The following is a 43,424-nucleotide window of genomic DNA, read 5'->3' as shown; positions in this document are numbered from 1 at the left end:
TATGCGACGTATCGCGGATTAGCGAAAGTCACACTGCAAGCCACGCTTACTTATACTGCCATGAACCTGAAAAAACTAGCTTTATGGACGTGGAAGAAGTCTTGTTCTTCTTCGAGTTTTTTCATTCTGAGAGCTAAAAACGACAATCCCGTCTTTTTTTTCATTTTGGAATTGTCGTTTTTCAACAGTCTGAGTGCGGAGCGTCTGCTCCGCACTTTTTCATTCCCCTATCAAAAAACGAAGCAGCTTCTACCTGCTTCGTTTTTAATCTTATTCTTCCGTTTTAAGCTTTAGTTCATGCAACTGCGCATCACTTACCTTGCTTGGTGCTTGCGTCAAGAGATCAACTGCGCTTCCCGTTTTCGGAAAGGCAATCGTATCACGCAGATTGTTGCTTCCGGCAAGAATCATCACGATTCGGTCAAGCCCAAGTGCAATTCCTCCATGCGGAGGTGTTCCGTATTCAAGTGCTGACATCAAGAATCCAAACTGTTCCTCAGCATCCGCATCACTGAATCCAAGCGCGCGAAGCATCTTCTGTTGCACATCTTTTTGGTAAATTCTAAGTGATCCGCCGCCGATTTCATAACCATTTAAAACGATATCATAAGCTTCTGCCATCGCCTTTTCAGGTGCAGTTTCAAGCAGTTCTATGTCCTCTTTTCTCGGTAAAGTAAACGGGTGGTGAGCGGAAACAAAGCGTCCGGCTTCTTCATCATATTCGAATAGCGGCCAATCTGTAACCCATAAGAAAGCAAGCTCGCTTTCATCATAAAGCTCAAGTTCCTTGCCGAGTTTTGTCCGAAGTGCGCCAAGAGATGCTGCGACAACTTCTTTTGAATCTGCTGCAAACAAGAGAAGATCACCCGGTTCAACATCAAGTGCTTGACGAAGCTCTTGCTGCTTAGAAGCATCAAAAAACTTCGCAATTGGACCTTTTAATTCCGTTTCCTCCGCTTTTAGCCAAGCAAGCCCTTTCGCGCCATAATTTGAAACAAATGTTCCAAGTGCATCAATATCTTTACGTGAATACTTTTCAGCCGCGTGTTTAGCATTGATCGCTTTAACTTGACCACCTGATGCGACTGCTCCCGAGAATACTTTAAATTCTACATCTTTTACAACCTCTGAAACATCCGTAAGCTCAAGACCAAAACGAATATCAGGCTTGTCGCTTCCAAAACGGCGCATTGCTTCTTCATACGTCATCTTAAGGAACGGACGTGGGATATCAATCCCCTTCACTTCTTTCACAACCGCTGTAAGCATATCTTCTGTAATCGCTTGAATATCCTCAATATTAAGGAAGCTCGTCTCCAAGTCAATTTGCGTAAATTCAGGCTGACGATCACCACGTAAATCCTCATCACGGAAACAACGAACAATTTGATAGTATTTGTCAAACCCAGCCGTCATTAATAGTTGCTTCAAAATCTGCGGCGATTGCGGCAAGGCATAGAAGCTTCCAGGATAAACCCGGCTTGGCACAAGATAATCACGTGCCCCTTCTGGCGTACTCTTTGTCAAATAAGGCGTTTCAATATCATAGAACCCAAGATCATTTAATCTTTCGCGGAACACTCGTGTCACGTGATGACGCATCTTAAACGTCGCAGTCATTTCCGGACGACGCAAATCCAAATAGCGATATTTCAAACGAAGTTCATCCGAAACATTAACCCCGTCTTCAATGTAGAAAGGCGGTGTCTTTGAACGGTTTAAAATTTCAATTTCATTCGCCAAAATTTCGACTTTACCTGTTTTAAGCTTGGCGTTTACCGCTTCATCGGCCCGAAGTGCAACTTTCCCTTTCACAGCAATTACAAATTCCGACCGAATTTCCTCAGCCGTCTTTAGTGCCTCCTCTGATAGCTCGGGGTTAAACACAACCTGAACGATGCCTTCACGATCACGTAAATCAACGAAAATTAATCCCCCTAGATCGCGTCGTTTTTGAACCCATCCATATAAAGTGACCGCTTCACCCACGTATTTTTCTGTAATTTCTCCACAATATGCCGTTCTTTGTTCCATCATTTGTCCCCCTCCGCTTTTTCAAGTGTTGTAATCAGTTCATCTTCCGTCACGAGGAACTGTTTGCCAGTCGCCATATCTTTCAGCGTATACTCGCCAGTTCGAAGCTCGTCTTCTCCAATGATCACCGTATATTTTGCTTTTTTACGATCGGCATCTTTCAATTGCCCTTTTAACTTCCGTTTTTGATAATCTTTTTCCGCGCTGATTCCGTGCATTCGCAACCGATTCACAAGCTGAACAATCTTCTCTTCCACTTCCGGCTGAGCTGCAATGACATAGCACACAAGCGGATTCGCATCCGGAATTTCAATCTTCGCCTTATCAAGCGCAAGTAAAACCCGCTCAACGCCCATTCCGAACCCAATTCCCGGCGTATCCGGCCCGTCAAATTCTTGCACAAGACCGTGATAACGTCCGCCGCCGCAAAGCGTGGTTTTTGCGCCGAATCCTTCTTCATCGCTCATAATTTCAAATGTCGTATGGTTATAGTAATCAAGTCCCCTTACAAGCGTCGGATCAACCGTGTAATTGATACCAATCGCATCAAGAAAGCTCTTCACCTTCGCAAAATAATCCTTAGATTCCTCATTCAAGAAATCCAAAATCGAAGGCGCACTTGCGACAAGCGGGTGCGCGTGATCCGTTTTGCAATCCAAGATCCGTAGCGGATTTTTGTAAAGGCGAGCCTGACAGTCCGAACAGAACTCATCAATCCGTGGTTCAAAATGCGCAATCAAAGCTTCTCGATGCTTTAAACGACTTTCCTTATCTCCGAGACTATTAATAATTAAAGAAATATTTTTCAGTCCGATCGAGCGGAAAAAATTCATTGCTAGCGAGATGACCTCTGCATCAATTGAAGGATCATCACTGCCGATTGCTTCAAGCCCCATTTGCGTAAATTGCCGTTGTCGTCCACCTTGTGGGCGCTCATAACGGAACATCGGACCATTGTAATAGAGTTTAACAGGCTGATTGACATCACCGAACATCTTATGTTCAACAAAAGCACGAACAACAGAAGCAGTTCCTTCAGGTCGAAGCGTCAAACTTCTTCCCTTTTTATCAGCAAAAGTATACATTTCTTTTGTTACGATATCCGTTGAATCACCAACGCCGCGTTCAAACAATTCCGTGTGTTCAAAAATCGGAGTCCGAATTTCGCTATAGCGGTAGTTTTCGCAAATTGACCGGAATTTTTCTTCTAAAAAATGCCAAGATGCTACTTCATCCGGTAAAATATCCCTTGTTCCGCGCGGTAATTGAATTTCCATTTATATTGCCTCCTTTAATCGTTTCAGTCTAGGGGATTCGAATTGATTGTATGAAAAAACTCCCGCCCCTTGTCACAATGAACAAGGGACGAGAGATTAATTTACCCGTGGTACCACCCTAATTGGAATGAAAACATTCCCACTTTTCCGTTAACGCCGGAATACGTCTTAGCCTACTCGTTCTTTCGGCCAAAACCTCGGAAGTGTCTTTCAAGTACTTATCACCATAGATTTCTCTCAGCTATCGAAATCCTCTCTTATTTGGGAGTGAAGCCCCTACTTTTCTTCGTCTTAAGTCTCAATATGAATTATTTCTAGATTACTAGAAAACCGCTTGAAAGTCAATAACTACAATAATTTTTCTAAAAAGAGGTTATAGGTTTCGCGAAACCTCATTTTGTGGTAACATTTTACTGAACTAAACTTTTAGGGGGTGTTTCGATTTCGTGCGTAAAAAATTCATATTTGTTACGATTTTATCGATAGCACTCATTGCAGCTGGAATCATGGTAACCTTTGCAATGGCTCACGCCAACTCTGTAAGCGTTGAAGCTGAAGTTCTCAACGTAAGAAGCGGTCCGGGTCTTGCTTATGACGTCACGAGTCAAGTTCGGAAAAATGATGTGCTACAAGTAATCGGAGAAGAAAATAAATGGTATAAAGTCCGTCTTGATAATGGAGATAGCGGCTGGGTCGCAAGCTGGCTTGTTAAGAATACTACTGTCAGTGCTGCGAGTAACAGTATGGCTGTCGTCACCTCAGAAGGTGGACTGAACGTACGCGAAAAACCAAGTGCCGACTCAAAAGTACTTGGAATATTAAATACGAATGATCAGATCAACGTTATCAGCGAGCAAAACGGCTGGGCTCAGATCCAATATCAAGGGCAAAACGCTTGGGTCAGTTCGAAGTACATAACGATCAGGCAATCGACGACAAAAAGCGATGCAAAAGATTTGCAGCGTGTCACAATTCGTAGTAATGCAACAAACATCCGCAATAAACCGGATTTAAGCGGTTCTGTCATCGAAAAAGCTGATTCAGGACAATCTTACGAGATCCAAGGCGTACAAGGCGACTGGTATCAAGTAGAAACCTCGAGCGGTGAACTGGGTTACGTAGCGAACTGGGTTGTTGACATTTCATCAAATAAAAACTCAGCTCCGCAAAAATCGAAAACAACCAAGCTTTCCGAAGCCACTATTGTTCTTGATCCAGGGCACGGTGGTAACGATCCCGGTGCAAAAGGCGAGATGGGAACTGTTGAAAAAGACGTAACATTAAAGACAGCTAAAGCAATTAAAAACAAGTTAGAACAAGCTGGAGCCAAGGTGATCATGACTCGCAGTAAAGACGAATACGTTTCGCTTCGTGAACGGACAAAGATCGCATCAGAAAACCAAGCAGATGCATTTGTCAGTCTTCATTATGACAGCGTTGAAGAAGGAACCGGCGATATTAGCGGACAAACGACCTATTACTACAAGAATCGTGATCAAAGTCTTGCAACTTCCATAAATAACAGCTTAGGCGATGCTTTAGCGATATCAAACCGCGGTGCACGTGTCGGCGACTTTTATGTTGTCCGTGAAAACAATCAGCCTGCAGTGCTTCTTGAGCTAGGCTATCTTAGCTCGAAAATTGACGAAGAACGGATCAATTCTGGCTCTTACCGTAGTCAAATTGCCGATGCAGTTACAAGCGGTCTCGCAAATTATTTTTCAAATTAAAATAAAAATCCGGCAAGTGAAGTTACTCTTCACTTGCCGGATTTTTTATGCCAAAATATCTATTTAGCCAAATCGGCTGAATCAAGCATCATGGTTACAGGACCGTCATTTACAATTGAAACTTCCATAAAGGCTCCAAAAACACCCGTTTCAACATTAAAACCGTAATCCGTTTCCAATTTCTTATTAAACAAATTATACAGAACCTCAGCCTTATTTCCCGGAGCAGAGTCCGTAAAACTCGGTCTCCTACCTTTTCTCGCATCCGCGTATAGCGTAAACTGCGAAACACTTAAAATATCGCCACCAACATCTTGCAGTGATAAATTCATTTTTTCAAACTCATCTTCAAAAATCCGCAATCCAGCAATTTTTTGCGCCAGAAGCTCTACTTCTTTTTCCGTGTCGCTATGAGTAAAGCCGACAAGCAGACATAAACCAAAAGGAATTTCCCCGATAATTTCATCATCAATCGTCACACTAGCAGCTTTCGTACGCTGAAGCAAAACCCGCATTTCAATTTCCTCCTCTAATTCATCAGCCTTCTAACCGTATAAACATCCGGAATTTGTTTGATCTTATCTACGACACGCTGAAGATGATTAATGTTATGAATTTGGAGTGTCAAGACAAGTGTTGCCATCTTATTATGATCAACTTTTGCATTAACGCCGTTTATATTAGAAGTCAAGCTGTTAATCACCTGTAAAATATCATTTAAAAGACCATTCCGATTATAACCGAAAATTTCAATATCAACACTGTAATCCGTCTTCGATTTTAAATCAGCATCTTCCCATTCAACATCAATCAGCCGATCAGATTCGATCGTTTGTACATTAGGACAATCCTTTCTGTGGATCGAAATGCCTCGACCTTTCGTGATATAGCCGACAATTTGATCTCCTGGAACCGGATTGCAGCAGCGCGACAAACGAATCAGCAAGTTGCCTACGCCTTGGACGACAACGCCGGCATTGTGCTTAATTTTCAGCTTTTCATTATTTTGCTCCGTACTGTTGTTTTTCGCTTCTACTTGCGTAAGCAGTTTTTCCGTTTGTTCTTCTTGCTCACGCTCTTTGCGCTCCTTATCCGTCAAACGGTTAGCCACTTGAACAGCAGTGATGCCATTATAACCGACCGCCGCAAATAAATCGTCTTCCTGCGAAAAATTTAATTTATCCGTAATCCGCTTCAAATTTTCCTGGGTTAAAATTTTTTTAGGTTCAAAATTCATTTGGCGCAGTTCTTTTTCCACCATGTCTCTGCCTTTTTCGACATTTTCTTCCTTCGCCTGTCGCTTGAAGAATTGCTTAATCTTGTTGCGTGCCTGTGAAGTTTGAACGAGCTTCAGCCAGTCTCGACTTGGTCCATAAGAATGCTTCGACGTTAAAATATCAATAATATCGCCCGTTTTGAGCTTATAATCCAAGGTTACAATTTTTCCATTTACCTTTGCCCCGATTGTCTTGTTGCCGATTTCCGTGTGGATGCGGTAAGCAAAATCAAGTGGCACAGACCCGTTTGGCAACTCAAAAACATCACCCTTTGGCGTGAAAACGTATACCACATCTGCGAATAAATCCAGTTTCAAAGACTCCATAAACTCTTCCGCATTATCCGCTTCATTTTGATACTCAAGGATTTCTCGGAACCAAGTCATCTTATTGTCGAACGATGTTTTGGAATTAATAACTTTGCCTTCCTTGTATGCCCAGTGAGCCGCGACCCCGTATTCAGCAATTTGGTGCATCTCAAGTGTCCGAATCTGCACCTCAAGTGGTTCACCTTGCGGCCCGATTACCGTTGTATGAAGGGATTGATACATATTTGATTTCGGCATCGCAATATAATCCTTAAAACGTCCCGGCATCGGTTTCCAGCGCGTATGAATAACCCCTAGAACCGCATAACAATCTTTAATGCTGCTTACGATAATCCGTACGGCTAAAAGGTCATAAATTTCATTAAACTGCTTGTGTTGTTCTGACATTTTTCGGTAAATCGAATAAATATGTTTCGGACGTCCCGAAATATCAGCTTCAATATGAAGTTCTTTCAAGTTATCCTGCACACCGTCAATAACATCTTGCAAATAACGTTCACGTGCCCCGCGTTTTTGTTTCATTAAATGAACGATTCGGTAGTACTGTTGCGGATTCAAATAACGCAGAGCCGTATCTTCAAGCTCCCATTTGACACGACTGATCCCTAACCGGTGTGCGAGTGGAGCAAAAATTTCAAGCGTCTCAGTAGCAATCCGGCGCTGCTTCTCAACAGGCAGATGTTTAAGTGTCCGCATATTATGCAGCCGATCCGCCAGTTTGATCAGAATTACGCGAATATCTTGAGCCATCGCAATAAACATTTTACGATGGTTTTCCGCTTGTTGCTCTTCATGCGATTTGTATTTAATTTTCCCCAGTTTGGTGACCCCATCAACTAGCATGGCCACTTCTTTTCCGAAAGTATTTTCAAGGTCTTCAAGCGTCACTTCGGTGTCTTCCACAACATCGTGCAAAAAGCCTGATGCAACCGTTTGCGGGTCCATATGAAGCTCAACTAAAATTCCTGCTACTTGTATTGGATGAATAATATAGGGCTCTCCCGATTTGCGAAACTGCTCGCTATGCGCATTGCGGGCAAATTCATAGGCTTTTTCAACTACAGCAAGGTGCTCTTTGTTCATGTAGTGCGAAGCCATTTCAATTACTTGTTCAGCCGTTAAATTTTGTTCCTTAGCCACATTCACCCACCCCTTTTCTCCTAAACTTTTTTAAAGAATTCTTGCTTTCATTATACACGACTCAATATTCTTTAGAAAGTAGTTTTCCATCTAGATAAAGAAAAACACCATTTTCCGGTCAGAGAATGGTGTTTTTCTTATTTTTCATCAGAAATCCATTAAAATCAAGCGATCATAGCCGTTCAATTTTTTATGACCTTCTAATTCAGTCAGCTCAATTAAGAATGCACAGCCTGCAACAATACCACCAAGTTTCTCAACGAGTTTGATTGTTGCTTCGATCGTTCCACCAGTTGCTAAAAGGTCATCTGTGATTAAGACACGCTGCCCTGGCTTAATTGCATCTTTATGCATTGTAAGCGTGTTTGTACCATACTCAAGTGCATATTCCATTTCAATCGTTTCACGCGGCAATTTTCCTGGTTTACGCACAGGAGCGAAACCAATTTGCAGGGCATATGCGACTGGACAGCCGATAATAAATCCGCGTGCTTCTGGACCGACAATCAAGTCCACTTTTAATTTTTTAGCATACTCGACAATTTGATCTGTCGCAAATTTGTAAGCTTCCCCGTCATTCATAAGAGGTGTAATATCCTTGAAGACAATTCCTTTTTTCGGCCAATCTTCTACAATTGCCACATGATTTCTAAGTTCATTTAAATCCATCGTTTGTTTCCTCCAAATTTTAGAGCCTCACTGCTCCATGATTCGCTCCATCCATTGCAGCAGCTCACCGTAGCTCGCATAAAGCAGTTTTTGCTGCGTTTCAATTTCGCGTTCCTTCCGCTTATATGACTCGGCATCTTCCAGTTTTTTCTTCTCGGTATTTTCGGCAAGCCAAATCACATCATCTTCTATTTTAACAAAATCCAGTTCAAAAAACACGCCGGACATAAAATCGACCACTTCTTGATTCCAGCCAAACTTTTGCGCCATTGCACCGCGGTAGCGTTCCACCGAAAACGGCTGAAACTTCTTGATAAGTGCGTACAAGTTGGCAAAGGCCGCTCGGTCGGGAATTCGCTCCATCCTGCTTGATTCTTTTACCCCAAAGTGGAAAAAGATTTTTTCTGGGTTCAGCTTTCGCACAACTTGTTCCACTTGGCTAATTTCATGCGGCAAGTCGACAAAAACCAGTTCGCTCGCGTTTTTAGAATCTGCATTCAGCAACTCCTCAAACTTCGTAACTGCATGTCCCGACTTCACTAACGCGTCCGCTTCATCATCTTTAAAATACACAAAAATCCGGTCACGTTTCGGCTCCCGCACTACTTCGTTCCATTCTGTACGATTCCTGACATCAAATAACTGCCAGTGCGGCACTGAAACATCAATCAAACGTAGCTGTGGCTTCCGAATATTATTCCATTCATTGACTGAAAGCTCACCAACCGCATCCACCTCTGCTGCCGGAGAAAGCTCGTACACCAAGTGACCGATATTAAATCCGACCGCATCAAGTGCCGCCTCACCCTTTTGAAGCGAAGTTTTGAGATGCGTCTTATCCGCACCGATCTGCTTCGTTCCTGTCAAATGAACCTGCTCAAATTCAAAAATTGGCTTTGGATTGTCCATTCCAAATGGAGCCATCCGCTCAATCATCTGAATGAAAGCAATATCTGCCTCGCCGGGTTCCAGTTTCGCTTCAATATCCAAGCTTGGACGCAAATCAGCTAGGCTTAAGCTTTCCGCTTGTTTTATCATGCGTTCCTTTAAAAGCGGCAAATTCTCAAGACTTACAGTCAGCCCCGCTGCCATCGGATGGCCACCAAATGCTTCTAGCAGTTCACGATTTTGGTCAAGTTCTTGATAAAGATGAAACGCTGAAACACTTCGGCCAGAACCTTTTGCCATCCCAGTTGCTTCATCAATTGCAAGGCAAATCACAGGCCGCCCGAATTTTTCCACAAGCCGCGAAGCCACTATCCCGAGCACACCAGCATTCCAGCCAGATTGCGCGGCAATAATCATTCCTGGGAGTTCTGATTCTGCTTCAACAACTGCCGTGGCTTGTTCTGTAATCTCTGAAACAAGTAAACGGCGTTCCTTATTTGCTTCCTCAATGATACCCGCTAAATCATCTGCCTCTTCGTCATCATGCGCAAGCAAAAGCTCACAGGCAGGGTCAGCTGCTCCCAGCCGCCCAACCGCATTGAGTCGCGGAGCAAGCATAAAACCGATCGTTTCTTCACTTGCTTCATGCAGTTTTGCACCTGCTTTTTTCGCAAGGAATTGTAAACCAAGATTCGGACTTTCTTTTAATACATCCAAACCTTTTTGGACAAACAGCCGATTTTCATCCGTTAATGAGACAAGGTCGGCTACTGTACCGACGGCAACTAAATCAAGCAGTTCAGACGGCTCCTCGCCAAGCAGCGCATGCGAGAGCTTATAACTGACACCGACCCCTGCCAAGTCTTGAAACGGATAGAGCGATTCAGGATGCTTCGGATGAATCACCGCAATCGCTTCTGGAAGAGTCTCGCGCTTTTCATGGTGATCTGTCACAATGACATCTAAATCGATTTCTTTTGCGAACTCCATCACATCAAGTGCGGCAATGCCGTTATCGACCGTTATAAGCAAATCATACCCTTGATTTTTAATCATTTGAAACGCTTCTTTATTTGGTCCATATCCTTCGCTAAAGCGATTGGGGATATAAAATTCGGCTTTTGCACCGAGCTTTTCAAGCGTATTATAGAGCACCGCAATACTCGTTACGCCATCCGCATCATAATCGCCATAGATCATGATTTTTTCATCAGCAGCGATGGCTGTTTTAATCCGCTCTACTGCTTTATCCATATCATGCAGCAGAAATGGATCATACGGTTGATATTTATCCGGATGAAAAAACTTATCAAACTGCCCGGTTGTTGTAATTTTTCTTTTAAGAAGCATCTTTGCTAACGGAAGTGAGACTTGAAATTCTGCCGCTGCTTCTCGAGCCTTCTCTTCTGCAATATCCTCAATCTTCCAAGTGTACTTTGAATGAATCACATATTTTCCACCTTTCAACCCTCCTATTATATCCGAAATCAAACAAATTTGACAGTATTAGCTCAAAAAAAATCCAAACCTTAAAGATTTGGATTTTCCTTTTTGGGTTCAATTGGTGCCTCTGTTTTTTTCACATCAATTGTCGATTTTTTGCTGTGCATGGCTTCCGCCGCTGCAAGTTGACGTGAAAGCTCGGTTTTCTCTGCCTTTAATTGTTTGATTTGTTTGTTCGCTGTTCTTACCTTAGCAATGTTCAAACAGAAGATAATTAAACAGCCAACTAAAACAGAGCCTAAAATAACGAGTACAAGCGGCCAATTTGCTTTTGCAAACAAGAAGTTTACTTCAACAGAGTCCACATTGATAATGGCAAAAATCGCAATAAAAATCACAAGAATAATGCCAAGAATCACTTGCCATTGATTTTTCATATTATCCACCCCTCTTTTACCTGAATTTCCCTGATTTGGAAAATTTAAAACAAAAGCCGAAAGAATTTCTTTCGGCTTTTGAACGTTTTTTATACAACTGGTTGTCCAGAACCGCGTTTTTTCTTCTTCTTGATTGTTGCAATCGGTCCTTTTTTATTCACTTGGTGTGATTTGAAAACATACCATAATTGCATCGCCATGAAGATCGACGAGAATACGCTCGAGATCAAACCAACAAGAAGAGCAATCGAGAAGCTTAGAATCGATTCGCTTCCGAAGATAACAAGTGCAAGTACCGTGAAGATAACTGTCAAGATTGTGTTAATCGAACGTGTAAAGGTTTGACGTAACCCGTGATTAACCGCAAAAGCGACATCTTCTTTCGTCTTGTAACGCTGCATTTTCTTCCCAATATCTCGAATCCGGTCAGCTGTAACAATCGTATCATTAATGGAATAGCCGATGACCGTGAGCACCGCGGCAATGAAGGTCAAATCAACCTCGATCTGGAATATACTGAAGAAAATAAAGATCACAAACGCATCAAAGAGCAGTGACAGAATCGCTGCAATACCCATATAGAATTCAAAGCGAATTGCGATATAGACAACGATTAAAATAGATGCAATTGCAAGAGCATATAGACCGTTTTTAGCCAGCTCTTTACCAACAGTCGGTGTTACCGTACTGATACTTGGTTCATGTTTATATTTCTTATCAAAATGTGTTTTAAACTTCGCAATTTCTGTTTGGCTAAGTGCTCCTTTATAAGAAACTACTGCCGTCGTCGAGTTTTTCCCTTGGAAGACGATTTTTTCCGAAGGCATTTTGATTTCATCTAGGTCTTTTTTTAACCATTTGTTCTGTCAGCTTCGAGTTGGATGTGATTTCTGCACGTGTACCACTTGCAAAATCAATTCCAAGATTAAGCTTAAAGACACTTAACAATATGATTCCGGCAATCGTAATTGCCGCAAAAATCCCTAAGAACAGCCGATGATTTTTAACAAAATCAAAACGGTCAAAGTGCGTTTTCAGATCGTATGTGCTGATGCCGTCATGTAAGTTGTGGATGTCTTTTGGATTAACCGTGAATAAACGCGGTTTGTTGTTTAGCACATTGCTCTTTACAAGCAGTCCAAGAAGAACACGTGAACCCCAAACAGCTGTCAAGAAGCTGACAAGGATACTGATAATCAGTACTGTCGCAAAACCTTTGATTGAACTTGTACCAAAGTAGAAAAGTACTCCAGCAACAAGTAGCGTCGAAATATTTCCGTCAAAAATAGCACGGAATGCTTCCTTACCCCCGACTTCAAAGGCAGCTTTTGTCGATCTACCAACTTTCAGTTCTTCTTTTATCCGCTCATAGGTGATAACATTCGCATCGACCGCCATCCCAATCCCGAGAATAAGTCCGGCAATACCCGGAAGCGTAAGCGTAGCATTAAGAAGTGCAAGTATTAGTAAAACGATATACGTATAAGCAGTAAGTGTAATACAAGCAATAATTCCAGGGATACGATATACAGCCAACATGAAAATAAAGATGGCTGCTACACCGATGATTCCAGCAAGAATCGTTTGATCAAGTGCATCTTGACCGAACTGAGCGCCGACAGATGTCGAATATACTTCACTCATCTTAACAGGAAGTGCCCCGGAGTTCAGCAAGTTAGCCAAATCCTTTGCTTCTTTAACTGTGAAGCTTCCAGAAATTTCCACTTGATTTGTATCGAGTACTTGGCTGACATTTGGCGCAGATAAAAACGCCGGTTCTTTTTTCGTTTTTTCATCCGCATATTTTTGGCCTTTTTTATAGTCAAGCCAGATGACAAGTTGATTGTCCGGTGCTTCTGCTAAGACTTCTTTCGTTACCTTAGCGAATTTGTCTGCACTTTTCAGTTTTAAAGTAACAATTGGATTATTGCTTTGATCAAAAGCTTGTTTTGCTCCACCTGGAACAAGATCCGTTCCGTCAAGCATTAACTTGTCTTTTGCGTCCCTAAACGTTAGTTCAGCCGTTGTAGAAAGCATTTTTCGTGCTTCATTTTGATCTTTTACACCAGCAAGCTGAACCCGAATACGGTTGTTTCCTTCAATTGTGATCACCGGTTCTGCAACACCGATGCTGTTCACCCGACGATCGAGTGCACTTACAGTATCTGTAAGCGTGCTTTTCGTTATTTCACCTTTTCCGCTCGCAGGCTCTACTTGATAAAGAACTTCAAAGCCGCCTTGCAGGTCAAGCCCTAAGTTAATCTTTTCAAGCACCATTTTCGTTGTACCGATGACGGCACCGAAAATAATGATTACGATTAGAAAAAAGGTAACTAACTTACTTTTCTTAATCATTTTTGCTTTTTTCCTCCCTCATTAAAACCTCTAACACTACACGCAGGAGATACTTATTTTTCTTCTGTTGAATCGAGTTCGCCGTTTGCCTCAGCAAGCGGCTCCTCACTTTGTGCAGTTTCATCAGAAAAAGAACTTGAATCGGATTCATACTCCTGCTCATCCGGCGGCGTTTCTTCCGACGTACTATGTAGAACTTCCTCAACAAGCACTTGATCTAGTGTGTGCGTATTTTCTTCTGGCCTTTTTGATTCTTGTGTGATAAATTCCATTAATTGTCCAATGTTCATCTGCATGATATCATTCGCGCGTTCATGCAAATTTGGAGAAGGCTTTTCGACCCACTTTTTCTCCGTTAAAAATGACCATATATGCTCAGGCTTAATTTCTCTGTAGCCGAGCAAATGGAAATCTTCTACTCGGATTAAAATTGCGGGTTGCAGTAATTCGTACCATTCTTCATTTGTTTCCAAATTTCTTTCCCCCCACTTTACAATCAACTATTCTTATTCTATCTAAAACTCGGTCAAATGGAAAGTAGAAACGTAAAAATACCACAGAATTGACACATTTTTATTTTAGATTTTAAAAAAACCACTCCAAAAGTATTTGAAGTGGCTGATTTCTTATTTAACTTCTTCTTCCGCATTCACCGTGTCGTTTGAAACGGGTTCAGAAACAGCACTGCCTTTTTCAAGAACTGTACGAATCGCATTGCGGTCAAATGTCAATTTTGAATTGCCGCTTTTTAGTACGACCGTATTATCATCGATTGCGTCAACAATACCATGAAGTCCGCCAATCGTAACAATTTTGTCTCCTTTAGCCAAGCTGTTTTGCATATTTACTACTTCTTTTTGACGTTTTTGTTGCGGTCTGATGAGTAGGAAGTAAAACAATACAATCATCAGTACGATCGGAAGAAATGTTATTAATCCGTTCAAAAACTTTCAGCTCCTCTCAAATTATCCAATAAATTTATTAAAAAATTTTTCGCATTCGGACCGTTAAATCCATATTGCTCAAAAAATTCTTCACGAAATTCCAGTAACGAATCGTTGCGAATCGCATCACGAATCTCTTCCATCAAGTGTAACAGAAAATGAAGGTTATGATAAGTCGTAAGCCTTATTCCAAAAGTTTCATCACAGCGAATTAAATGACGAATATATGCACGTGAGTAATTACGGCACGTATAGCAATCGCAATTCTCATCAAGCGGTCTAAAATCATTTGCAAACTTCGCATTTTTAATGACAAGACGCCCAGCAGAGGTCATACAAGTTCCATTTCTCGCAATCCGTGTTGGAAGCACACAATCAAACATATCAATTCCGCGAATTACACCGTCAATCAGCGAATCCGGCGAACCAACACCCATCAAGTAGCGCGGTTTGCCACTTGGAAGTAGCGGTGTTGTGTGTTCAAGTACTTGATTCATCACATCTTTCGGTTCACCAACAGACAAACCGCCGATCGAGTAACCGGGAAAATCGAGCGACACAAGATCTTTTGCACTTTGTGCACGCAAATCTTCGTATGCACCGCCTTGGACGATTCCGAACAAACCTTGATCGTGCGGACGAGCATGTGCCTTTAGACCTCGCTCAGCCCAACGTGAAGTCCGCTCCACAGAGCGTTTCATATATTCATGTGTGGCTGGATACGGCGGACATTCATCAAAACTCATCATAATATCTGAACCAAGCGAATTTTGAATCGCAATCGCTTTTTCAGGAGATAAAAACAACTTATCACCATTTAAATGATTGCGAAAATGAACGCCTTCTTCTTTAATATCACGCATGTCGCTTAAGCTAAACACTTGAAATCCACCAGAATCTGTCAGTATCGGCTGATCCCAGTTCATAAATTTATGCAGTCCGCCAGCTTCTTCGATGAGTTTTTCACCAGGTCGAAGCCACAGATGATACGTATTGCTCAAAATCACGCCTGCCCCCATTTGTTTTAGCTCCTCTGGTGACATCGTTTTGACCGTTGCTTGCGTTCCAACTGGCATAAACATCGGTGTATCAAAAGTACCGTGTGGCGTATGAAGTTTTCCTAAACGTGCACCGTTTTTTTTATCCGTTTTAATTAATTCATAAGAAATTGCAGTCATTACAAACCTCTTTCCAATTTTCTCTACAAACAAGCATAACGAAATTGCAACAAGAACACAAGCCCTTTTCCGTAAAAAATTACGTTCTAGTGGATAAACATAGCATCGCCGAAACTAAAGAAACGGTAACGCTCTGATACCGCGTGTTCATAAGCGTTTAAGATAATTTCTCGGGAAGCTAGCGCCGAGACAAGCATAATCAGCGTCGATTTTGGCAAATGGAAATTTGTGATCAGTGCATCCACCGCTTTAAATGTGTAGCCAGGTGAGATAAAGATATCCGTCCAGCCTGAATCAGCCACGATCTCGCCATCAAATTTGCTAGCAATCGTTTCGAGCGTTCGTATCGAAGTCGTCCCTACGGCTATTACTTTTCCGCCAGAGGCTTTTACTTCTCGCAATGTTAAAGCTGTCTCTTCCGTCAAACGATAAAACTCGGAATGCATTTTGTGATTATCAGTATCCTCTACATCAACTGGTCGGAAGGTTCCGAGACCGACATGAAGTGTCAAAAAGCAAACTTTTACACCTTTTTGTTTGATTTCTTCAAGCAGTTCTTCTGTGAAGTGTAGACCAGCTGTTGGTGCCGCTGCTGATCCGTTTTCGCGTGCATAGACCGTTTGATAACGATCCTGATCAGCCAACTGTTCTTTAATGTAAGGCGGAAGCGGCATTTCGCCAAGCTGTTCCAAAACCTCATAAAAGATACCCTCGTAATGAAATTCTAAAATTCGGCCACCATGTTCCAATTCTTCCAGGCAAACTGCTTCAAGTTCCCCATTTTCACCAAAACGAATCTTGGCTCCCTCACGAATTCGTTTTGCCGGCTTCACAAGCGTCTCCCATGTATTGCCTTCTTTTTGCTTCAACAAAAGTACTTCGATATGCGCACCGGTTTCTTCCTTTACTCCGTGAAGACGTGCTGGAAGAACACGTGTATCATTTAAAACAAGCGCATCCCCCGCATGAAGTTCATCTACAATTGCTTTAAATGTTTCATCCTTTAAAGCACCCGTTTTCTTATCTACTAACATTAAACGACTTGCCGTCCGGTCAAGAAGCGGAGTTTGAGCAATCAGCTCTTCTGGCAAATCAAAATTAAAATCTTCTACTCTCATTTATTCGACACCTTTTTCCTGTTCTATTCCTAAATGTTCATACGCACGACCAGTCGCAAGTCGACCACGCGGCGTACGCTGTAAAAAACCGATTTGTAGCAAATACGGTTCATGCATATCTTCAATCGTTTCTCGTTCTTCACCGATACTCGCAGCAATCGTATCAAGACCCACTGGGCCGCCGCGAAACGAATGAATAATCGTTTGTAGCAGTTTTTGATCAATTGTATCAAGTCCGCGCGGATCAACTCGGAGAAGCGTTAGCGCTTCTTTCGCGATCGGATAATCAACTAAACCGTCACCTTTTACTTGTGCAAAATCACGTACACGTTTTAACAATCGATTAGCAATCCGCGGGGTTCCACGTGAGCGGCGCGCAATTTCAAGCGCGCCTGCTTCATTGATTTCCGTTGATAAAATTTTGGCCGTCCGCGTTACAATATCCTCAAGCTGTTCTTCCGTATAAAATTCAAGATGATCAATTACACCAAAGCGGTCGCGCAGCGGTGCAGAAAGCATTCCTGCGCGCGTCGTTGCACCGATTAGTGTAAATGGAGGCAAATCAAGTCGAACAGAACGCGCAGTTGGACCTTGACCAATGACAATATCCAAACAGTAATCTTCCATTGCTGGGTAAAGAATCTCTTCTACCGCTTTTGACAGCCGATGAATTTCATCGATGAAGAGCACATCTCCCGGTTCAAGTGCCGTAAGAATCGTTGCGAGATCACCCGGGCGCTCGATTGCTGGTCCGCTCGTCGTTTTAATATTTGTGCCAAGTTCGTTCGCTATCACCATCGCAAGCGTCGTCTTTCCGAGACCAGGAGGGCCGTATAAAAGCACATGATCGAGCGCTTCTTCACGCTGCCTAGCCGCTTCAATAAAAATTCCAAGGTTTTGCTTTACCTTGTCTTGCCCGATGTATTCTGCTAAATACTGCGGTCTCAAGCTCGTCTCAAACGAAATCTCTTCTTGATTCACATTTTCCGAAGATACGATTCGATCCTCCACTTCTTTCCCCTCCTTTTCAGCTTGTCATTAGACGTAACGCCAGTTTAATGTATTCATCACTCGAAAGCTGCTCTTTCTCCAGTTTCGGTACAATTTTTTTCAGTTCGCGGTCGCTGTAGCCAAGTGCCCCAAGCGCGAGTACCGCTTCTTCCAAGTCTGGAAGCAAACCATCTGTAAGTTCTTTTTTTTTCGGGTACGAAAGCCGCCGCGTCAAGCATCGAGTCGCTTAATTTCCCTTTTAAATCTAAGATGATTTGTCGCGCCATTTTTTTGCCCACACTTGGAAATTTCGTTAAGTAAACATCATCTTCCGCTTCGATCGCCTGAACAAGTTTAGTCGCTTCACCGGAAGCAATAATTGCAAGTGCACTTTTCGGCCCAATACCTGAAACACTTAGTAGTTTTTTAAATACATAGCGTTCCTGCGTTGTCTTAAAGCCAAATAAGCTTAAGTTATCTTCGCGTACATGCTGATATAAGTAAACCTTCGTTTCTTGCCCTTCAAGCGCTGAAAAAGAAAACGGATTTCCCGTAATAATGCTGTATCCAATTTGGCCTGCTTCGACCACAATGTACTCAGGCGTTACCGCCGTAATGATTCCTTTAATATAATCGTACACGTCTTCCCGTCCTTTCTCCGTGCCATACAGACAATTTTAGCACAAGTCGAACATTCGTGCTACATCTTCCCTCGGCAAAAAAACAGGACTTCGCTCATTGCTTTAAGCCAAGCCCTGCTTCTCATTTTATCAAACCAGTTATTTAAAAACAAAACGCAAAATTTTTTCTGCATTTTTAGCACCCGGATAGCGGAATTTAAAATCAAATAAACTCGTTTGCCTAAGGACGCTTCTTTCATGCGAGAACGTTCTAAAATTTTGATAACCATGATAACTTCCCATGCCGCTTTCTCCTACACCGCCAAACGGCAAATACGTCCCTGCAATGTGCATTAACGTATCATTGATACACACTCCGCCAGAAGACGTTTCAAACAGCACTTGACGTTCAAGTTGCCGGTTTGTCGTAAATAAATATAGGGCAAGCGGTTTTGGACGAGCATTGATAAACGCGATCACTTCTTCAATTTTAGAATACGGATAGATCGGCAAGATGGGGCCAAAGATCTCGTCTTGCATCACGGGGCTATCTGGATCGGGCGCATCTAGAAGACAAGGTTCAATCTTAAGTTCCGCCTCATTCACGCGCGCTTCTGGAACATAGCTTTTCAGGCGCTCAAAATGAGAAACATTCACAATGCGGCCGTAAGCCTCGCTTTGCAGTGGATCTTTCCCATAAAAGTCTTGAATGGCTTGACGTACTTCGCTCTTGAATGCTTCATAAATCTGTTCGTGAACGAAAGCATAATCAGGCGCAATACAGGTTTGACCGGCATTGGCAAACTTACCGAACGCCACCCGCCTTGCAGCTAGTTTCAGATCTGTCTCTTGCGTAACAATCAGCGGACTTTTGCCGCCTAGTTCAAGCGTTACAGGAGTTAAATGCTTCGCCGCAGCTCCATCACAATTCGACCGACATGCGATGAACCGGTAAAGAAAATGTAATCAAACTTTTGCTTCAACAGCTCTGTCGTTGCATCCTTATCCCCTTCGACAACCGCAATAATTTCTTCACGAAAACGCGACAGCACTTGGTTTAAAGCTTGCGCCGTATGCGGCGCAAGCTCAGAAGGCTTCAGCACAACTGTATTGCCGCTTGCAATCGCTCCAATCAAAGGCACGAGTGCTAGTTGAAATGGATAGTTCCAAGGCGCAATCACGAGAACATTGCCGTAAGGTTCGCTCCGAATAAATCCCTTGGAACCGATGAGTGTAAGTGGTGTTTTCACGCGTTCATCTTTCATCCAGCGCTTTAAGTGACGCTTTATGAAGCTGATTTCCTGATAGACATTCCCGATTTCCATCATAAAAGCTTCCTCGCGACTTTTACCTAGGTCACGTAAGAGCGCATCTAAAAACAATTCTTCATTCTCTTTTAGCAAGGTTTCCAAATTTGTTAGGGTCGTCAGGCGATGTAAATACGTCTTGGTGAAATTTTCTGCAAAGTAACTTCTTTGTCTTGTCAATATTTCTGTACAATCCATCTTCCCCGCTCCTTTCTATCTAAAGGCCGCATTCCACCTAAAAAACTAGTACCCCTTAGCGTTTGTATAAACGTCCTGTACGTCATCGTCATCAAGCAGTGCGTCAAGCATTTTTTTCGAACTCGGTTTGTTTATCTTCTGGAATTTCGTTATAAAGTGATGGGATCATGCTGATTTCAGCTACCGCAAATTCATAACCGCTTTCAGCTAGTGCTTCTTTGACAGCAGCAAAATCTGCTGGATCTGTAAATACTTCAAATGCCTCTTCACTCACTTCGACATCTGCTGCACCCGCCTCGATCGCCTCTAACATAAAATCATCTTCCGTGGTAGTCAAACCTTCTCGCTCGATCACAAGATAGCCTTTCCGCTCAAACATGTAAGCAACACTACCGGTTTCACCTAAACTGCCACCGTTTTTATTGAATGCTACTCGGACATTTGTACCTGTTCTGTTTCGATTATCTGTTAGTGTGTGAACAAGAATAGCAATTCCACCGGGACCATAACCTTCGTAAGAGATCTCCTCGTAGTTTTCACCGGAATTATTACCTGCTGCTTTTTGAATCGCACGTTTTACGTTATCGTTCGGCATGTTAGCCGCTTTTGCTTTGTCGACCACTAAGCGGAGCGCTGGATTCAAGTTTGGATCTGGACCGCTCTTAGCTGCTACATAAATTTCTTTTGCGAGTTTTTGAAAAATCTTCGCCCGTTTTGAATCCTGTGCGTTTTTTCTTCCTTGAATATTTTTCCATTTTGAATGTCCTGCCATAACTTATTTGCACTCCTTTCGTTCTACATCTAAAAGTGTACAGGAAAGGAAGCGCCTTCGCAAGGTTGCGGGCTTCCTTGCTTAGTTTTGCGCAAAAAAACACGCGGAAGCAAGCTTCTGCGTGTTTTTGTTTTATTTGGCATATTCAACGGCTCTTGTTTCACGAATTACCGTTACTTTAATATGGCCTGGATAATCGAGTTCTTCTTCAATTCGTTTCCGAATATCTCGTGCAAGACGGTAAGACGCAAGATCATCAATTTCATCCGGCTCAACCATGATGCGTACTTCACGACCCGCTTGGATCGCATAAGATTTCTCAACGCCTTCATAGGATTCCGAAATTTCTTCCAGTTTTTCAAGTCGTCTAATGTAGTTTTCAAGTGTTTCGCTTCTAGCTCCAGGACGCGCAGCGGAAAGTGCATCTGCTGCCGCCACAAGGACTGCAATGATTGAAGTTGGTTCAGTATCACCATGATGTGACGCGATACTATTGATCACAACTTCATTTTCTTTGTACTTCGTAGCAAGTTCGACACCGATTTCTACGTGACTTCCTTCAATTTCATGGTCAATGGCTTTACCAATATCGTGCAGAAGTCCTGCACGTTTCGCAAGCGTGACATCTTCGCCAAGTTCACCAGCTAATATCCCTGCAAGTTTGGCAACTTCAAGCGAGTGATTCAGCACGTTTTGACCGTAACTTGTACGGTAGCGCAAACGACCAAGAATTTTAATTAAATCAGGATGCAGGGAATGAATTCCCACTTCAAATGTTGCTTGTTCGCCGACTTCACGAATGTGTTCATCCACTTCCTTACGCGCTTTATCCACCATTTCCTCGATTCGTGCCGGATGAATTCGTCCATCTTGGACTAATTTTTCCAGTGCAATACGAGCAATTTCACGACGGATTGGATCGAATCCAGAAAGAATAACTGCTTCTGGTGTATCATCAATGATTAGATCAATCCCCGTAAGCGTTTCAAGTGTTCGAATATTACGACCTTCACGACCGATAATTCGACCTTTCATTTCATCATTTGGAAGCGTGACGACTGATACTGTAGTCTCAGCAACATGATCAGCAGCACAGCGCTGGATGGCAAGCGACAAAATGTTCTTCGCTTTCTTATCCGCTTCTTCTTTCGCCTTGTTTTCTGATTCTTTCACCATCACGGCAGTGTCATGGGAAAGCTCCTCTTCTACTTGGTTAAGGATGATATTTTTCGCTTCATCTTTCGAAAGAGCGGAAATGCGTTCTAGTTCATCTTGCCCTTTTTGAATCATCTCATCAATTTTGCTTTCCTTCTCTTCAATATGTTGTTGTCGTTTACTGATATTCTCCTCTTTTCTCTCAAGGGTAGCTTCTCTTTTACTCAAAGAAGTATCTTTACGGTCGAGGTTTTCCTCCCTTTGTAACAAGCGATTTTCTTGTTTCTGCAACTCTCCTCTTCGCCCACGAAGTTCATTTTCGATTTCAGTACGTACCCGATGGCTCTCTTCTTTCGCCTCAAGCAGCGCTTCTTTTTTTACCGTTTCAGCTTCTTTCTTTGCATCCTCAACGATAAGTTCTGCCGTGCCGCGAGCAGCGACCAATTTCTTTTCAGAACTGGCTTTATAAGCGAGAGAACCCACAACCAAACCGACGATCAAGAAAAGCAAACCGGAGATGATTGCGACTGTGATAACCATCCTTACACCTCCTTTGCTATTCAATTTTTGTTATGATTATGTCGGTGGCCAAAAAAATTGGCACAAAGTGTATTTTCCATCATTAATCGGAAAGATTTCCGACTACTACCAAAAAGCATGTCAAAAAACTTCTTAATCACTTTTTGGCAATGTAAAATATACAATATAATTCTATCGGTCATAATAGCGATTGTCAAGAAAAGGGCTGGCTTTTATCAAAGAATTGTTCGTTTGCTTTTTCTACAGAAAAAAAACCTTCCAATTGGAAGGTTTTTGCCTGCTTATTCATCTTCTAGCAAATTGAACTCCTCAGCTTCATCAGGAGCATCTGGATCAAGCGGTTTAACGTCAATTTCATACGCTTCGCGAACACGTTTTGAAATTTCTTCGCGAATTTCAGGGTGTTCTTTCAAATACTGCTTCGCATTTTCGCGACCTTGTCCAATTCGTTCTTCATTGTACGAATACCATGAACCGCTCTTATTGATTACATCTACTTCTGATGCCATATCTACAAGCTCACCTTCACGTGAAATCCCTTCCCCGTACATAATATCAACTTCGGCAACGCGGAATGGCGGCGCAACTTTGTTTTTAACGACTTTAATTTTTGTTTTATTCCCGATAACTTCTGTTCCTTGCTTAAGCTGTTCGGCACGGCGTACTTCTAAACGTACTGTCGAATAGAATTTAAGTGCCCGTCCACCGGGAGTAGTTTCTGGATTACCAAACATTACACCGACTTTTTCACGAATTTGGTTGATGAAAATCGCGATCGTCTTCGATTTGTTAATAACGCCGGATAATTTACGCAAAGCTTGCGACATTAAACGAGCTTGAAGACCTACGTGAGCATCTCCCATTTCTCCTTCGATTTCAGCGCGAGGCACAAGGGCTGCTACGGAGTCGATAACAAGAATATCAACTGCTCCGCTTCTAACAAGCGCCTCAGCAATTTCAAGCGCTTGTTCCCCTGTGTCTGGCTGTGACAAGAGTAATTCATCTATATTTACACCAAGGTTCTTTGCATATGTTGGATCAAGCGCATGTTCGGCATCAATAAATGCAGCTGTTCCACCTTGTTTTTGGACTTCAGCAATGGCATGAAGTGCTACAGTTGTTTTACCGGAACTTTCAGGTCCGTATGTTTCAATAATCCGGCCGCGCGGATAACCGCCTACACCAAGAGCGATATCGAGTGCGAGCGAGCCGCTTGATATCGTTGAAATATTTTGATCGCTGTGTTCCCCAAGTTTCATAATGGAACCTTTACCAAATTGTTTTTCAATGGATTTTAAAGCTTGGTCTAAAGCCGCTTGACGATCGTTCACGTTATTTCCTCCTTCATATCTATCGCAATTCATTGTCTGCGCAATAAAAAAACTGTCATTTTTAATCTCTAGAAATACTATATCGTATTCAAACAGAATAAGCAAGCAAAAAGCGAATAAACGTTCGCATTTTTTTATTTTGCTCTTCAGTAAGAATTATTTCCAATTATAGCTTGAAGCAGAGATTTCGTCCAACCTTTTTTTCAAGCAGGATCTTTAGTTTTCAAGGGGTTATCTGGCATTTTTATCTGCTGATTTCGGCAGTTTCTCTTCCAAAAAACGGTTAATTAGTTGAAAACCTTGTTTTACCGCACGATAGCGATTATGGTTGCGATCTCTCCCGAAAGTAAATAGATGTGTTTCGGTTGCATAACCTGCCACACTTAAACCTATGAAGACGGTACCCGGCGGATGCCCTTCCAAACTTTCCGGTCCTGCTACTCCAGTAAAGCTGATCCCCATCTGTGCTTCGCATTTTAGCCGGATCTGTTCAGCCATTTCTTTAGCACACGCCGCACTGACAACTCCTTCTCGTTTGATGACATCATGCGACACTCCGAGCAGCTTTTCTTTGATATCGGTATGATAAGTCACCATCCCGCCTCGGAAAATCTCGGAAATCCCCGGTCGGTCACCAAGTTCTGCTTGAAATAACCCTGCCGTCAAACTTTCAGCAGCAGCGATCGTTATATGGTGGAGCAAAAGCTTCGAAATCGCAACGTCAGCAAGCGTTGTATCGCCATACCCATATACAAACTCACCGTCGCGGCATAAAATCTCTGCTTCGAGATTATCAAGTAGTTGAAGTGCTTCGTCTTGTGTACGTGCGCTCGCAGTAAGCCGGATTTCTACTTCATTATCAGATGCATAGGTAGCAAGTGTGGGGTTCGTTTGCTGCTCAATTAAATCAGCCAAGTCATTTGCAAGTTTCGATTCGCCGATTCCAAAAAAATGTAAAATACGTGATTCTAAATGGATGGAATCTCCATTCATTGAAGCTGCAATCAGCGGTCGTGCGTATTCTTTAAACATCGGCTTCATTTCAGAAGGTGGCCCAGGAAGAAGCATGTAACTACTCCTTCCACTGGTAAGGAACATTCCCGCAGCAAAGCCGAAATCATTTTTTAGTACGGCAGAACCTTGAATGACAAGAGCTTGAAGTTTATTGTTTTCAGTCATTGGTCGTTTGCTGATTGTAAAGTAGTCGCTGATTTTCTTCAAGTGCGGCTCATCAATGACAAGGTCTTTCCCGAGATGCTCTGCTAGAATTTGTTTTGTAATATCATCTGGAGTTGGTCCGAGTCCACCAGTGAAAATTAGCAAATCACTTCGTGCTTCAGCAATTTCAATAACTTCTCGTAGTCGTGCCGGATTATCTCCAACCACCGTGTGAAAATACACATACACACCTAATTCTGCAAGTTCGCGCGAAAGAAAAGTAGCGTTTGAATTTGTAATCTGCCCCATTAAAATTTCCGTTCCAACTGCAATGATTTCTGCTCGTTTCATGATCTCACTTCCTTCGTTAAATTAAAGAAAAGAATGCTTCGCTTACTAAGAGAACTAGCGGAATTCCTCCGCTAAGCGCTCTATGTTAAGCAAAAAAGCATTCTTTTATTATTACATTGACCCTTTAAATACACCGCGATTTTTATAGAAATAATCGATTCCGCTCCAGACCGCAAAGAACGCGCAAACGTATAAGAAGATTAAATCTACACGAATTCCCGTCCACGCAAACGGAAAGTTATTTAAAAACATTAGCGGAATTGCAATCATTTGCGTAAATGTCTTAATTTTACCGAGCTGTCCTGCTGCTAAAACTTCGCCGCCTTCAACAAGAAGAAGCCTAAGCCCTGTTACCGCAAGTTCACGGCTGATAATGAGAATAACCACCCAAGCCGGAGCAATATTCATTTCTACTAAAATGATGAATGCCGCCGTCACAAGGAGTTTGTCTGCCATTGGATCTGCAAACTTCCCAAAGTTTGTAATTAGATTATATTTTCGCGCTAAATGCCCATCAAACCAGTCAGTCAATGCCGCTATGATAAAAATAAGCGTTGCGATTAGGCTGGTCACTGGAATAACTGAACCGATCCAATTTACTTCACCAAACTGAAATGGTACAACACATAAAACCACAAAAACAGGAATCAAAATGATTCGAGCCACCGTAAGTTTATTTGGTAAATTCATTTTCCCCTCTCCAATCCCTGAACAAATATGTACTTCATAAAGAAAAGGAAGTATAGACAAGACGTTTCCTGCCTATACTTCTGCTTTTATTGCACTTAGCTTCGTTCTTAGTTTTCAGAAGAACTCGAACTGTCTGTCCCGCTGTCAGAAGTACTATCACTTGCTTCAAGCTTAACAGTCAGCACCTGTTTCACTAACGTTGGAGCAAGTTCAAGCGTTTGACCGTTCACTTTCACTGTCGTAACCGGAGCATTACCAACGACGATAGAAACTGTTTTATTTTCGGCTCCATCAATTGCGCCAGAGCTTGCGCCGTCTTTTACAATACCGTTAAAGATATTTGCACCAGCTTCTGTTGACACACCGATCCAAGTGTCTCCACCGGATGCCGAAATTTCAAGTGTCATTTTGTCAGCATTTTGAACCGTATAACTTGTAGCATTGCCTGATGTGGTTCCTTTTGTGACTGCCACTTTTTTCTCTTTCTCTGCTTCTTCTTTTGCCTTAGCTTCATCAGCTTTCTTCTTTTCTTCAGCTGCTTTTTGTTTCTTCTGCTTTTTTCTTCGCGGCGGCATCAGATGAGTCATCCGATTTCTTCGTCGAAGAGCCGGTATCATCTTTCACTTGCACCGTTTGGTTGCTGTTATTATTTTGTGTTTCTACTGCCCCATCATTCGACTTCGCAAATACGAAATACCAGATGATAAAGAGGATAAACAAAATAAAAACTGCTATGAGTACTTTCGGCAGAATATCGAAAAAGCGACTTCTAGATGAAGATTGTCCCCCAACAGAATGTGTTGTTAGAGGGGCTGCTTTCTTTTGAGCTCTGCTTTGTTCCTGATCGACTACCTCTTGTTGGGATTCAGGTACCTCAGATTCAAATTCAGCAAAAAGCTGAGTACTGTCGACATCTACTGCTTCAGCATATTGTTTAATGAAAGCACGCGTATAAAATTTCCCCGGCATTACCGAATAGTTGCCTTCTTCAATTGCAACAAGATATCTTTTTTGAATTTTTGTGATTTGCTGTAAATCATCCAAACTGAGTCCTTTTTCCCTACGAGCAGCTTTCAGTTTGTCGCCTAATTCAGTCAATATTAAACACCTACCATTAAATTAAATCATTTCGTTGTTTTGTTACATGTGCCATCCGCCGTTTACACCAAGAATTTGTCCGGTCATAAACGCTGCTTGATCACTGATCAAAAAGAGCGCTGCGTGAGCAATATCTGCGGGTTTTCCGAGTCGTAAAAGTGGTATTTCACTCGCTAACTCAAGTTTCTCCTGTTCTGAAAACCGATCGAGCATTTCTGTATCAACTGCTCCGGGTGTCAAACAGTTCACTGTGATCCCGTTTCCTGCGGTTTCTTTGCTGAGCGCCTTCACAAACGCAATTTGGGCACCTTTCATCGTCGAATAAGCCACTTCCATCGCTGCTCCAACTTCTCCCCAAATTGAACTGATAAACAAAATCCTTCCCGATTCGCTTCGTCTTAGCTTTGGAAGAAACTTCCGCAGCAGGTATAGAGGCGCACCAACATGAATATCATACAAAGTTTGTATCTGTTCGTCAGTAGTATCCTCAAACAAACTGTATTCGCTATTTCCGGCCGCATGGATGAAAACATCAAGTTCAAAAACTTGGCTTGTTATTTTTTCTAAGTTGGAAGGATCAGAAAAGTCGCCTTGGAGCCCTACTGCATCAACTTGAAAAGAACAAAGTTCAGCTAAAAGTTCACGGATTTTTTCTTCATTGGTATTGTAATGCAAATAAAGATCGTATCCGGCTCCAGCAAGCTCTATCGCGATTGCACGACCAATTGCGCCGCTTGCACCGCTGATAAAAGCAGAACGTTTTTTCTTTACCACAGCAAAACACCTCAACACACTTTTCATTCATCATAGCATATAACTTTAATTATGATAACATTATTTCTATGAAAAAGCTTCAAATATCTTAAATTCTTAAGATTTCTTTAAGATTTATTCTGGAACAATTTGGAACTTCGTAATTTGGCTTTTTTTCGCTAGCGATTGAATGAATTGATTTACATCTTCTTTTGTAATAAGGGCAATCGCTTCTGGCAAATCGAACAACGATGCATCCTCCAAAATATACTGACTGAACTGATTAGCAATGAACTCCGGAGAGTTAAGCGCTCGAAGGAATTGACCGATTTTTTTGCGTTTCACAAGTTCTAAATCAGCCTCATCAATTCCCTTTTCTGCCGCTAAAAACAATGCTTTTTCAATGCGCTCAGCTTGTAGATCTGGATCTACCGCATCACCGCCGATCATCACAAACGAAAAACTATCGGAAAGCGTATAATCATAGCCAAATGTATCGTCAATGACACCTTCATTGTATAGTGAAAGATAATTATCCGAAGTCGTTCCAAACATCGCTTCAAGCGCGATATCTGCCGTCATTTCATGTCTTACCGCTTCCATTCCGCGTAGTGTGCCAATGTCTTCTTTGATACCGACTAAGTTTTTAGCAATTTGTACAGGGAACGTTAGCTTCCGTTCTTTAATCGCCACTTCACGAGGCTCCTCAGGGAAAGAACGCTCAATTGTCCCTACATGTTCAAATGATTTCCGTGCTTGATTCACGCGAATTTGTTCGATCATTTCATTTGGTTCGAGCTGTCCAACGACAAACAAAACCATGTTGCTCGGATGATAAAACGTATTGTAGCAAAGATAAAGTAAATCTTTATCAATATTTGCAATCGACTCGACAGTTCCCGCAATATCAATTTTCACCGGATGATTGTGATACATATTTTCGATAACACCAAAATAAACACGGAAGTCAGCATCATCATCGTACATCCGAATTTCTTGTCCAATGATCCCCTTTTCTTTTTTCACAGTTTCTTCTGTAAAATAAGGCTCTTGAACGAAATCTAATAAGGTCTCAAGATTTTCAGCTACATTAGAAGTACTCGAAAACAAGTAAGCCGTCCGTGTGAATGAGGTGAACGCATTCGTAAAAGCGCCTTTTTCCCCAAATTTAAAGAATACATCGCCGTCTTCTTTCTCAAACATTTTATGCTCCAAAAAGTGTGCAATTCCATCAGGAACATGCGTCAACTGATCTTCTCCGATCGGTACAAAGGTGTTGTCAATCGAACCGTAATTCGTCGTAAAAACCGCGTATGTTTTATTAAAATCTTTTTTCGGTAGCAAAAAAACACGCAAACCGTTTTCAAGCGTTTCGCTGTAGACCGTTTCATCGACATCTTTAAAATTGATTTCATTCATGTTCATTCGCCCCCTTAGCCAAGAAATAAATCGTGTCTTCCTGCAGTTTTTGCACAGCTTGCGTTACTTCGTCTTTCGTCGTTCCCCTAATTTGTTCAATCCACTGGGAAAGCGCAAGGTCTGCTTGTTTCAATTCGTTATTATAAGCCAGCTCAATTAAGCCTTGAGCGCTGTCATTTGTCTCTAGCAGCTGATTGATATACATTTCTTTCGTCTGAGCGAGCTCTTCTTCTGTAAAATCGCCCGCTTTCATTGCCGCAACTTGTTCCTTAATGATCTTTAGCGCCTGTTCATAGTTTTTCTCATCAATACCCGCTGAAATAAGCATAAATCCTTTAAAGGAATCAATTCGGCTTGACGCGTAGTAAGCAAGACTTGCTTTCTCACGTACATTGATAAAAATTTTCGAGTTTGCGTAACCACCAAGTAGGCCGTTTGCAAGTTGAAGCGGAACAAAATCAGCATCGCCAAAAAATACGCCAGTGTGGTAGCTGAGTGCAAGCTTCCCTTGATTAATTGGCTGATTTTCCGTAATTACCTGTACTTCGCTTCGAACAGGAAATGCTTTGTTCAAACTTTCTTTTTCGGCTCGATCCGCAAACGGTAATGACTCAACAAGAGGAACAATTTCATCGCGCGTGATATCCCCCGCAACAAGCAAATCAATCTGGTCATTCTTCAAGAAGTTCTGATAGTAGTCAAAGAGCTCGCTTGCCGAAATTTGATCCACATCTTCAAGAACACCAGAAGCTGGGTAGCGAAAAACATCATCCTGAAACATTTCTTCAATCAGTCTTTTGTTTGCGTAGCGAATTTTGTCATCAAAAACAGATTCCAATCTACTTTTCAAATTCACCTTTTCACGCTCTAATGTTGCTTCGTGGAATGCTGCCCCGTTTTTATTTGGGAAAAAGAAAACTTGCTCCATAAATTTAAAAGCTTCTTTCAGAAGCGTATCGCCGTCTTTCACAAATCGGCCAGAAACCGTATCAAAAACGGCGGTCAGAATATGTTCATTGCCTTTCTTTTCAACCGTCGTATAAAAATTAGCTCCATACAAGTACGCTAGTCTGCGCCTGAACTCTGTTTGCGTTTTGTACATCTCATTGTTGGTTTCAAACAGCATCGAAAGCAGCGTGCGTTTCGTGATCGTTTCACGCTCAAGTGGTGCTCGGAATTTAAAAACGATTTTGCTTGATTTGAATTTTTTCGTTTCAAGCAGCGTCATATTGACCGCGCCGATTTTCTCCTGGTAAGTTTGCATAATGATGCTCCTTCCAAATTTCTACTATTCCTACATTGTAGCGCAAACCCGTTGCCATAACAATCATTTAGCCGCACAAAAAAACCTCTTGCCGCAAATGCAGCAAGAGGTTTAAACCGCTTATTTTCCTTTGATATAATTGACACCATCAGCCTTTGGAGCTTCTGATTTCCCAATAAAGCCTACTAATGCAAGAATTGTCAGCACATAAGGCGCAATCTGCAAGTAGATATCCGGAATTTCTTTAAAGAATGGAAGTGATCCACCTGTAATTGCAAGACACTGCGCGAATCCGAAGAATATTGCAGCACCCATGGCTCCAAGTGGATTCCATTTTCCGAAGATCATTGCGGCAAGTGCCATATAACCTTGACCGGAAATGGTTGCATGACCGAAATCAAGCGTAAATGATTGTGCATAAACCGCACCACCAAGTGCACCGAGGATACCGGAAATGATAACCCCTTGATAACGCATGAACTTAACTTTGATACCCATTGTATCAGCAGCAAGTGGATGTTCGCCGACTGAGCGGAGGCGAAGGCCGAAGCGGGTTTTATAGATGATGAACCAAGATACAATCGCAAACGCAATTGCCACATAACTCATCACCGGAACATTTTTGAAAAAGATATCGCCAATCACCGGAATGTCTTTCAAAACAGGAATATCCGGCTTGCCGAAATAATACGTAATTTGGTCGGTTTGTCCTTTATCATAGAAAACTTTCACTAAGAATAGTGCAAGACCAGTAGCTAAAAAGTTGATTGCTACCCCTGAAATAACATGATCTGCACGGAAATTAATAGTTGCAACCGCATGAACAAGCGAGAAAATTCCGCCGACAATCATCGCCGCAATCAATGAAATCCACGGTGTAAGTGCGCCAAAAATGTGATCGAATGTCAAGTTGAACACGATCGCAGAAAACGCACCCATGACCATCATACCTTCAAGTCCGATATTTACAACCCCGCCTCGTTCTGAGTAAACGCCGCCGAGCGCGGTAAAGATAAGCGGACCAGCCATTAAGAGTGTACTAGAAACAAGCGTCGCAATTATTGCTGTAGCTGTCATTCTGCTTTCGCCCCCTTCTTAAATTTCGACATCGCCCAACGAATGATGTAGCTCGATGCCACGAAGAAAATAATTAATGCGATAATCACATTGACGAGCTCATTTGGCACACCTGCAATTGCCGGCATGTTAAGCGCTCCAATTTTAAGTGCCCCAAATAAAAGTGCAGCAAAGATAATTCCGATTGGTGAACTTCCACCAAGTAGTGCTACAGCAATTCCATCAAAACCGATTCCAGGTGATGAACTTAAAACATAAGCGTTACCGTATGTTCCAAGCCCTTCCATCACACCGCCTAGACCAGCAAGTCCGCCGGCTAGAACCATTGACATTACAATCGTTTTCTTGACGCTCATTCCGGCATATTGTGAAGCATTTTCGTTAAAACCGACTGCTTCAATTTCATAGCCGAATGTCGTTTTATTAAGAACAAGCCAAATGATTAGTGCGAACCCAAGTGCTATCAAAATTCCCCAGTGAAGCGTCGAATACTGCGTCATGTTTTGCAAGAAAACAGATTGCAGCGAGGCGCTATCGGAAATGGTTTTTGTTTTATCAAGTCCGTCAGTCAGCACATTTTGCACCACATAGTTGAATACATAAAGCGCTGTGTAATTCAGCATGATCGTTACGATAACTTCATTGACACGAAGCGTCGCTTTCAAAATACCTGGAATAAAAGCCCAAATAGCTCCGAAAAGCATGCCGACGATAACAGCAAGTGGTAAATGAATCCATTTGGAAAGGCCGTCAAATTGCAAAGCCACAATAATTGAACCAAGCCACCCCATTAACATTTGTCCTTCCGCACCAATGTTGAAAAGACCTGCTTTAAACGCCACCGCAACGGATAATCCGACTAAAATATAAGGCGTCGACTGACGGATGGTTTCTCCGATATAATAAGGCTGCCCTACGACACCGTTAACTAGAGCTGAATAGCCAGCAACCGGATCATAACCGAATATAAGCATAATAATCGCACCAAAAATTAAGCCGAGAAGAACTGCCGTTACAGGGATAACAAGTGAATTTAAGATGCTTCTTACTTTACTCATGCACTTTTCCCTCCGTTTCCGTGAGTTCTTCTTTTTTCGAACCGGCCATTAACAGACCTAGTTCTTGCTCTGTCGTTTCTTCCGGGTTCACAATCGCAACAATTTTACCTTCGTAAATGACTGCAATACGATCACTTACATTCATAATTTCATCCAGTTCAAACGACATGAGTAGAACGGCCTTTCCTTTGTCACGCTGCTCGATCAAGCGACGGTGAATAAATTCAATCGCACCGACATCAAGTCCGCGAGTTGGTTGTGCCGCAATTAAAAATTCAGGATCACGGCTAACTTCACGCGCGATAATCGCTTTTTGCTGATTACCACCGGAAAGTGCTTTTGCAGGAACATATTCGCTGCTTGTCCGCACATCAAATTCTTCAATCAGTTTTCTGGCATAGTCATACATCGCCTTATGATTTAAAAAACCTTTATTCGAGATCGGCTTTTGATAATATGTTTGTAACGCAATATTTTCGCCGAGCGTCATTTCAAGAACAAGACCATGCTTGTGCCGATCCTCCGGAATATGGCCTAAACCCGCTTCAGTAATTTTCCGCGGTTTCTTATTTTCAATGGACTCACCGTTTAGTTTAATCGAACCATTTGTCACTTTAGTAAGACCGCTAATCGCTTGAATCAATTCGCTTTGTCCATTTCCATCAACCCCGGCTATTCCAACGATTTCTCCAGCACGCACTGTCAAATTAAGTCCGCGTACGCTTTCCACACCGCGACTTTCCTTCACGACTAAATCTTTGACTTCAAGCACATCTTTTCCAGGAGAAGCAGGTTTCTTTTCCGTTGTAAAGACCACCTCACGACCTACCATCATATTGGCCAGTTCTTGCGGATTTGTTTCAGAGACATTGACTGTCCCCATTCCTCTTCCGCGTCGAATCACCGTTACACGATCACAAACATCCATAATTTCTTTCAGTTTATGAGTGATTAAAATAATTGATTTTCCTTCTTTGATGAGCGCACGCATAATTTGAATTAATTCCCCAATTTCTTGCGGCGTTAGTACCGCTGTCGGTTCATCAAAGATTAAGATATCCGCCCCGCGATAAAGTGTTTTCAGTATTTCCACACGCTGCTGCATCCCGATTGAAATATCGCGTACAACCGCATTTGGATCAACTCGTAATCCGTAACGATCCGAAATATCTTGAATTTCTTGAATCGCTTTTTTCTTTTCGATTACTCCGAGTTTATTCGGCTCTTTTCCCAAGATAATATTTTCCGCAACCGTGAACTTATCAACCAACATAAAATGCTGGTGAACCATTCCGATACCAAGCTCATTCGCTTTGTTCGGGTTGCTGATATTTTCTTTCTTGCCGCGTACGCGGATTTCTCCGCCGTCCGGCTCATAGAGTCCAAAAAGAACGTTCATCAGTGTCGATTTGCCCGCACCATTCTCACCTAATAAAGCATGAATTTCTCCCTGCTTTAATTGTAAGGTAATGTTATCGTTAGCTACAAATCCAGAAAACTCTTTTCTGATTCCTAACATTTCAATAACATAATCCACATTCTCACTCCCCTTATCGCTTTTTCATTGCGGAAAAACAGCCACTCGCGTATTTCTCTCGAAAAACGCCGCCTCTCCAAGTTATGCCGTCTATTTAAATAGGTGGTAAACTTGTTTTTTACCCGCTTTCTGCCGATATTTTTCACCTAATAAAGTTTCCTTGCCTAGAGTTTCATTCTATGTATAAAAGAATCCAATATTTGAGTTCCAAAAAAGACATCACTTTATTTTATTTCTATTTGCCAAGCATTGCAATCTTATTTTAGAAAAAAACAAAAAATAATAGCTATTTTATCTTAGTAAAAGGGTTTACTTCGCATGAGTAAACGGTTTCATTTTAATTAGAAAAGAGAGCCGACAAAATTGTCGGCTCATAAATAGAACTCATCAAGGTTTTTCTGGAACTTTGATGTCTCCATTAACAATTTTCTTCTTGTATTCATCCACTTTTTTAAGAATATCCGGTGTGATGTTATCTTGATGCGGAGAAAGGCCTACAGCGTCTTTATCCAAACCATATTGGATTTTTTCGCCGCCTGGGAAATCACCTTTTTTCGCACGAGCAGAAAGGTCTTTTACAGCTACGTCAACGCGTTTGATTTCAGAAGTCAAAGTAACATTGTATTCTTTGCCGTCGCTTGCTTTTACTTTTCCTTCATCCCACTGATCGCGGTCAACACCGATTACCCAAACTGCACGTTTAGGATCTTTTTTCTTCAAGTTTTTCGCTTCAGCGAATACACCGTTACCAGTACCGCCAGCAGCATGGAAGATGATATCTACACCGCTTGAGTACATTGTCGAAGCAATTTGTTGTCCTTTATCAGCTTTCGCGAAGTCATTTGCGTATTGAACATCAATTTTTGCATCTGGATTAACAGCTTTTACGCCTTCAACAAATCCAGCTTCAAAACGGTCAATAACAGTACCTTTTACACCGCCGACAAAGCCGACTTTATTTGTTTTTGTTGTCAAACCTGCAACAACCCCAACAAGGAAAGAACCGTCATTGTCTTTAAAGCCAATGCTTACAACATTATCACGATCATCAATCGTATCATCTACAATAGCAAAGTGATTGTCAGGATTTTGTTTAGAAACCGTTTCAATCGCTTCTTTCAGTTTGTAGCCGATTCCGAAAATCAAATCGTAATTAGAACGAACAGCAGTGTTTAAGTTCGTTTTGTAATCCGCTTCAGAAGCAGATTGCAAATAGTTGTATCCGCTTTGCCCTTTTTTCATCTTGTTTTCACTACCGAATGCTTTAAGACCTTCCCAAGCCGATTGGTTGAAAGAACGATCATCAACACCGCCAGTATCTGTAACCATTGCTACTGTAAAATTCTTGTCGCTGTCTTTACTTCCGCCTTTTTTGTCATCAGAACTTTTTGATCCGCAAGCTCCAAGTACTAAAGAAGTAGCAAGAACTGCTGTGAGTGCCAAAGCAAATGTACGCTTTTTCACTTATAAACCCCTCCCAAGAGATAAAATATCAGCCGGATTTAACGGTTTACCCGAACATTTACCTCGATTCAGGTTATGTACGTTCCCTTTTGTCTCGAAGCATAATAGTTTTGGAACCGTATTCTCCAACTCTTTTAAATATACCATGTTATCCCTAATAAATAAATCCTCAACTCTCTAATCTTTAAATACAAGTAAATTCTGACAATTAGTCAATGAAATCGTTTTCTTTGTTTCTGGGAAAGGGAAGGAGCAAATTTGTTAGGCTGACCTTCTTTATATAAAAGTGACTTGTAAAGAAGAGTCTCTTAACCACCATGCATTAAATCCCTAAAATGACAATCTCCTGCTGCTTCACCAGTGCCGTGTCAAGCCAGATAATCAGCTCTTCAAGCAATTCTTTAATCGCAGAATACGGCGGCTTCCCCGTCTTCGCTTCCATCTGCGTCCACAATTTAGTATCCGCTAAGTCGATTGATTGTTCTAGCTTCGCAGAATTCACCTTTTTCAATTCACTTTTTAGTCGCTTCATTTCGATCAGCGTCAACCGGTTTCTCCCAAACTTACTAAAATGCGAGTTTGATGAGTCAAAAATAAAAGAAATGAGCGTAAAGATTTCTCCGTCGATATATTTTGATGCCCCATCCCAAAATTCCCGCTTTGCTTCGCCCATTTGGAACTCGACATAGCATGTACCCTCAATGGTTTCATAGCTTTGAAAAAGTGATGTATTCATGAAGATCCCCTCCAAGCCGTAATACACACAAATTTGTTAGGCAATACTTTGCATGTTCAAGCTTATCTTTTTTGTTGCTATAAAATAACCCTCTAAGTCTGAAAAACAAAGTTTGCAGAAACTTAGAGGATCAATGTTCATTAGACCTTTACTCGTGATTTGGCTGCTGTTCCGCAAGCGATTCAATGTTGACGCGGCGCGGTTTGCTGCCTTCATGCGGTCCGACAATTCCGCGCTGTTCCATTTCATCGATCAGACGCGCGGCGCGGTTATAGCCAATCCGGAATTTGCGTTGCAACATCGACACAGAGGCTGTCTGCATTTCAACAACCAGCAAAACAGCTTCATCATATAATTCATCTTCTGCTTCATCGGTTTGTTCCGGAATTTCATCGGGAATCATTTCTTCATCATATTGTGCTTTTTGCTGGGCGATAACAAAATCAACCACCTGCTCCACTTCGTTATCCGAAAGAAAGGCACCTTGCACACGAACAGGCTTGCTTGAGCCGACTGGCAGAAACAGCATATCGCCGCGACCTAGCAGTTTTTCAGCTCCGCCCATGTCAAGAATGGTTCGTGAATCGGTTGAACTCGATACGGCAAAAGCAATTCGCGATGGAATGTTTGCTTTGATAACACCGGTAATCACATCAACAGACGGGCGCTGGGTTGCAATGATTAAGTGGATTCCGGCGGCACGAGCCATTTGAGCAAGGCGCGTAATCGCATCTTCCACATCGCTTGAAGCGACCATCATTAAATCTGCCAACTCGTCGACAATGACAACGATGAAAGGCAATTCCGTTTGTTTTTCTTCATTTTTTTCATTGTGTTTGCGCACATGTTCATTATAGCCTTCCATATTTCGAGTTCCGGTGTGCGAGAATAAATCATAACGCCGTTCCATTTCTGCCACAACTTTTTGAAGCGCCTGAGCGGCTTTTTTTGGATTGGTTACAACAGGCGCAAGCAAATGCGGAATGCCGTTATACACATTTAACTCTACCATTTTTGGATCAATCATCATCATCTTCACTTCATGCGGTTTGGCGCGAAGTAAAATGCTCGTGATAATGCCATTGATACAAACTGATTTCCCGCTTCCGGTCGAACCTGCTACAAGCAAATGCGGCATTTTATTGAGATGTGCGAGAACAGCTTCACCGGAAATATCACGGCCAAGCGCAATTTGAAGCTTATCTTCCGGTTTATTCGCGCTGTTATTTTCAAGCACCTCGCGAAGCGTGACGACCGCAACTTGCTGATTTGCCACTTCGATTCCTATTGCTGATTTCCCAGGAATCGGAGCTTCAATCCGAATATCTTTTGCTGCAAGTGCGAGTGCGATATCATCACTTAGCGATACAATTCGGCTTACTTTTACACCAACCGCCGGCTGAACTTCATACTTTGTTACGGCTGGTCCAAGATGCACTTGTGTAATTTTCGCTTTGACGCCAAAGCTTTCAAAGGTTTCTTCAAGCTTTCTTGCATTCGCTTCAATTTGTTGATATTCCTTTGATTGATCGGCTGGAGCCGCTTCATCAAGCAACGTAACAGGAGGAAGCTGATAAATTTCATGCTCAAATGACTCTTGCTCAAACTTCATTTCTTGCAGGGGTTCGTCGTCAGGTTCAGTCGGTTTTTCTTCATCCGGCTTACTAGCTACAGCTGATTTCTCCAAGACCCGCTCGCTGAAATTTGAAATAATCGGCGGTGTTTTCTCCCCTTCCTCCTCCACCGTATTGTTTGGTTTGCTTTTTTTCGCAACCGGCTTAGTTTCAGGTTCTGCACTCGCTTCTTTAACCTGTTTCTTTTGTTCGTGTTCTTGCCGTTTCACCTCAGCTTTTTCTTTCAGCTGCCGGAATTTTGCCACAAGCCACGAAATCCCGGTTTTAATTTTCTCAAAAACGACGCGGAGCGGAACCCCAGAAGCAAGCGAAAGTCCAACTGCCACAAGAAGCAACGCGACAACATTTGTACCTGCACTTGATACGAGAAAGTACGTTAGAGCCGTGATTAATGCGCCAATCATCCCGCCGCCGACAGAACCGATTTGACTTGGATGGATCATATTTTGAAAAGCTAAATGGCTGGAATAGCCGAGTATCGTCTGATCCGCCGGGAATGTTTTTAAAACTAAACTCATATGTAATAATACAGCTAACCCAGTTGCAATCAAATAAATGCCAACCAGCCGTTTAGCAAACAGCCTCGGCATTTGGCGTTTAATTAAAAGAAATCCGCCAAGTAAAATAAACCCCAGCATGATTCCGTAACTGAGTGATCCGAGGAAAAACTCGCCAATCGTGTATATGAATGTTCCGACGAAGCCAAGTTGAAACAAGCCGAGCAAACCGGCTGCAACTAAGACTAAGCCGCTGATTTCCTTTTGATAATGATTGGTTTTCTTTTTCGACCGCGTCCCCTTTGATTTCCGTGTCGCAGTCGTTTTTTTTCTTTTGTGCCGGCAAAAAAATCTCCCCACCTTCATTCAAAAATGCTTGTTCCATTATAGCATACTAAAGCATGGCTTTGCTCCCTCTAAAGACCTATTTGGCAAACAAATGTACGTAAAAAAACAGATGGAATCTACTCGATTACCATCTGTTTGATCATTTATTTCATTTCGTTTGCTTGTTCAATGATTTTCGTCACGATTCCATAATCTATCGCTTCATTTGCAGAAAGCCAAAAATTACGGTCGGTGTCTTCCATCACTTTTTCAAGTGGCTGCCCCGTTGCTTCACTAATCAAACGATTGATCCGTTCGCGCATCCGAACAATTTCGCGCGCTTCGATTTCAATTTCACTGCTTTGGCCTTGAACGCCGCCAAGTGGTTGATGAATCATGTAGCGTGTATTAGGCAAGCTGTAGCGATTTTCTTTTTTTTGCTGCCAAGTAAATGGTGATCCCTGCACTTGCTACCCAGCCCGTCCCAATTACTCGAACTTCCGGTTTCACATATTTAATCATATCGTGAATCGTATCACCAGCTTCGACGTGACCGCCTTGGCTATTGATAAAAATTGTAATCGGATCATCACTTAATGCTTCTAACAGTAAGAGCTGACTCGATACTTCCTTTGCTAAATCTTGATTGATCTCTCCGTATAATAAAATCATTCGGTTATCAATCATTTTTTGTGTAAGCAAGTTGTTGATATCTTTTCGTTTGTTTTTCATCTGCCATCTTGACACATCCTCTCTCATCTCAAGTAATAATCCCATTGTACACTTTTGGTCAAAAAAGGTCAAAAGATACCACTCTTTGATCGCTAATTAAAGATGAGGGGTACGTTTTGGCATCATTTTGCCACCTCGCACTTCCGACATACTTCCACCGACCGCAAGAAAGGCATCTGGATCAATATCATCTAAAATTGATTTCAATTTTACTTCTTCAAAACGCGAAATAATCACGAAAATCACTTTGTTAAGGTCGCCTGAATAGCCACCTGTCGCATCAATATAAGTAACGCTTTTCCCAAGTTGTTCCATGATTTCAAGCCCGATTTCTTCGTAATAACGGCTGATAATGAATGCACTCTTTGATTCATCAACGCCTTGAATGACAATATCAATCACTTTATAGGCCAAAAAATATGTAATCAACGAGTACATCGCCCGATCCCAGTTAAAAGCAAAGCCGGCTACTGAGAATATCAAAATATTAATAATCATGATAATTTGCCCCGTCGAAAGCGGTGTTTTACCGTTCACAATGATGGAAACAATTTCTGTTCCATCAAGCGCCCCTCCGTTACGAATCACAAGCCCTACTCCAAGGCCGAGCGTAACGCCACCAAATACCGTTGCAAGTAGCAAATCATCCGTCACAGGATCAATTGAATGAAGTAGCAATGTCACAGTCGACATCACAGCAATTCCGTACAACGTGAAAAGTGCAAATACTTTTCCAATTTTTTTGTATCCGATAATAAAAAAAGGGATGTTCAACACAAAAGTTAGAACTCCTAGAGGAAGCGGAGTAAGCTGCGAGATAATGATCGATATCCCAACCACGCCGCCATCAAGAATTTGATTATTTACGAGGAAAAGCTCAAGACCGACACCCATCAATATTGCACCAATCGTAATCAATACAAAGCGGTAAAAAAACCATTTCCATTTTCTGCGGCGATGCTGCCGCACTTCCTTCAAAGCCATTTCTTCTATTAAACTGCTGTCTACCTGCACATAAATCACTTCCTGTCAGTTTTACAATTTTCTCACTTATTTGAAATCGTTTACAACGATTTTGATGCATTTTTATTTCTTTATTAGTATAGCATAGCCACATATAAATTGTGAAACTACTTCACTTTTTGAAGTACTATTTTTCTTGCCCCAACCTTGCGCTTTGTAGTATAGTATTAAATGCGCAAGCTGTGAAAAATGTTGAATTTGCAACACTTTTCACAAGCAATCAAATATAAAGGTGGTTAAAAAACATGAGCGACTATCAAGTGTTGTTATACTATAAATACACGACAATTGATGATCCAGAAACCTTTGCAAAACAGCACCTTGCTTTTTGTAATGAACTTGGACTTAAGGGGCGTATACTTGTTGCAACTGAAGGGATTAACGGAACAGTTTCCGGGACAACAGAAGCAACTGAAAAATACATCGAAGGTATGCATAATGATCCGCGTTTTGCTGACATGGTTTTCAAAATTGATCAAACAGATCGGCACGCATTTAAAAAAAATGCACGTTAGACCGCGTTCTGAAATTGTGTCGCTTCACCTCGAAGACGATGTAAATCCGCTTGAAACAACAGGTAAATATCTAGAACCGGAAGAATTTCGTGAAGCATTGCTTGATCCTGATACTGTGATCTTAGATGCCCGAAATGATTATGAGTTTGACTTGGGGCATTTCCGCGGAGCCGTTCGACCAGATATTAAAGCATTCCGCGATTTACCTGAATGGGTGGAAGAAAACCGCGAACAATTTGATGGCAAAAAAATCGTCACCTATTGTACGGGAGGAATTCGCTGTGAAAAATTCTCCGGCTGGCTTAAAACAGCTGGATTTGATGATGTTTCTCAACTACACGGTGGCATCGCAACATACGGTAAAGATGAAAAAACGAAAGGCGAGTTTTGGGATGGTATGATGTACGTATTTGATGAACGTATCGCTGTTCCGATCAACCGTGTTGATCATAAAATCGTCGGTCGCGATCATTTTGACGGTGCACCTTGCGAACGCTATATTAATTGTGCGAACCCGCAGTGCAATAAACAAATCCTCGCATCTGAGGAAAATGATGAAAAATATTTACACAGCTGTTCACACGAATGCCGGGTTCACCCTGACAACTTATACGTGAAACAACACGGCCTTTCAAAAGATGAACTTGAAGCCCGACTAAACGCAATCGGCGAAAGCTTATCGGCTGTTACTGAATAAATAAAAAAAAGCGATTCTCTATCTAAAAGAGATCGCTTTTTTCTTATTCTATCGTTCATTTAATGTAATACCGCGTGCTTCACAAAAATCTTTCAATTCTCCCGAAACAAGTAACGGCGCAGATTTTAGTTCATCCAAATTTCGTGCATCAAGCAAAACGAATAATGCTGTCAAATTTTCTACGACCAAATTCAGCTCCCGAATCGCCGCATCCAGCCCGTCTTTTTTCAATCGATAAAGAACCTTTCCGGCAATCCCTGCCGCTTTAGCGCCGAGCGCATAGCATTTTACCATGTCGAGCGCCGATTTAATCCCGCCGGAAGCCAAAATTTCTACGTTCGGCATTTCAGTTGCTTTCAAATCAAGCAGACTTTCGGCCGTTGTAAGTCCCCAATTGGTTAAAAAATCAAAAGCCATGATCACGTCTTCTGTCATTTTCAATCTTGGCGAAATTTGTGCCACCTCTCCCGCCGAGGTCAACCGTCTTCACCCCAAGAGAAGCTAACCTTGCAACCGTCTCGCGGCGCATCCCGAAACCAACTTCCTTCACAATAATCGGTATCCGAATCTCCTCGGTATAGCGCTTAATCGTTTCAATCCAATGTCCAAATTCACGATCCCCTTCCGGCATGATAAGCTCTTGCGCTGGGTTAATGTGAATTTGAAGTGCATCCGCGCGCAGCATCTCAATCGCTCGTTTTGCCGCATCGACCGGAACTTCTGGGCTGACATTGGCAAACAAATAGCCATCCGGATTCACCTTTCGAGCGATCCGGTAACTGTCTTCAAGTAACGGATTTTGAATAGCCGCCGACTGAGATCCAACCGCCATCGCGATACCAACTTCGCGCGCGATTTCTGCTAAATCGCGATTAATGCCGGCTGTATGTGCGCTTCCGCCTGTCATTGCATTGATATAAAAGGGCAATTTCATGGTAAGGCCAGCAAATTGGGTAGCCAGACTCACATCACTCACGCCGATTTTCGGCAGTGACGTGCCAAGCAGTCTGATTTCGTCAAAGGCTGTTCCCGTTTCTTCATAAGATTTGTAAGCCAGCGTCACATGCTCATCTTTTCTTCGCTCGCGTAAAAGATCTTCTTTTTTCCCCAAACTTTCCACGTCCTTAATTTGCTAAATCTGTTTGAAATGGTGCAACTTCTCTGAACCAAGCTGCTTTTTCCGCCTCATTCGGCTGGTAGACTGCCCCGTCTTTCAAAAGGATTAACCCATGAAAAGTTTGGATGTCGTCTTCGCAGTCCTCGCAGTACAAAATTTCATCTTCATTCCAAGCCGCAAACAACACTTGTTTTTTAAGCGCATGGTGCGGATAATTTTTGATTAAATCGGCCGCGATCTTCTGATACGTTTGAAAAGCTTCGTCACGATTCGTAAACCGGAACTGTTCGCTGATCGTTTCCTCCCAATCTTCAAAAAACCACCACGGCTCGTACTCACCCGTCGTTGTCAAAACGCTCCATTCTGTCAAGATCTATCATCTCCCGAATTATTTGCTAACCCGATTATAGCAAGCCTCAAGCGGAATGTAAATTTTTGAAACTCGCACCAAAACACGCTAAACTAGAAGTAATTGATAAAGAAAGAAGGAGATCAATTTGGCAATTGAAACAGCAATTATTCGTGTAACTGGGCTCGTACAAGGC

The 43,424-nt window shown here is 42.2% G+C and carries 29 protein-coding genes, 10 pseudogenes and 1 other annotated feature (1 of these 40 only partly in view); of the genes and pseudogenes, 5 read left to right on the top strand and 34 right to left on the bottom strand.

The window, feature by feature from the left end; genetic code table 11:
- Window positions 1-294: pseudogene (locus tag MFLO_RS15990) on the top strand (hypothetical protein); the annotation flags it as partial.
- On the opposite strand, the gene aspS reads toward MFLO_RS15990, so the two are convergent.
- Entirely contained in the window at window positions 271-2,034 is a 1,764-nt protein-coding gene (gene aspS, locus MFLO_RS07550; protein WP_036097331.1) for an aspartate--tRNA ligase, read from the bottom strand. The pseudogene MFLO_RS15990 and the gene aspS sit on opposite strands and share 24 nt — an antisense overlap.
- A complete protein-coding gene (gene hisS, locus MFLO_RS07545; RefSeq protein ID WP_036097330.1) occupies window positions 2,034-3,311 on the bottom strand; it encodes a histidine--tRNA ligase in 1,278 nt (425 codons plus the stop codon). Before hisS ends, aspS begins: the two co-directional genes overlap by 1 nt.
- A gap of 81 nt (window positions 3,312-3,392) precedes the next feature.
- Window positions 3,393-3,613: a binding site (T-box leader), on the bottom strand.
- A 144-nt stretch (window positions 3,614-3,757) separates the two neighbouring features.
- Between hisS and MFLO_RS07540 the strand changes: the two genes are divergently transcribed.
- Window positions 3,758-5,041, top strand: a complete 1,284-nt coding sequence (locus tag MFLO_RS07540; RefSeq protein ID WP_036097329.1) for an N-acetylmuramoyl-L-alanine amidase family protein — start codon at window positions 3,758-3,760, stop codon at window positions 5,039-5,041.
- A 59-nt stretch (window positions 5,042-5,100) separates the two neighbouring features.
- Here MFLO_RS07540 and dtd read toward each other — a convergent pair whose 3' ends face one another.
- From dtd to MFLO_RS07390, 30 genes and pseudogenes are all read right to left on the bottom strand, one after another.
- On the bottom strand, window positions 5,101-5,556 hold the full coding sequence (dtd, locus tag MFLO_RS07535) for a D-aminoacyl-tRNA deacylase (protein ID WP_036097328.1): 456 nt from the start codon (window positions 5,554-5,556) through the stop codon (window positions 5,101-5,103).
- A 14-nt stretch (window positions 5,557-5,570) separates the two neighbouring features.
- Window positions 5,571-7,787, bottom strand: a complete 2,217-nt coding sequence (locus tag MFLO_RS07530) for a RelA/SpoT family protein (protein ID WP_036097341.1) — start codon at window positions 7,785-7,787, stop codon at window positions 5,571-5,573.
- Window positions 7,788-7,934: 147 nt separating this feature from the next.
- The gene (locus MFLO_RS07525; RefSeq protein WP_036097327.1) at window positions 7,935-8,456 is read right to left on the bottom strand and encodes an adenine phosphoribosyltransferase; all 522 of its coding nucleotides are present in this window, start codon (window positions 8,454-8,456) and stop codon (window positions 7,935-7,937) included.
- A gap of 27 nt (window positions 8,457-8,483) precedes the next feature.
- Window positions 8,484-10,793 (bottom strand): single-stranded-DNA-specific exonuclease RecJ, encoded by a 2,310-nt coding sequence (gene recJ / locus MFLO_RS07520; RefSeq protein WP_036097340.1) that lies wholly within the window; start codon window positions 10,791-10,793, stop codon window positions 8,484-8,486.
- Window positions 10,794-10,873: 80 nt separating this feature from the next.
- Window positions 10,874-11,233: a LapA family protein gene (locus tag MFLO_RS07515; RefSeq protein ID WP_241433581.1), complete on the bottom strand. Its 360-nt coding sequence runs from the start codon at window positions 11,231-11,233 to the stop codon at window positions 10,874-10,876.
- 80 nt (window positions 11,234-11,313) lie between these two features.
- Window positions 11,314-13,579 (bottom strand): annotated as a pseudogene (gene secDF, locus MFLO_RS07510) (protein translocase subunit SecDF).
- Between the two features lie 224 nt (window positions 13,580-13,803).
- Window positions 13,804-14,052: pseudogene (locus MFLO_RS16375) on the bottom strand (post-transcriptional regulator); the annotation flags it as partial.
- Window positions 14,053-14,205: 153 nt separating this feature from the next.
- Window positions 14,206-14,523, bottom strand: coding sequence for a preprotein translocase subunit YajC (gene yajC, locus MFLO_RS07500; RefSeq protein WP_036097325.1), 318 nt, complete (start codon window positions 14,521-14,523; stop codon window positions 14,206-14,208).
- Window positions 14,520-15,701 (bottom strand): tRNA guanosine(34) transglycosylase Tgt, encoded by a 1,182-nt coding sequence (gene tgt, locus MFLO_RS07495; RefSeq protein ID WP_051993550.1) that lies wholly within the window; start codon window positions 15,699-15,701, stop codon window positions 14,520-14,522. The genes yajC and tgt overlap by 4 nt, the downstream gene beginning before the upstream one ends.
- A gap of 86 nt (window positions 15,702-15,787) precedes the next feature.
- Window positions 15,788-16,819 carry a tRNA preQ1(34) S-adenosylmethionine ribosyltransferase-isomerase QueA gene (queA, locus tag MFLO_RS07490; protein ID WP_036097324.1) on the bottom strand — a complete coding sequence of 344 codons (1,032 nt, stop codon included), beginning with the start codon at window positions 16,817-16,819 and terminating at the stop codon, window positions 15,788-15,790.
- The gene (gene ruvB, locus MFLO_RS07485) at window positions 16,820-17,830 is read right to left on the bottom strand and encodes a Holliday junction branch migration DNA helicase RuvB (protein WP_036097323.1); all 1,011 of its coding nucleotides are present in this window, start codon (window positions 17,828-17,830) and stop codon (window positions 16,820-16,822) included.
- Between the two features lie 16 nt (window positions 17,831-17,846).
- A pseudogene (ruvA, locus tag MFLO_RS07480) lies at window positions 17,847-18,450 on the bottom strand (Holliday junction branch migration protein RuvA).
- A gap of 138 nt (window positions 18,451-18,588) precedes the next feature.
- A pseudogene (locus tag MFLO_RS07475) lies at window positions 18,589-19,934 on the bottom strand (aldehyde dehydrogenase).
- Window positions 19,935-19,979: 45 nt separating this feature from the next.
- Window positions 19,980-20,706 (bottom strand): annotated as a pseudogene (locus MFLO_RS07470) (YebC/PmpR family DNA-binding transcriptional regulator).
- A 132-nt stretch (window positions 20,707-20,838) separates the two neighbouring features.
- Window positions 20,839-22,401 (bottom strand): ribonuclease Y, encoded by a 1,563-nt coding sequence (gene rny / locus MFLO_RS07465; RefSeq protein WP_036097322.1) that lies wholly within the window; start codon window positions 22,399-22,401, stop codon window positions 20,839-20,841.
- Between the two features lie 281 nt (window positions 22,402-22,682).
- The gene (gene recA / locus MFLO_RS07460) at window positions 22,683-23,732 is read right to left on the bottom strand and encodes a recombinase RecA (RefSeq protein WP_036097321.1); all 1,050 of its coding nucleotides are present in this window, start codon (window positions 23,730-23,732) and stop codon (window positions 22,683-22,685) included.
- 231 nt (window positions 23,733-23,963) lie between these two features.
- Window positions 23,964-25,241 (bottom strand): competence/damage-inducible protein A, encoded by a 1,278-nt coding sequence (locus MFLO_RS07455; RefSeq protein ID WP_036097320.1) that lies wholly within the window; start codon window positions 25,239-25,241, stop codon window positions 23,964-23,966.
- A gap of 111 nt (window positions 25,242-25,352) precedes the next feature.
- Complete coding sequence (pgsA, locus tag MFLO_RS07450; protein WP_036097319.1) at window positions 25,353-25,931, bottom strand: CDP-diacylglycerol--glycerol-3-phosphate 3-phosphatidyltransferase; 579 nt, start codon at window positions 25,929-25,931, stop codon at window positions 25,353-25,355.
- A gap of 107 nt (window positions 25,932-26,038) precedes the next feature.
- A pseudogene (locus MFLO_RS16975) lies at window positions 26,039-27,029 on the bottom strand (helix-turn-helix domain-containing protein).
- Between the two features lie 42 nt (window positions 27,030-27,071).
- A complete protein-coding gene (gene ymfI / locus MFLO_RS07440) occupies window positions 27,072-27,803 on the bottom strand; it encodes an elongation factor P 5-aminopentanone reductase (protein WP_036097318.1) in 732 nt (243 codons plus the stop codon).
- Between the two features lie 114 nt (window positions 27,804-27,917).
- Window positions 27,918-29,201: an EF-P 5-aminopentanol modification-associated protein YfmH gene (gene yfmH / locus MFLO_RS07435; RefSeq protein WP_036097317.1), complete on the bottom strand. Its 1,284-nt coding sequence runs from the start codon at window positions 29,199-29,201 to the stop codon at window positions 27,918-27,920.
- Window positions 29,194-30,471, bottom strand: coding sequence for an EF-P 5-aminopentanol modification-associated protein YfmF (gene yfmF / locus MFLO_RS07430; protein WP_149022994.1), 1,278 nt, complete (start codon window positions 30,469-30,471; stop codon window positions 29,194-29,196). The genes yfmH and yfmF overlap by 8 nt, the downstream gene beginning before the upstream one ends.
- A 114-nt stretch (window positions 30,472-30,585) precedes the next feature.
- Window positions 30,586-31,542, bottom strand: coding sequence for an ABC transporter permease (locus MFLO_RS07425; protein WP_036097315.1), 957 nt, complete (start codon window positions 31,540-31,542; stop codon window positions 30,586-30,588).
- Window positions 31,539-32,600 carry an ABC transporter permease gene (locus MFLO_RS07420; protein ID WP_036097314.1) on the bottom strand — a complete coding sequence of 354 codons (1,062 nt, stop codon included), beginning with the start codon at window positions 32,598-32,600 and terminating at the stop codon, window positions 31,539-31,541. Before MFLO_RS07420 ends, MFLO_RS07425 begins: the two co-directional genes overlap by 4 nt.
- The gene (locus MFLO_RS07415; protein ID WP_036097313.1) at window positions 32,593-34,137 is read right to left on the bottom strand and encodes an ABC transporter ATP-binding protein; all 1,545 of its coding nucleotides are present in this window, start codon (window positions 34,135-34,137) and stop codon (window positions 32,593-32,595) included. Before MFLO_RS07415 ends, MFLO_RS07420 begins: the two co-directional genes overlap by 8 nt.
- Before the next feature lie 387 nt (window positions 34,138-34,524).
- Complete coding sequence (locus tag MFLO_RS07410; RefSeq protein ID WP_036097312.1) at window positions 34,525-35,601, bottom strand: BMP family lipoprotein; 1,077 nt, start codon at window positions 35,599-35,601, stop codon at window positions 34,525-34,527.
- Window positions 35,602-35,923: 322 nt separating this feature from the next.
- Window positions 35,924-36,337, bottom strand: coding sequence for a hypothetical protein (locus MFLO_RS14630; RefSeq protein ID WP_051993549.1), 414 nt, complete (start codon window positions 36,335-36,337; stop codon window positions 35,924-35,926).
- Between the two features lie 148 nt (window positions 36,338-36,485).
- Complete coding sequence (locus MFLO_RS07400; protein ID WP_036097311.1) at window positions 36,486-38,834, bottom strand: FtsK/SpoIIIE family DNA translocase; 2,349 nt, start codon at window positions 38,832-38,834, stop codon at window positions 36,486-36,488.
- A 125-nt stretch (window positions 38,835-38,959) separates the two neighbouring features.
- A pseudogene (locus MFLO_RS07395) lies at window positions 38,960-39,527 on the bottom strand (ATP-dependent Clp protease proteolytic subunit).
- A gap of 96 nt (window positions 39,528-39,623) precedes the next feature.
- On the bottom strand, window positions 39,624-40,550 hold the full coding sequence (locus MFLO_RS07390) for a YitT family protein (protein ID WP_036097310.1): 927 nt from the start codon (window positions 40,548-40,550) through the stop codon (window positions 39,624-39,626).
- Window positions 40,551-40,795: 245 nt separating this feature from the next.
- Between MFLO_RS07390 and MFLO_RS16360 the strand changes: the two are divergent.
- A pseudogene (locus tag MFLO_RS16360) lies at window positions 40,796-40,993 on the top strand (oxygen-dependent tRNA uridine(34) hydroxylase TrhO); the annotation flags it as partial.
- Entirely contained in the window at window positions 40,911-41,762 is an 852-nt protein-coding gene (trhO, locus tag MFLO_RS07385; protein WP_241433578.1) for an oxygen-dependent tRNA uridine(34) hydroxylase TrhO, read from the top strand. The pseudogene MFLO_RS16360 and the gene trhO, both read left to right, overlap by 83 nt.
- Before the next feature lie 48 nt (window positions 41,763-41,810).
- Here trhO and fni read toward each other — a convergent pair.
- A pseudogene (fni, locus tag MFLO_RS07380) lies at window positions 41,811-42,873 on the bottom strand (type 2 isopentenyl-diphosphate Delta-isomerase).
- Window positions 42,874-42,886: 13 nt separating this feature from the next.
- Window positions 42,887-43,249: a DUF1033 family protein gene (locus MFLO_RS07375; protein ID WP_036097309.1), complete on the bottom strand. Its 363-nt coding sequence runs from the start codon at window positions 43,247-43,249 to the stop codon at window positions 42,887-42,889.
- 127 nt (window positions 43,250-43,376) lie between these two features.
- Between MFLO_RS07375 and MFLO_RS07370 the strand changes: the two genes are divergently transcribed.
- Window positions 43,377-43,424: the 5' end (the start) of an acylphosphatase gene (locus MFLO_RS07370; protein WP_036097308.1), read on the top strand. 234 nt of this gene lie beyond the right edge of the window; only the first 48 of its 282 coding nucleotides appear in the window; it begins with the start codon at window positions 43,377-43,379; its stop codon lies off the right edge, out of view.

It is taken from the genome of Listeria floridensis FSL S10-1187, from assembly GCF_000525875.1.
GTDB classification, from domain to species: domain Bacteria; phylum Bacillota; class Bacilli; order Lactobacillales; family Listeriaceae; genus Listeria; species Listeria floridensis.
The sequence above is the reverse complement of the archived record's forward strand: the minus strand, read 5'-3'. Positions and strand labels throughout refer to the sequence as shown.

Excerpts from the sequence above, each read along its gene's own strand:
- MFLO_RS07420 (WP_036097314.1), bottom strand. The coding sequence starts at position 32,600 with ATGAGTAAAGTAAGAAGCATCTTAAATTCACTTGTTATCCCTGTAACG.
- rny (WP_036097322.1), bottom strand. The coding sequence starts at position 22,401 with ATGGTTATCACAGTCGCAATCATCTCCGGTTTGCTTTTCTTGATCGTC.
- MFLO_RS07455 (WP_036097320.1), bottom strand. The coding sequence starts at position 25,241 with ATGAAACGAGCAGAAATCATTGCAGTTGGAACGGAAATTTTAATGGGG.
- MFLO_RS07425 (WP_036097315.1), bottom strand. The coding sequence starts at position 31,542 with ATGACAGCTACAGCAATAATTGCGACGCTTGTTTCTAGTACACTCTTA.
- MFLO_RS07400 (WP_036097311.1), bottom strand. The coding sequence starts at position 38,834 with ATGAAGGTGGGGAGATTTTTTTGCCGGCACAAAAGAAAAAAAACGACT.
- yfmH (WP_036097317.1), bottom strand. The coding sequence starts at position 29,201 with ATGAATGAAATCAATTTTAAAGATGTCGATGAAACGGTCTACAGCGAA.
- MFLO_RS14630 (WP_051993549.1), bottom strand. The coding sequence starts at position 36,337 with ATGAATACATCACTTTTTCAAAGCTATGAAACCATTGAGGGTACATGC.
- tgt (WP_051993550.1), bottom strand. The coding sequence starts at position 15,701 with ATGACTGCAATTTCTTATGAATTAATTAAAACGGATAAAAAAAACGGT.
- aspS (WP_036097331.1), bottom strand. The coding sequence starts at position 2,034 with ATGGAACAAAGAACGGCATATTGTGGAGAAATTACAGAAAAATACGTG.
- queA (WP_036097324.1), bottom strand. The coding sequence starts at position 16,819 with ATGAGAGTAGAAGATTTTAATTTTGATTTGCCAGAAGAGCTGATTGCT.
- hisS (WP_036097330.1), bottom strand. The coding sequence starts at position 3,311 with ATGGAAATTCAATTACCGCGCGGAACAAGGGATATTTTACCGGATGAA.
- MFLO_RS07525 (WP_036097327.1), bottom strand. The coding sequence starts at position 8,456 with ATGGATTTAAATGAACTTAGAAATCATGTGGCAATTGTAGAAGATTGG.
- pgsA (WP_036097319.1), bottom strand. The coding sequence starts at position 25,931 with ATGAATTTACCAAATAAACTTACGGTGGCTCGAATCATTTTGATTCCT.
- dtd (WP_036097328.1), bottom strand. The coding sequence starts at position 5,556 with ATGCGGGTTTTGCTTCAGCGTACGAAAGCTGCTAGTGTGACGATTGAT.